Source organism: Burkholderia sp. APQ4-4ca, from assembly GCF_057837105.1.
In genome coordinates this window covers 23,628-65,474 of the sequence record NZ_JBYQCG010000243.1, presented here as the reverse complement: position 1 = coordinate 65,474, position 41,847 = coordinate 23,628, and the positions used below count along the sequence as shown (strand labels likewise).

General features: G+C 64.9%; 40 protein-coding genes and 6 pseudogenes. 29 read left to right on the top strand and 17 right to left on the bottom strand.

All coding sequences use genetic code 11. The features are described 5' to 3' along the window. The first annotated feature begins 51 nt into the window (after positions 1-51). A complete protein-coding gene (locus AC3IFE_RS32765; protein ID WP_301737056.1) occupies positions 52-633 on the top strand; it encodes a TetR/AcrR family transcriptional regulator in 582 nt (193 codons plus the stop codon). Positions 634-796: 163 nt separating this feature from the next. Here AC3IFE_RS32765 and AC3IFE_RS32760 read toward each other — a convergent pair whose 3' ends face one another. Then, positions 797-1,717 (bottom strand): LysR family transcriptional regulator, encoded by a 921-nt coding sequence (locus tag AC3IFE_RS32760; RefSeq protein WP_089471724.1) that lies wholly within the window; start codon positions 1,715-1,717, stop codon positions 797-799. An 81-nt stretch (positions 1,718-1,798) separates the two neighbouring features. On the opposite strand from AC3IFE_RS32760, the gene AC3IFE_RS32755 reads away from it, so the two are divergent. The 7 genes and pseudogenes from AC3IFE_RS32755 to AC3IFE_RS32725 form a co-directional block, all read left to right on the top strand. Further along, the gene (locus tag AC3IFE_RS32755) at positions 1,799-2,749 is read left to right on the top strand and encodes a ketopantoate reductase family protein (protein ID WP_489194470.1); all 951 of its coding nucleotides are present in this window, start codon (positions 1,799-1,801) and stop codon (positions 2,747-2,749) included. Continuing rightward, positions 2,746-3,138: a VOC family protein gene (locus AC3IFE_RS32750; protein WP_089471456.1), complete on the top strand. Its 393-nt coding sequence runs from the start codon at positions 2,746-2,748 to the stop codon at positions 3,136-3,138. Before AC3IFE_RS32755 ends, AC3IFE_RS32750 begins: the two co-directional genes overlap by 4 nt. 2 nt (positions 3,139-3,140) lie before the next feature. Beyond that, positions 3,141-3,599, top strand: a complete 459-nt coding sequence (locus tag AC3IFE_RS32745; RefSeq protein WP_089471457.1) for a MaoC family dehydratase — start codon at positions 3,141-3,143, stop codon at positions 3,597-3,599. Further along, positions 3,599-4,819: a CaiB/BaiF CoA transferase family protein gene (locus AC3IFE_RS32740; protein WP_301737058.1), complete on the top strand. Its 1,221-nt coding sequence runs from the start codon at positions 3,599-3,601 to the stop codon at positions 4,817-4,819. Before AC3IFE_RS32745 ends, AC3IFE_RS32740 begins: the two co-directional genes overlap by 1 nt. Continuing rightward, a complete protein-coding gene (gene aroE, locus AC3IFE_RS32735) occupies positions 4,819-5,652 on the top strand; it encodes a shikimate dehydrogenase (RefSeq protein WP_301737232.1) in 834 nt (277 codons plus the stop codon). Before AC3IFE_RS32740 ends, aroE begins: the two co-directional genes overlap by 1 nt. Before the next feature lie 171 nt (positions 5,653-5,823). Next, positions 5,824-7,056 carry an MFS transporter gene (locus AC3IFE_RS32730; protein ID WP_301737059.1) on the top strand — a complete coding sequence of 411 codons (1,233 nt, stop codon included), beginning with the start codon at positions 5,824-5,826 and terminating at the stop codon, positions 7,054-7,056. A gap of 413 nt (positions 7,057-7,469) precedes the next feature. Continuing rightward, positions 7,470-7,682, top strand: a pseudogene (locus AC3IFE_RS32725) (hypothetical protein); the annotation flags it as partial. 221 nt (positions 7,683-7,903) lie between these two features. Here the strand turns inward: AC3IFE_RS32725 and AC3IFE_RS32720 are convergent. Together AC3IFE_RS32720 and AC3IFE_RS32715 are read right to left on the bottom strand one after the other, a co-directional pair. After that, on the bottom strand, positions 7,904-8,611 hold the full coding sequence (locus tag AC3IFE_RS32720; protein ID WP_489194466.1) for a PLP-dependent cysteine synthase family protein: 708 nt from the start codon (positions 8,609-8,611) through the stop codon (positions 7,904-7,906). 46 nt (positions 8,612-8,657) lie between these two features. Beyond that, positions 8,658-9,524, bottom strand: coding sequence for an NmrA family NAD(P)-binding protein (locus AC3IFE_RS32715; RefSeq protein ID WP_489194464.1), 867 nt, complete (start codon positions 9,522-9,524; stop codon positions 8,658-8,660). 208 nt (positions 9,525-9,732) lie between these two features. On the opposite strand from AC3IFE_RS32715, the gene AC3IFE_RS32710 reads away from it, so the two are divergent. Next, the gene (locus AC3IFE_RS32710) at positions 9,733-10,665 is read left to right on the top strand and encodes a LysR family transcriptional regulator (RefSeq protein WP_489194698.1); all 933 of its coding nucleotides are present in this window, start codon (positions 9,733-9,735) and stop codon (positions 10,663-10,665) included. A 122-nt stretch (positions 10,666-10,787) separates the two neighbouring features. On the opposite strand, the pseudogene AC3IFE_RS32705 reads toward AC3IFE_RS32710, so the two are convergent. Further along, positions 10,788-11,303, bottom strand: a pseudogene (locus tag AC3IFE_RS32705) (helix-turn-helix domain-containing protein); the annotation flags it as partial. Positions 11,304-11,317: 14 nt separating this feature from the next. On the opposite strand from AC3IFE_RS32705, the gene AC3IFE_RS32700 reads away from it, so the two are divergent. Then, positions 11,318-11,545, top strand: a complete 228-nt coding sequence (locus AC3IFE_RS32700; RefSeq protein WP_489194707.1) for a hypothetical protein — start codon at positions 11,318-11,320, stop codon at positions 11,543-11,545. Positions 11,546-11,795: 250 nt separating this feature from the next. Here the strand turns inward: AC3IFE_RS32700 and AC3IFE_RS32695 are convergent, their stop codons facing one another. After that, a complete protein-coding gene (locus AC3IFE_RS32695; protein WP_089471462.1) occupies positions 11,796-12,560 on the bottom strand; it encodes an SDR family NAD(P)-dependent oxidoreductase in 765 nt (254 codons plus the stop codon). 141 nt (positions 12,561-12,701) lie between these two features. Here AC3IFE_RS32695 and AC3IFE_RS32690 point away from each other — a divergent pair, with 141 nt between their 5' ends. Further along, on the top strand, positions 12,702-13,619 hold the full coding sequence (locus AC3IFE_RS32690; protein ID WP_489194461.1) for a LysR family transcriptional regulator: 918 nt from the start codon (positions 12,702-12,704) through the stop codon (positions 13,617-13,619). 121 nt (positions 13,620-13,740) lie between these two features. Here AC3IFE_RS32690 and AC3IFE_RS32685 read toward each other — a convergent pair whose 3' ends face one another. Continuing rightward, complete coding sequence (locus AC3IFE_RS32685) at positions 13,741-14,478, bottom strand: transporter substrate-binding domain-containing protein (RefSeq protein WP_489194459.1); 738 nt, start codon at positions 14,476-14,478, stop codon at positions 13,741-13,743. Between the two features lie 168 nt (positions 14,479-14,646). Between AC3IFE_RS32685 and AC3IFE_RS32680 the strand changes: the two are divergent. Continuing rightward, positions 14,647-15,222 (top strand): annotated as a pseudogene (locus AC3IFE_RS32680) (ABC transporter substrate-binding protein); the annotation flags it as partial. Positions 15,223-15,496: 274 nt separating this feature from the next. On the opposite strand, the gene AC3IFE_RS32675 reads toward AC3IFE_RS32680, so the two are convergent. Next, complete coding sequence (locus tag AC3IFE_RS32675; protein ID WP_489194457.1) at positions 15,497-16,069, bottom strand: hypothetical protein; 573 nt, start codon at positions 16,067-16,069, stop codon at positions 15,497-15,499. Positions 16,070-16,122: 53 nt separating this feature from the next. Between AC3IFE_RS32675 and AC3IFE_RS32670 the strand changes: the two genes are divergently transcribed. Further along, entirely contained in the window at positions 16,123-16,248 is a 126-nt protein-coding gene (locus tag AC3IFE_RS32670) for an SDR family oxidoreductase (RefSeq protein ID WP_489194696.1), read from the top strand. 35 nt (positions 16,249-16,283) lie between these two features. Here the strand turns inward: AC3IFE_RS32670 and AC3IFE_RS32665 are convergent, their stop codons facing one another. Next, the gene (locus AC3IFE_RS32665; protein WP_089471726.1) at positions 16,284-17,408 is read right to left on the bottom strand and encodes a sensor histidine kinase; all 1,125 of its coding nucleotides are present in this window, start codon (positions 17,406-17,408) and stop codon (positions 16,284-16,286) included. A gap of 462 nt (positions 17,409-17,870) precedes the next feature. Between AC3IFE_RS32665 and AC3IFE_RS32660 the strand changes: the two genes are divergently transcribed. Beyond that, on the top strand, positions 17,871-18,983 hold the full coding sequence (locus tag AC3IFE_RS32660; RefSeq protein ID WP_489194455.1) for an extracellular catalytic domain type 1 short-chain-length polyhydroxyalkanoate depolymerase: 1,113 nt from the start codon (positions 17,871-17,873) through the stop codon (positions 18,981-18,983). Positions 18,984-19,016: 33 nt separating this feature from the next. Here the strand turns inward: AC3IFE_RS32660 and AC3IFE_RS32655 are convergent, their stop codons facing one another. The 7 genes and pseudogenes from AC3IFE_RS32655 to AC3IFE_RS32625 form a co-directional block, all read right to left on the bottom strand. Beyond that, on the bottom strand, positions 19,017-20,786 hold the full coding sequence (locus AC3IFE_RS32655) for a histidine kinase (RefSeq protein ID WP_489194453.1): 1,770 nt from the start codon (positions 20,784-20,786) through the stop codon (positions 19,017-19,019). Positions 20,787-20,869: 83 nt separating this feature from the next. Next, complete coding sequence (gene nosR / locus AC3IFE_RS32650) at positions 20,870-22,282, bottom strand: response regulator c-di-GMP phosphodiesterase, NosR family (RefSeq protein ID WP_489194451.1); 1,413 nt, start codon at positions 22,280-22,282, stop codon at positions 20,870-20,872. Between the two features lie 121 nt (positions 22,283-22,403). Beyond that, positions 22,404-22,613: pseudogene (locus AC3IFE_RS32645) on the bottom strand (GNAT family N-acetyltransferase); the annotation flags it as partial. Positions 22,614-22,665: 52 nt separating this feature from the next. Beyond that, positions 22,666-23,103, bottom strand: a complete 438-nt coding sequence (locus tag AC3IFE_RS32640) for a tetratricopeptide repeat protein (protein ID WP_489194449.1) — start codon at positions 23,101-23,103, stop codon at positions 22,666-22,668. Between the two features lie 477 nt (positions 23,104-23,580). Then, complete coding sequence (locus tag AC3IFE_RS32635) at positions 23,581-23,982, bottom strand: hypothetical protein (protein WP_489194447.1); 402 nt, start codon at positions 23,980-23,982, stop codon at positions 23,581-23,583. 169 nt (positions 23,983-24,151) lie between these two features. Continuing rightward, the gene (locus AC3IFE_RS32630; protein ID WP_489194445.1) at positions 24,152-25,390 is read right to left on the bottom strand and encodes a dicarboxylate/amino acid:cation symporter; all 1,239 of its coding nucleotides are present in this window, start codon (positions 25,388-25,390) and stop codon (positions 24,152-24,154) included. Continuing rightward, positions 25,374-26,036: a GntR family transcriptional regulator gene (locus AC3IFE_RS32625; RefSeq protein WP_089471472.1), complete on the bottom strand. Its 663-nt coding sequence runs from the start codon at positions 26,034-26,036 to the stop codon at positions 25,374-25,376. The genes AC3IFE_RS32630 and AC3IFE_RS32625 overlap by 17 nt, the downstream gene beginning before the upstream one ends. Before the next feature lie 149 nt (positions 26,037-26,185). Between AC3IFE_RS32625 and AC3IFE_RS32620 the strand changes: the two genes are divergently transcribed. Both AC3IFE_RS32620 and AC3IFE_RS32615 read left to right on the top strand, forming a co-directional pair. Beyond that, positions 26,186-26,650, top strand: a complete 465-nt coding sequence (locus tag AC3IFE_RS32620; RefSeq protein ID WP_489194443.1) for a GNAT family N-acetyltransferase — start codon at positions 26,186-26,188, stop codon at positions 26,648-26,650. Between the two features lie 735 nt (positions 26,651-27,385). Then, on the top strand, positions 27,386-28,552 hold the full coding sequence (locus tag AC3IFE_RS32615; protein ID WP_489194441.1) for a porin: 1,167 nt from the start codon (positions 27,386-27,388) through the stop codon (positions 28,550-28,552). A gap of 82 nt (positions 28,553-28,634) precedes the next feature. On the opposite strand, the gene gcvA is transcribed toward AC3IFE_RS32615, so the two are convergent. Next, the gene (gene gcvA, locus AC3IFE_RS32610; protein WP_489194439.1) at positions 28,635-29,555 is read right to left on the bottom strand and encodes a transcriptional regulator GcvA; all 921 of its coding nucleotides are present in this window, start codon (positions 29,553-29,555) and stop codon (positions 28,635-28,637) included. 138 nt (positions 29,556-29,693) lie between these two features. On the opposite strand from gcvA, the gene AC3IFE_RS32605 reads away from it, so the two are divergent. Next, a complete protein-coding gene (locus AC3IFE_RS32605) occupies positions 29,694-30,923 on the top strand; it encodes an MFS transporter (protein WP_489194438.1) in 1,230 nt (409 codons plus the stop codon). Continuing rightward, positions 30,910-31,807: pseudogene (locus tag AC3IFE_RS32600) on the top strand (oxidoreductase). The gene AC3IFE_RS32605 and the pseudogene AC3IFE_RS32600 overlap by 14 nt, the downstream one beginning before the upstream one ends. A 12-nt stretch (positions 31,808-31,819) precedes the next feature. On the opposite strand, the pseudogene AC3IFE_RS32595 reads toward AC3IFE_RS32600, so the two are convergent. Beyond that, positions 31,820-31,930, bottom strand: a pseudogene (locus AC3IFE_RS32595) (AraC family transcriptional regulator); the annotation flags it as partial. A 211-nt stretch (positions 31,931-32,141) separates the two neighbouring features. Here AC3IFE_RS32595 and AC3IFE_RS32590 point away from each other — a divergent pair. The 11 genes from AC3IFE_RS32590 to AC3IFE_RS32540 form a co-directional block, all read left to right on the top strand. Next, entirely contained in the window at positions 32,142-33,299 is a 1,158-nt protein-coding gene (locus tag AC3IFE_RS32590; protein ID WP_089471478.1) for a DUF4382 domain-containing protein, read from the top strand. Positions 33,300-33,911: 612 nt separating this feature from the next. Then, positions 33,912-34,196: a hypothetical protein gene (locus AC3IFE_RS32585; protein ID WP_301737074.1), complete on the top strand. Its 285-nt coding sequence runs from the start codon at positions 33,912-33,914 to the stop codon at positions 34,194-34,196. A gap of 166 nt (positions 34,197-34,362) precedes the next feature. Further along, positions 34,363-34,548, top strand: a complete 186-nt coding sequence (locus AC3IFE_RS32580) for a hypothetical protein (protein ID WP_489194436.1) — start codon at positions 34,363-34,365, stop codon at positions 34,546-34,548. A gap of 261 nt (positions 34,549-34,809) precedes the next feature. Next, positions 34,810-35,094, top strand: coding sequence for a hypothetical protein (locus AC3IFE_RS32575; protein WP_301737235.1), 285 nt, complete (start codon positions 34,810-34,812; stop codon positions 35,092-35,094). Positions 35,095-35,141: 47 nt separating this feature from the next. Next, positions 35,142-35,351, top strand: a complete 210-nt coding sequence (locus tag AC3IFE_RS32570) for a hypothetical protein (RefSeq protein ID WP_301737075.1) — start codon at positions 35,142-35,144, stop codon at positions 35,349-35,351. Between the two features lie 33 nt (positions 35,352-35,384). After that, positions 35,385-35,597, top strand: coding sequence for a 30S ribosomal protein S21 (rpsU, locus tag AC3IFE_RS32565; RefSeq protein ID WP_089471480.1), 213 nt, complete (start codon positions 35,385-35,387; stop codon positions 35,595-35,597). A gap of 9 nt (positions 35,598-35,606) precedes the next feature. Continuing rightward, on the top strand, positions 35,607-35,813 hold the full coding sequence (locus AC3IFE_RS32560) for a hypothetical protein (protein ID WP_301737076.1): 207 nt from the start codon (positions 35,607-35,609) through the stop codon (positions 35,811-35,813). Positions 35,814-36,197: 384 nt separating this feature from the next. Further along, a complete protein-coding gene (locus tag AC3IFE_RS32555; protein ID WP_489194433.1) occupies positions 36,198-36,932 on the top strand; it encodes an ABC transporter substrate-binding protein in 735 nt (244 codons plus the stop codon). A 927-nt stretch (positions 36,933-37,859) separates the two neighbouring features. Further along, a complete protein-coding gene (locus AC3IFE_RS32550; protein WP_301737078.1) occupies positions 37,860-38,642 on the top strand; it encodes a response regulator transcription factor in 783 nt (260 codons plus the stop codon). A gap of 42 nt (positions 38,643-38,684) precedes the next feature. Further along, on the top strand, positions 38,685-41,045 hold the full coding sequence (locus AC3IFE_RS32545; RefSeq protein WP_489194430.1) for a CHASE2 domain-containing protein: 2,361 nt from the start codon (positions 38,685-38,687) through the stop codon (positions 41,043-41,045). A gap of 564 nt (positions 41,046-41,609) precedes the next feature. Continuing rightward, on the top strand, positions 41,610-41,847 hold a 238-nt coding region (locus AC3IFE_RS32540), incomplete at its 3' end, for an ESPR domain-containing protein (RefSeq protein ID WP_489194428.1).

Genomic DNA, 41,847 nt, shown 5'->3' with positions numbered 1-41,847 from the left:
GATCGCCCATGTGCCATAGTCGGGTCAAGCCAAACGTGGTACTTTTCCGCCATGACACGCAAGACTGACGCTCGCGCTCGCGCGATTGCCACGGCCGAACGGCTGTTTCGCATCCAGGGCTACACCGCGACCGGACTGACCCAGATCCTCGAGGAAAGCGGTGCGCCCAAGGGGTCGTTCTACTTTCACTTTCCCCGCGGCAAGGCCCAGCTCGCGGAAGAAGCAATCGATCAGTACGTCACGAATCGAATGGCCGTCTTGCAGAACATCTCGGCCGAAACGACCGGTCATGCGCTGGATTTCGTGCGTCGGCTCTTCAGCACATTTGCAGCCGAAATGGTTGCCGCCGATTTCCAGTACGGGTGCCTGATGCAAAACCTGGCCAACGAACTGCCCGCGCTCGACGCCGAGCTGACCGAGCGGGTCGCGCGGGGGTTTGCCGATTCGACCGAGGTGATCGCGGCGCATTTCAGGGGGTGCGGTTTTGCTTCCGCGCGCGCATCCTCAGCCGCGGCCGCATTGGTCGCCGCGCTCGAAGGCGCCCGCACGATCGCGCGTCTGGAACGCTCGCCGGCCGTGTTCGACGCGCTGGCAGACGTCAGCAGCCAAGGATGGGGCGCCTCCGAGGGGTGATCCGCCCCGAGGTTCTCGTGACGCGTCGTGCCTTCCGCCGATCACGGGGACATTGTCCGGTGTCGTGAAGCCGCGCCGGTTCGGTATCAGCGCAATCACGAAACTGGAAACGCCTGAAAGCCACGAGATTTCCAGCCTCCGTCGCGAACGCCGAAGCCACGGATCAATGCGATGCCCCGAACAGTCGAATCACCACGCCGCGCAGCCACCGGTTGCCGGCCTCGTGGTGATAGCGTGCGTGCCAATGCTGCCGCACCGCGAAACCCTCGACTGGAATCGGGCACGCATGAACCGCCAGATCGTTGGCCTGGGCCAGCATCTCACCGATATGACGAGGTAGCGTCGTGATCAGGTCGGTCGTCTGAACGATCGCCCCCAACCCCAGAAAACCCGGCAATTCCAGCACCACGTCCCGCTCGATGCGCGCCTGCCGCAGCGCCTGTTCGAGGAGCTGCGCCCCCGTTCCCGCTGTAATCGCGACATGCCCCTCCGCGCGATACTGCTTGACCCCGAGCCGGCCGCGAATCCTCGGGTGATGCCGATTCACCAGACAAATCCAGTCCTGGTCATACAACTTCTGCTGGTAAATGCCGCCACCCAGCCACGGCACGTAGCCGATCGCGAGATCGGCTTCGCCGGATTCGAGCGCCCGCTCCGTATTGCCGTCGATCCGCGCGGCTTCCAGCCGGACGCCCGGCGCCTGCGCGCGGACATGGGCCAGCAGCCGCGGCAGCAGCGTGACGTGGCTCGCGTCCGTCATGCAGATGCGAAAGCGTCGCTGGGCGGTCGCGGGGTCGAACGCGATCTCCCACGCGGTGAAGCGCCGCAACGATTCGAGGATTTCCCGGCATGGCCCGATCAGCGCGTCGGCTTGCGGCGTCGGCGCCATGCCGCCGGGCGTGCGGATGAAAAGCGGATCGTGCAGGTGTTCCCGCAAGTGGCCGAGCCAGATGCTGACCGTCGGCTGGCTCTGGCCGAGTTGCTCGGCGACGCGCGTGACGCTGCGCACGTCGTACAGGAGATCGAATAGCTGAAGCAGCTTCAGGTCCGGCAGATCGGCGGGCATCGTCGCATTATTGTCCAGGGCAATGACGCCATTGTATCCATTGCATTGTCGACATGAGCGACGACTCCTATCGTGAGGCCATACGTCAAGGAGACACCATTGAAAATCGCGATTCTGGGAGCTGGCGCACTGGGCTGTGCGATCGGCGCCACCCTTACCGAAGGCGGTCACGAGACCTGGTTGATCGACCGCTCGCCCGCGCACGTCGATGCGATGCGCCGTGACGGCCTGCGGGTCGACGACGCGCACGGCACCCGGCAGGTACGCGTGCACGCGACGACGCAGGCTGCCGAAGTCGGCACGGCCGACGTGGTCGTGGTATTGGTCAAGTCGTTCCACACCGACGCGGCCATCCGCGGCGCCCTGTCGCTGGTCGGGCCCGATACCGTCGTGCTGTCGCTGCAGAACGGCCTCGGCCACGAGGACATCCTGAGCGATGCCGTCGGCCGCGAGCGCGTCCTCGCGGGCAAGACCTACGTCGGCGGCGTGCTGCGCGGCCCGGGTCATATCGAATCCGGCGTGATCGGCAAATACACCTACATCGGCGAACTCGACGGCCGCATCACGCCGCGCGTGCGGGCGATCGCCGCCGCGTTCGATGCCGCCGGCCTCGCGACGACGATCAGCGACAACATCGTCGGCACGATGTGGGACAAGCTGCTGGTGAATGTCGCGACCGGCGCGCTGACGGGCCTCACCGGCCTTACCTACGGGCAGCTCTACGACGAGCCGCTGCTGAAGGCGACGTCGCTCGCGGCGGTCGCCGAGGCGATCGCGGCGGCGCAGGCGGCCGGCGTGAAACTGTCGATGACCGATCCCGAACAGGCCTGGACGCTCGCCGCCGAGGGGCTGCCGGCCGCGTTCAAGACCTCGATGCTGCAAAGCCTCGAGAAAGGCTCGATCACCGAGATCGACTTCATCAACGGTTCGGTCGTGCGCTGCGGGCAGCGCTACGGCGTGCCGACCCCCGTCAATGCCACGCTCGTCGCCTGCATCAAGGGGCTGGAGCGCGCGATGGCCGATCGCCAACGCGAGGAGGCAGCCGCATGAGCGCCACGAAAGCCTATCTCGAACACGTTGCGATCTGGGTGAAGGACATCCACTGGCACATCCGTTTCTTCGAGGACGTGCTCGGCATGACGCTGCGCGAAGTGGACGGCACGCTCGACGCGCCGCGGCAGTACTGGACGCTCGGCGGCCTGCAGTTCATCCACGCGCCGGAACATGACGGCCCGGAAGGCCGGCTCGCCCATCTCGGCGTGATGTGCGAGGACCTGGAGGCCGCGCTGGCCGCGGCGCGGCGATTCGACGTGACGGAGATGCCGCAGGGGCGCAACTGGATTCGCCTGCCCGACGGGCTCGCCGTCGAACTGATTCAGGCCCGGCCGGCTTCCTGCGTCGCGCAGGCACTGGCCATCAATCCGCGCGCGGAGGCATGACCATGACGATCGTCGAGAAATACTGGGACGACGCCCGCGAAGGCGACACCTGCACGAGCCCGACCTATCGCGTGACCAAGGAGCGCATTCTCGCGTATGCCGACCTCACCGGCGACCATACGCCCGTTCACGTGGACGAGGAATACGCGAACGCCAGCCATTTCGGCTGCCTCGTCGCGCACGGCCTGTTCGGGCTGTCCGTGGCCGACGGCCTGAAGACCCAGAGCGACTATCGCTTCCTGCCGGGAATGTCGCTCGGCTGGACCTGGGATTTCCTGCTGCCGATCAAGGTCGGCGACGTGCTGCACGTGACGTTCCGCGTCGGCTCGATGCGGGCCAGCAAGAGCCGCCCGGACTGGGGCATCGTCGTGCTGCCGTCGGAACTGATCAATCAGGACGGGCAGGTCGTTCAACGCGGCGAACATCGGCTGATGGTGCCGCGCCGTCCGGAGGCACTGTGATGCAGGCACGTCCCCTCGAAGGCATTCGCGTCGTCGACTACAGTCATTTCCTCGCCGGCCCGTATGTCGGCCGCTGTCTCGCGGCGCTCGGCGCCGAAGTCATCAAGGTCGAGCGCCCCGGCGCCGGCGACGCCGGACGCCAGCACGCGACCGTGCTCGACGACCAGCAAAGCGGTTACTTCCTGCAGCTCAACATGGGCAAGCGCGGCGTGAGCGTGAACATGAAGGATGCGCGCGGCAAGGCGTTCATGCAGCGGCTGTGCGACTCCGCCGACGTTTTCATCGAGAACTATCGGCCCGGCGCGCTGGACAAGCTCGGGCTCGGCTATGAAGAACTGTCGGCGCGCAATCCGGGCCTCGTCTACTGCTCGATTTCGGCGTACGGCCACACCGGTCCCGATGCGCATCGCGCAGGCTTCGGGCTGATCGCCGAAGCGAAGAGCGGGATCATGCAGATGGTCGGCACGCCGGGCGAGCGCCCGCCGCTGCTGCGCATTTCGCTCGGCGACATGTACACCGGCATTCATGCGGTCGCGGCGATCAACGCCGCGCTGCTGGGGCGCGTGAAGAGCGGCCGCGGGCAGCACGTCGACATGGCGCTGTACGACACGCTGGTGTCGATGCACGAATACGCGGTGCAGTGCTACACGCTGAAGGGCGTGCTGCCCGAACAGACCGGGCACGACATGCCGACGTCGACCCTCTATGGCGTGTTCCGCGCCGCGGATGGCGATCTCGTGATCGCCGCGCAGGTGGACGACGCGTGGAAGCGCTTCGCCGCGCTGATCGAGACGCACGGCGGCCCGGCGGGCTTCGGCGCCGACACGCGGTTTCACGACAGCACCGGGCGCAACGCGCACCGTACGGAGATCCTGTCGGTGGTCGAGCCGTGGGTGGCCGCGCGTTCCGTCGCGTCGGTACTGGACCTGCTGGACGGCATCGACGTTCCGTGCGCGAAGGTACAGCGCATCGACGAGGTGTTGAACGATCCGCAGATCCAGGCCCGAGGCATGGTCGTCGAGCAGCAGCATCCGCGCTACGGCACGCTGCGCCTGCCCAACCTGCCGTTCCGGTTTTCCGATTGCGATACGACGATTCGCGAAGTCGCGCCCGATCTCGGGCAGCACAACGCGGAAGTCGCACGCTCTCTCGGGTTCGATGCGGCCGAAATCGACGCGATGCAGGCAGACGGTGTCCTCTATTCGAAAGCGAGCCAATGATGACTGATCAATACGCGGTGATCGGCAATCCGATCGGACATACGAAATCCCCGCTGATTCACGGCCTCTTCGCGCAAGAGACGAAGCAGGACCTCCGCTATACCGCGATCGAGGGCCCGCTCGAGCCGGCAGGCGCTTTTGCTGCCACGGTGCGTGCGTTTTTCGAGGGCGGCGGCAAGGGCATCAACGTCACCGCGCCGTTCAAGCTCGACGCGTTCGCGATGTCGGACGAACGCAGCGAGCGTGCGCAGCTCGCGGGCGCGGCCAACGCGCTCAAGTTCGACGGCGGCCGCATCCTGGCGGACAACTTCGACGGCATCGGACTGGTTCGCGACATCGAAGCGAACCTCAATCTGCCGATGGCCGGCAAGCGCGTGCTGGTGCTCGGTGCGGGCGGCGCGGCGCGCGGCGCGCTGTTGCCGTTCCTCGAAGCCGGCCCGGCGGAACTCGTAATCGCGAATCGCGACGTCGACAAGGCGCGCGCACTGGCCGCGCAGGTCGCGGGGCGCGGCCCGCTCGTGGCCGGCAGCTACGCGGACCTCGCGCGGATGGGACGTTTCGACCTGGTCGTCAATGCGACCTCGGCCAGTTTGACCGGCGACCTGCCGCCTGTGCCGCCGAGCGTGTTCAGTCCGAAGGGAACCGCCTACGAACTCGCCTATGGCAAGCGGCTCACGCCGTTTCTCCGGCTCGCGAAAAACGCCGGCGTGCACGGGATCGCGGACGGTGTCGGCATGCTGGTCGAGCAGGCGGCCGAGGCGTTCGCATGGTGGCGCGGCGTGCGCCCCGCGACCAGTTCGGTGATCGACCGGCTGGCCGTGCCGTTCGACTGAACACGCGATGGATCGGCATGCAGGCGATCCCGATGCGCGACAGCGTCGAGCGCGACAAGAGCGGCAGGCGCGATCGGATAGACTCGACGCGTCCATACGAACGCGCCGCGCCGAGCGCCGTTGTCTTGCCGCCGCCCTCCTCCCACGCCCGAGACCGTGCCGAACACCGTCATGCCGGACACCACGCGCCCCGCACGCCTGAACTTCGCGCTCATGTTGCCGCTGCTGCTGGCGGCCCAGCCGGTGGCGACCGACAGTTACCTGCCGGCGCTGCCTGAAATCGCCGCGACGCTGGGCTCCGCGAGCGTCAGCCTCACCGTTTTCGCGCTGATATTCGGTGTCGGACAGTTGCCGATGGGCGGTCTTTCCGACCGAATCGGCCGTCGTCCCGTCTTGTTGACCGGTCTGGCGCTCTATGCGCTGAGTGCATTGGCGGCAGCACTTGCGTCAACGGCCGCGATACTGGTGGCGGCGCGGGCGATGCAGGGCTTCGCCATGGCCGCGATCCTGGTATGCGCCCGTGCGACGGTGCGCGACCGGTATTCGGCGGGCGACGGCCCGTACGTGATGGCGCGCGGTTTCATGGGAATGGGGATGATGGCGTTCCTCGCCCCGATCGTCGGTGCCTATGTCACGCAGCACGCCGGCTGGCGATGGGTACTCGCGGGGATGAGCCTCTATGCGTTCGGCTTGCTGGTCATGTGCTGGTACGGCTTCGAGGAAAGCGCCGCCAGAATCGCGCCGCGCCGGAACTCGACCGGGGACGTGCGCGAGATATTCGGCAATGCCCCGTTCAGGGTATGGACGCTGCTGGCCGCGTCGACGTACGCCGGCATGTTCTGTTTTCTGCTGCTTTCTCCGACGATCTACATCCGGCAGCTCGGCATCTCGCCCGAGCGATACGGCTGGATCCCGGCGAGCGGGACGCTCGTCTATGTCCTGAGTACCTTTGGTTGCCGGCAGTTGCTGCGACGTCAAAGCATGCTGCGAACGGTGCGCCAAGGCGCGACGTTGAGCCTTTCAGGGGCGGTGATCCAGGCATTGGGGTGTGCGCTCTTTCCCGGCAGCATCTGGCCGCTGCTCGTCGGGCATGGCGTGTATTGCCTCGGCCACGGGATCCATCAGCCGTGCGGGCAGGCTGGCGCGGTCAGCGGGCTGCCTCATCTTGCCGGCCGCGCGGTATCGTGGTCCGGCTTCATCATGATGTTCTTCGCTTTCAGCGTGGGTCAGACGGCGGCGGTTTTCACCGAACCGCGCTATCAGTCGGGTGCGTGGCCGATGGTGGCGCCAATGCTCGTCGTGGGCGTCACGCTGGTCATGATCGCGTTTGCGTGGTTGCCGAAAATTGGTGGCGCGAATTTGGGGGTGGCAGCGGTTCCGGCGCGGGCGGTGGATGGGCGGTGAGTTGCGGCGGGCAACGACGGCTCGGCGGTCAGTGCGATCGCCCCGTTCTTTCCGAACCCGTCATTCGTGTTAGCGTAATCCTCTCCCTACCGTTCCGGTTTCCGCCATGGCTTATCGACTGCACATCGAACATGATCCGTCCATCTCGCTGGATGAATGGCGGGCTGCCATCCGTGGCGATGAAGGCGAGGTCTACCGTGCCGGGTAGGCGAGTCAAGGCAAGGTGCGTACCAATCCGGTGACGCCGCACTACATCACCCCGCAACCGTTTCCAGCGGCAATACTTGGGCAGACGTGCGCGCTGTCGTCGATGGTTCAGACTCGTGAACAAAGCGGCGAATGACCGTCGCTTCCTGGCCGAAATGAGGCGACGCCCTGCCCCCGGGTTCCCGCTGGCCGCCTCGATCGATTGAGTGATCGTTCGAATCCGTCGCGGGTGGCGGCTGCTGGCCGGGCCTCTTGCGGCTTCGTACGGCGCATCCTCTTCCGGCTCGAATGCGAGTACACAGGAAGCGACGGTCTGCTACGAAGTCACCCAGGGCGGCCTTGAGATCAACCTGACCCATAGCGGAAAATCCGTCGTGACATGCTCGATCACGGCCAATCGCTACGGGGTCGCAGCGCAGTCCATGACCGTACAGGCCGGACGGTCGGTACAGGTTCCGTGGCCCCTCGCGGCCAGCAAGCGGGTACGACATGGGCATCACGTGCGACGCCGATGCACGCTTTCTGCGCCAGTTTGCCGGATATGTCGAGACCGGCGCCCCCGGCATGACGGATCCGTCCATGGCCTGAGTCACATCGACGGATGTCGGCCCCAAACGGGGAAGCCCGCCCTTCCCGGCCATCAGCCGATCGTTTGCGCGAACGACTTCAAATACTTCATGCCCGTGTCGCACATGATCGTCACGATCGTGGCGTCCGGGCCGAGCCGTTCGGCGAGTCGCAAGGCGCCGGTTACGTTGGCGCCGGTCGACGTACCGCAGAACAGCCCCTCCTCTGCGGCCAGCCGGAACGCCATGGCTCTCGCGTCGTCCGTGGAGACGCGCTCGAGCTCATCGGCGATGCCGTCCCGCCAGAGCGGCACGACATAGCCCGCGCCGATTCCGTCGATCTTGTGCGCCCCGGTCGGCCCACCCGACAGCACCGCCGATTCGGCCGGCTCGACCCCGGCGATCCGGATGCGTGCGTCATGCTCGCGCAAGCGCCGCGAAATCCCGCGCAGCGACGCAGCCGTGCCGACGCTCTGGACGAAACCGTCGAGACGGCCGCCGGTCTGCTCCCAGATCTCGTCGGCCATCTTCGTATAGGCGTCGAGCTGATCGGTGTTTTCCATCTGCGCGGTGATGTATGCGCCCGTCTCGCCGGCAATCCGATGCGCTTCGCGAATCATGTCCTTCGTCAGTTTCTCGGTTTGCTTGCCGCCGTCGCTCGGGACGAGCGTCAGCTTCGCGCCAAGCAGGCGCATGTGATCGAGCTTCTCCTTCGAGAACGCATCCGATGAAATCACTTCGACAGGAAAACCACTATCCGTCTGACCGAAAATCCGATGCATGGGCGGGCGCGGCGCAAGCGCGCCACGCGTCGCCCACCGCATTCAATCAGACCGTACGCGACACCAGCTCGCCCAGAACCGCGTCCAGCGCGACACGACCGCGCAAGATTTCGTCAGGACCGCTTTCGAAATCGATCCAGCCTTCGTTGAAGCCGTCCAGCATGCGCATGCGCGAGATCGGATGCTTCATGCCCTGCGCGCGAAACAGCGCTTCCCACGTTCGCCGGTCGACGGCTTCCGCGCGCACGTCCCGGCCCAAAACACGAGCGAAGGCCTGCGCGAGATCGTTGGGGCTCACGCGCCGCGGGCCTTCGAGCTCGACGACACGCACCCCGCTCCACGTCTGCTGGAGCAGTTCCGCCGCGACGCGGCCCACGTCCGCGGTGGCGACCATCGGCACGGGCTTGTCGAGCGGCTGCAGGTAACTGGCGACGACGCCCGCGTCGCGCGCGGACGCGACGTCCCACGCGGCGTTCTCCATGAACCAGCCGGGCCGCAGGAACGTCACCGGCATCGGCATCCCGCGCAACGCCTGCTCCATCAGCGCGAGTTGCGTGAGCAGATTGGGCTCGTCGGCCTGCGCGCCGATCGTCGACAGGCACACGACCTTTTCGGGGCGCGCCTTCAGCAGCGCGGCGGATACGGCCTCGATCACCTTCCGCGTTTCGGGAAACCCGGGCGCCGGATCGAACACAGGCGGCAGCAGGATGAAAACGCCCGTCGCGCCGTCGAACGCGGCGGCGAGCGACGAAGGGTCTTCCATGAACGCGGTCGCGATCTCGCACCCGCGCTCCGCCCACGCCGCTGCCCGCGTCGCATCGCGCGCCACCGCGCGCACCGACCGCCCCGAAGCCAACAGTTCGCGCGCCAGTGCGCCGCCGACCTGGCCGGTGATTCCGGTGATTGCATACATTGTTCGTTCTCCATGTGTGAATACGTGGGTCGCATTCTGGGCAAACGCCGACCAAAACAAAACGACATGGATGGCATCAGATAAGTGACAACGCGTCATCAATTCGGCATGATCGACACGGACGCCCGGCATGGCTACGCTGTGCGGCGTTGGCGTGCCGGCCTTCAGTGCGCCGCACGATCCGCCACCCGTATTCACTCGAACCTCCATGAGATCCAGTAGCGAGAAGCTGTCCGGCAGCATCAGCGTGTTCGCCGCCGTCGTCGATGCCGGCACGTTCTCGGCGGCCGCCGACGTCATCGGCATGACGCCGCCGGGCGTCAGTCGGGCGATTGCACGGCTGGAAAGAAAGCTGAACATCCGGCTTTTCAACCGAACGACGCGATCGGTGTCGCTGACGGAAGAAGGCCGCCGCTTTTACGAGCAGGTCATGCCCCATCTCGCCGGGCTGGAGGAAGCCGCGGCGGCGGCGGCGAGCGGCGTCTCCGCCGTGCGCGGCAAGCTGAGAATCAATCTGGATCCGGTCGTCTACCGGGCCATTCTCGGGCCGCGGCTCGATGCGTTCATGGACGCGCATCCCGAACTCGAAATCGAACTCATCGCGCGAGACAGCCTGGGCGATCTCGTGATGGACGGCTTCGACCTCGCCGTGCGATTCGGCGAACCGCGGGCATCCAGCCTGATCGCGAGAAAGCTCCTCGATACCGGCGTCGTGACGGTCGCGGCGCCCTCGTACATCGCGCGCCTGGGACGGCCGGCCCAGCCCCAGGACCTCGAAAACCGCAGCCACCGCTGCCTGGAATTTCGCAATCCGGAGACGGGCAAGCCGTTCACGTGGGAATTCCATCGGCGACGCAAACGCATCGTGGTCGACACCTGCGGACGCCTGACGGTCAACGATCCGGGCGCGCTGCTCAATGCGTGCCTCGCCGGTTCCGGCATTGCGCAGATGCTGCTGCTCGGCGCCGAGCCGCTGATCGCCGACGGCCGGCTGATCAACCTCTTTCCCGAATGGGCCGACGAGCGGTATCCGTTATACGCGTACTACCCGTCCCGGCATCACGTGCCGGCGAAAACCCGCGCGTTCCTGGATTTCATGGTCGAACTGACGGGCAGTCACGGGGGCCGCGGCGCGCGCTAGTGTTGTTCCGGCGGCGCCCACGGAACCTTGCTTCGGCATGCGCGGCGACGATTTTCTTCGAGGCCGACGCTCTCGCCGTTGGCGAAGCCATGCCGAGCCGTACCGGGAGCGCCACCGCTTCGCTAGCGATTGTCGGCACGCAATGCGCGCACGCCTCGGCCGAGCCTGCGACGCAACAACGCCCGCAACGTCGCCGAATCCGCGTAGCCCACCTCGCTCGCGATCGTCTCCAGGTCGTACCCCATCGACACGAGGTTCTGCGCCCGTTCGATTCGGAGATCCTGGAAGAACGCCAAGGGCGACTTCCCGAGCACCGCCTCGGTACGGCGCTGCAACGTGCGTGGTCCGACGGCGAGCGCGGCTGCCGCGGTCTGAAACGAGAAACCGAGGGAAAGATTCTCGCGGGCCCAGCGCTCGAATCGCGCGATCAATGGATCGGCGTGTGCGAGGTAATCCGGAATGATGTATTCGGCCTGCGACGAACGCTTGTCGATCAGCATGAAGCGGGCCACGAGCGTGGCCAGCTCGGGACTGGCCTGACGCAGCAACCACAGCGCAAGGTCGAGATGGCCCATCGCCGATCCTGCCGTGACCACGCGATCCGCGGCGACGACCATGCGCGAATCGTTCAGACCGACTGGTCGAGACGTTGATGGCGTTGTTCGCGAGCGACCACGCGCCGGACCCGCACGACGTCGCCGACGCCATCGTGCAACTCGTCGGGCGAGCGCAGGGCACGCGGCCCGCACGTTGGGTCGTCGGTCAGTCATTCGGCGCCGACGCGCTCAACGCTCAAGCCGCGGCGATCCAGGCGCAGACACTGGAGAGCCTCGGGCTGGCGCATCTCGCCGAGCCGCAAGGACGGCCCGCGGCGGCTTGAAGATACGTTCGCGGTAGAACCCCACGCCGGTCCGACACGCTGCACCACCGTCCGCTTCGCGTCGGCGGATGGTCGCAAACCCGTCGAAGGTCAATGGCCGCCGATGGCCGGCAACCACCAGTCGATCCCGGCGTCGCTTCACCGCCGAGCACGATCCGCGGCACCACGACAGCAGGCCCCCACACGCTCCTGCATGCACTAAAACCGATCGACGCGAACGCGTCTACGACGTCGCGTCGATCCCCCAAACTCAGATCTGCTGCTGGCCGCCATCGACGAACAATTCGATGCCGTTCACGAAACTCGCGTCGTCGGACGCCAGGAACAGCGCCGCGCTTGCGATCTCGCCCGGCTCGCCGAGGCGCCCCATCGGAATCTGCGCGGCCAGATAATCGGCCAGCCCCTGCCGCTGAGCCGCATCGTCACCGGCGAGATCGAGCAGGCCCGGCGTGCGGGTCGCGCCCGGGCTGATCGTGTTCACGCGGATGCGGCGTTCCTTGAGGTCGAGAATCCAGCTGCGCGCAAACGCACGCACCGCCGCCTTCGAAGCCGAGTACACGCTGAACGCCGCGGTACCCGCGCTACCCGCCGTCGAGCCCGTGAGAATCACCGATGCGCCATCGGCGAGCAGCGGCAGCGCCTTCTGCACGGTGAACAGCACGCCCTTGACGTTGCGATCGAAGGTGTCGTCGTAGTGCGCTTCGGTGATGCTGCCCAGCGGCAGCATCGAACCGCCGCCTGCGTTCACGAACAGCACGTCCAGGCGCCCCTGCTCTTCCTTGATTTGCGCATACAGCGCGTCGAGTTCGTCAAGCTTCGTGGAATCGGAACGCACGCCGGTCGCGTTGCCGCCGGCCGCGCGAATCCCTTCCACGGCCGCATCGAGTTCGGCCTGTCGGCGGCCCGTCAGATAGACGTGCGCTCCGTCGGCCGCGAAGCGTTGGGCGGTGGCCAGGCCGATGCCGCTGGTTGCGCCAGTGACGAGTGCGATCTTGTTGTCGAGTTTGCGTGCCATGGTATTGCTCCTTTCGTTGGATCAGTGTGTGTTTCGGTCGGATGTGACGTGCTGCGATGTGAGGAGAATATCGACGGCCCGATCATTTCGAAATAGAATCAATCGCAAACAAACGTTGCATAAATGCAAAGATGAAAGGAAATGGCGCACCTACCTGATTTCGAAGGGCTCGCGATGTTCGCGAAAGTGGCCGAGCACGGGTCGTTTGCCGCCGCGGCGCGCGCGACCGGGGTGTCGGTCGCCACCGTCTCGCGCGGCGTGGCGCGTCTGGAGGAGCGGCTCGGCGCGCGGCTGTTCAACCGCACGTCGCGCCACCTGTCGCTGACCGAGTTCGGCCGGACGATCAGCGAGAAAGCCGGCGAGATCTATCGCCAGGCCGAGGAGGCGGAAAGCTCGGCGCGCGAAATGTCGGTGCAGCCGCGCGGGCTGGTGCGGCTGGCCGTGCCGATGTCGTTCGGGCTGCGTTGGGTCGCGCCGCTGCTGCCGGGCTTCTTTCGCGCGTATCCGGAAGTGTCGATCGACCTGCATTTATCGGATGCGTCGGTCGATCTGATCGCCGACGGATTCGACGCGGCGTTGCGGATCGCCGCGCTGCCGGATTCGTCGCTGGTCGCGCGTCGGCTGTGCGCGGTCACGCAATTCGTGGTGGCGGCGCCGGCATATCTAACGCGCGAAGGGCGCCCCACGCATCCGAGCGAGCTGGCCGATCGCCCTTGTCTGTCGTACGCGTATCGCGCGCGGAGTGCCGTCTGGCGCTTCACGAACGACGCAGGCGACGAGGAGCCGGTCATGCCGACGGGCCCGCTGCGCGTCACCAACGCCGATGCGCTGTTGCCGACGCTGCTCGATGGCCTGGCGATCGCCGAGCTGCCGGAGTTCATCGCCTACGAATATCTGGCCGATGGCCGTCTTGAAGCGATCCTCACCGACTGGTCGCTGACCCAGGGCGGCCTTTATTTCGTTACGCCGTCGGCGCGGGCACGGCCCGCGAAGGTGACGGCGTTATCCGACTACTTCGCCGAACATCTGGGTGATCCAGTGTGGCGATGGCCAAAGTAACGTTCCGGTGGATGGTCGAGTCGAACACCGCTGCCCCATCACGACCCTGTCATCCGATGCCGGACACGTCCGACGCCCGAACGGCGACGCACGGGCATGCCCCCTCATGGCAAGTGTCGGCCTACCCTGCGTGCAAGACGGCCGGATCGATCTCGCGCGCGGTCAGCCCGAATCTCGCCATGCGAGCGCGATGGTCCGGCGAGCCGAGATAGGCACGAAGTCCCCGATCGAACGCGTCGAGAAGACTGAGGTTTTCCCGGCTGAACGAAAACGCGCCCAGCGGGGGCGTCCGCTGTTCGCCGTCGACATCCGACTCGTGCGCGACGGCCTCGATCAGCGCGCCGCCTATCCGGCCCGCCACGATTCGATTCCCCAACGCGGTGCTCGCATAGGCGTCGATCACGCCGGAGAGCACGGCCGCGATCGCGTCGGCCTGCTGTTCGAAGACGACGATTTGCCGCCGGCTCACGCCCGACGCCATCGCGGAATCATGCTGGACCTGCCCGGCAATGATGCCGAGGCGCGCATCGGGACGTTCGGCGATCGACGCATAGCTCCTGAGCGCCTTCGGGTTGCCGGGGCGAACCAGAAAACCGTCTTCGATGCCCCACACCGGCACGCTGAACGCGACGGTATGGGCTCGCTGCGGCGTCACGAAGAGCGGCACGTTCATGTCCCAGCGACCTGATGCGACGCCGGGCAGCAATTCGCCGAACGTCGTCGCGCAATACTCGATCCGGGTGACGCCGATCTGCCGGAGGATCATCGTCGCGAGTTCGAGATCGGCGCCGGTAGCGGTGCCCTCCGCTTCGGTCCAGCCGAATGGCGGTTCTTCGATGTACGCAATCGTCACCTTCATCGCTTTCTCTCGCAAGCCGAAGAATCGATCAGGAATTCGTCAGCTTACCGTGGGAAGTCGAGGTCCACTAAGCGTGGACAAAATTAATCCGGGTGTAAGCCGGTTGGCGACATCATTTTGGTGCAAGCGTCAGTGAAGTCGTCCACTTGAGCACCGGAAATCCGGTACGACATGATCGTCGCGAAGCCGCCGCTGCGCACCGTCGAGGCGCTGAAGGGCAAGAAGGTCGACGTCGAGCTCGGCCTCGTCGATCATCTGCTGCTCGAAACCGCGTTGCAGAAGCATGGGCTCAAGGACGGCGACGTCACCCTCGTGAATGCGAATACCAACGAGCTGCCGCAGGTGCTCGGTTCGTCGGCCGACATCGCGGCGGTGGCTGCGTGGCAACCGAATGCGGGCGAGGCGTTGAAGCGCGCGCCGGGCGCATGCGCGATCTTTACGTCGGCCGATGCGCCGGGGTTGATCTACGATGCGATCACCGTCGCGCCGGCGAGCCTCGCCGCGCGCCGCGCCGACTGGGCGAAGGTGGTCAAGGTTTGGTATCGCTGCGTCGCATACATCAACGATCCGAAGACGCAGGCCGATGCGGTCAAGATCATGTCGGCGCGCGTCGGGCTCGCGCCGGCGCAGTACCTGCCGCTGCTGAAGGGCACGCACCTGCTCGATGAAGCGGCCGCGAAGCGTGCGTTCCGCAAGGGCGACGGGCTCAATTCGATCTACGGCTCGGCGCGCAATACGCGAGCCGTTGCCGGCTCGGAAAGAAGGTGGCGTCGATGACCGTAGCCAAGAGCAGACGTCCTGGTAGAGCAACCTCGGATGCGGCCGGGGCGCATGCCGTCTTTCCCGTTCGCAATGGGATTGGGTTATGACTTATCGCCGATAAAAAATAAATCGCGGCTTCGTACTCGGGATTTTAATGGATGGTGAGTAAAAAAGACCAGGCATCGAACACGCGAAGATTGGCAACCTCGCCGGCCATCGAAAGTAATTGCAAACCACGGCCATGGGTGCGCAATTGTCACTGGCGATATCTATATATCAGAAAGCAAGCCAATGCGATAATGCTGTAAGCGACCGTGAATGCCGTGACGAACGTTGCGAACTGCCCATTTGGCGTATGGAAAAAGAAGTGTATGGCCACCGCAGTGAAAACCGATGCATGAAATCCCAACAATATGCTGCACACTCGGCGTTCCGTAAGGCTGGTGTTTGTGGATTTCACTGGAAACCTCATTTTAAAAATTTTTGGCAAGCCATGTGCGCGCACACTTCCTACCATGCGATTTTCACCGAAATGATCCGAAAATTTTTTCCAAAGAAATCTTGATTTTTGTAAATTCTTGCCAATCGATATCGAAGCGCTCTGGAGGCAGGTTGGAAAAAGCAGGCGATACGCCTGAAGATGTCCCAATTGAACCGTCCCGGATGTGGCGGCGGCACGTATTCTCGATAGTGGTTTTCGAAAAGGTTGCTGGACAGGCTGGAGGGTATTCCAGCGGATCAGGCGCACCTCAGTTTGAGGAATGCGCCATGAACATCGGCACGGCGCCCAAACGAATGTGGAGGCGGCGGAAATGATGTAGTCGGGCATACGCACGCTCAACGACCCAGCACGTGTCCGTTGCTCCGTAACTCAGTGCACGAATTCCCATCGGACGTATGAGAAAAATGGACGAAATCGCCGCCGCGGCCCTGTTTCTTGCGTCAGATGAGAGCAGCTTCATGACCGGCAGCGAATTGTTCGCCGATGGCGGGTATGCGCCGGTCTAGCGCACGCGCGACGCCGGCCGCGGGCCACTCCCCTTTCACCCGCCTTTCGGCAACCGCACCGCAAAAACGGTTTCCGCCTGATCGGACCGAGCGTCAATCCGGCCGCGATGCGCCTTGGCGATTTCGTTGGCGATAAACAGCCCGAGCCCCAGGCCAGCATCGTCGCCCGTCCTTCGCGACCGATCCTCCTCCCCGCGCTCGAGCGGATCGAAAATGCGGTCGAGCGTGCGCGGATCGATCGCCGGCCCGCTGTTGCCGACCTCGACGACCACTTCGGCGCCGGTCGCCGCGGCCATCACCCGCACCGGCGCATCGTGGGCGCCGTACTTGACGGCATTGCTCACCAGATTGCTCAGCAACTGCTGCATTCGCTGGTCGTCCCACTCACCCTGGAGATCCCCACGCATATCGACGGTAATTTCGCGATCCGGATGAGCGGCCCGCAACTCGTCCACCACATTGACGAGCACGTGCGCGAGATCGATATCGCGAGGAACGACGTTGATGCCCAGCCCGAGCTGGGTTCGATTGAAATCGCAGAGATCATCGAGAAGGCCCTGCATGCGACTACCGCTTCTGATCAGCCGAGCGGCAGCCACCGACACCTCCTCACCCGCATTGAGCGCGCCAAGATACGACGCCGTGAGCTGGATCGTCTGCAGCGGCGTGCGCATGTCGTGGCTCAGCATGCCGAGAAACAGGTTACGAGCCCGTTCGACCTGTTCGGTAAAAAAAGCGATGGATTCCGCCAGCGCTTGATCGATCGCTTCGTTGAATCGAATCATGTCGTCCATATCGGGCGGGCACGGCTGACACGCGTCGATCCACAGGCGCAGCACGCTGGCACGCAACGCCCGATACTCGGCCGCCAACTGGTTGATGTCGAAGCCCCGTCTGGCGCGCAGAACGGCATGCGTCTGGGCGGCCGTCTCGCGCGCGTTCTCCGGCTCGCGTGCGCGCCCCAGCGATTTTTCGTGTTGCGCTTCCCTCGTCTGCGGGGTCGCGATGTCCTTGGCGGCGGCGATCAGGATCTCGCGCGCGTGGTCGCGTAGCGCGTGCGAGGTCATATGCCTCGCGGCCGGCAACAGCGTGGCAGCAAACGCTTCCCACTGCACCAGGATCGGTTCCATGTTCCGTACGATGAAATCAGAAAGACGCATGTCGCCCCTCACAACGGAATGAACGGTGGATGCTTCTGTCGAACCGCACGATATCACGTGAATAAGGGCATTAGCCGACGACTGGATCGTCACCGTCGTCATTTCCGGCTGCACGGGCGACGAACGGCCAGCGGCCAGGCCTGGCGGGCCGGACGATTCCCGATGGATGTGATCGTGAAAAACAGCAAGCCGATGCCAGGTAAACAAGCGGCAATGAAGTCCGGGACCCAGGCCGCCATTGTCTTTCAAGGGCCGAAACGGGCTTCGATTCTCACGCCCGTCACGTTGGGCGGCCAGTATCGCCGATAATCGATCCGCGTCATTCCCATTCGGCAGCGCGCCACCTTTCGATTGCCGCGACACCGGCAGCATGAACCTTGCGTCGCGCCCGTTCGACTTCCATTCGACGGTGGGATCGGCCGCCTCTTCCCGTCACGGCCGGCCGCCGGCACGAGATTGAACATGCCCAGGAAAAAATCCAGCCTCTGGTTGCGGCATCTCGAACTGTTTTCCGCGGCGGCCGGTGCACGTCCGAAGAAGCGCGCCGGCAAGCCGCGGCCGGCCGCCAAAAATACCGTCGCCAAGCCCAAGCTCACTCGACGGCCCGCCAAACCGGCCGCCCCCGCCCGCGCCGCCGAACGGACAGGTTCCGCACGCGCCCCGTCGGCCCGGCCGCCCGGCACCTGGCTCCGCTCGTTTCATTCGGCCGGCCCGAGCGCCGGCCGGCTCGTGAACCATCTTGCGTACGCGCTGTATCTTCCGGCCGCACCGGCGACAACCGCGGGCATGCCGGCCGTCGTCATGCTGCACGGCTGCAAGCAGACCGCCGAATCGTTCGCCGCGGGCACGCGCATGTGCCGCCTCGCGGAGCGGGCGGGGTTCGCCGTGCTGTTTCCCGAACAGGCCAAGACGGCCCACGCGCACCGGTGCTGGCATTGGCATGGCGATGCGACCCAGTCCGAAGCCGCGTCCGTCGCGTCGCTGGTCGACGCCATCGTCCAGCGCCACGGCTTCGATCGCGACCGGATCTACGTGGCCGGCATGTCAGCCGGCGCCGGGCTCGCCGCGACGCTGGCGCTCCGGTATCCCGACCGCTTCGCGGCCGTCGGCCTGCACTCCGGGCCGGCCATCGCGCCGCCGTCGTCGACGATGGCCGCGATGAACCTGATGCGCCGCGGCATCCGCGACGATCCGATCCACGCGCTCGATGCGTGCGCCGACGTCGCGTCCTATCCCGGCATGCCGGCCTTCGTCATCCATGGCCGGCTCGATACGGTCGTGACCGACCGGAACGCGACGCAGCTCGGCATCGCGTTCGCGCGGCTCAACCGGCTCATCAACGAACACGGTGCGATCCGCGTCGGCGAGCAACGCAGCTACGCGCACGACGATGCGGACTACGTCGACTATCTGAAGGGTGGACGGCTGGTCGTCAGGGTATGCGTCGTTCGCGGGCTGCCGCATGCATGGAGCGGCGGCGATCCGGGCGAGCCGTTCCATTCCGCCACCGGCCCGGACGCGACCGCGATGTTCTGGCATTTCTTTCGCCGTCAGCGCCGCAAGCGAGTGGCGTGACGCGCGACGCTCGCTCCGGTCCCCATCGCGTCGTCATGCCCGCTGCTCCAGCGCCGCCGCGTTCGCGCGGTCGCCGGCACGCCGAACCGGCAACCGTATCCGGAAGGTCGTGCCGCGTCCCGGCTCGCTGGTCACGTCGATGGTGCCGCGATGGCGCTCGACGATGCCGTGCGACACCGACAGCCCGAGCCCCGTGCCCTGCCCGACCGGCTTCGTGGTGAAGAACGGATCGAAGATCCGCCGGACGACGTCGGGCGTCATGCCGGCGCCGGTGTCGCTGATCGCGATCGATACCTGATCACCGTCGCTCGACGTGCGGATCGTGATCACGCCGCGCTCCGGAATCGCCTGCGCCGCGTTGACCAGCAGGTTCATGAAAACCTGGTTCAACTGCGACGGCAAGCATTCGACGTGCGGGACGTCGCCGTAATCGCGCACGACGTCGGCCTTGTACTTGAGTTCGTTGTGGACGACGTTGAGCGTGCTCTCGAGGCCCGCATGGAGATCGACCACGCTCCATTCGTCGCTGGCCGGGCGCGAGAAATCGCGCAAATCCTGCACGATGCGCCGCACGCGCAGCGCGCCGTCGATCGATTCGTCGATCAGCATCGCGATCTCGTCGCGGACGTAGTCGAGATCCGCGGCACGGTGCACGGCCGCCAGCGCGTCGCGGGTGGCCGGATCGAGCCGCGGCAGCGCGGCTTCATGCGCGGCGACCACCTCAAGCAGGCTGCGCACCCACGTCTTCAACGTATTGAGGTTGGCGCTGACGAAGCCGATCGGATTGTTGATCTCGTGCGCGACGCCGGCCGCGAGCTGGCCGATCGACGCGAGCTTTTCCGACTGCAGCAATTGCTCGTGCGTTTCCTCGAGCGCATGCAGCAGGCGCCGCTGCTCGTCCTTCTCCTGTTCGAGCAGCGCGTGCGCGGCCTTGCGTTCGTCGATCTCGGTCGCCATGTTCTCGCGCGTGCGCTGCAGCATCTGCGTCGTCTGCTCGTAGCGATGCAGCGCGCGTTCGAGTTCGCCGGTTCGCAACCGCACGAGCCGTTCGAGCGTATCGGTCATCCCGCGCAGGAACGTTGTGCGCGCATCGAAACGGCACACCAGCAGCGTGACCACCAGCGTCGCCATCGTGAACAACGCGACCGTCGTCGCGAGCCATGGCGCGTCGACGCCGTTCGCGGCGCCGCACCGGGCATCCGGCGCGAAATGCGCGGCCGCCATCGCCGTGTAGTGCATGCCGGTAATCGCGATGCCCATGATGACGGCCGCACCGATGCGCTGCGCGCTCGCGTAGCGGGCCTGCTGCATGCGCAACGCCTGCGCGATCCACAGCGCGGCCGTCGACGCGATCACCGCGATGCCGATCGACGCCGCGAACAGCCACGCATCGTAGCGAATGCCCGGCGCCATGTGCATCGCGGCCATTCCCGTGTAGTGCATGCCGGCGATCCCGCCGCCCATCAGCACGCCGCCCACGCACAGCCGCCGCCAGCCCAGCCGTGCGCGCGTGACGACGTTCAGCGCGAAATACGATACGAGCACCGCGATCGCGAGCGAGGCGCCGGTTTCCTGCCACGCATAGCCGAGCGGCACCGGCAACGAAAACGCGAGCATGCCGACGAAATGCATCGACCAGATGCCGGTGCCCATCGCGGCCGCGCCGCCGCCCAGCCAGGCGCGCTTCAACTTCGGATTGTCGAGCAGCGAAATGAATGCGGCGAGGTCGAGCGTCGTATAGGAGGCCAGCGTCGCGATCGCGAGCGACAGCAGGACGAGCGGAAGGTTGTAGATGCCATGCATGATCGGACGCCCGGAACCGGTTGATTGCATCGCCGCGGTGCGGGCGGTCGCACGCACCGCGGCCATCAGGCCGCCGTTCGACGTCAGCCCGGCGGCGCGCCTGCGTGGGGGGCATGCGCCTGCCCGGCCGGGTGAGCCAGCACGAGAATGTCGAACGGCGTGCCCTCCCGCGTTTCGAAGCGGCGTACGAGCTCGATCTGGTGCGCGGACATCACGCTGCCTTTCGTCATCAACAACACGCCGCGATGCGTGCGCAGATCGTCGGCGAGCTCCATCCCTTCGCGCAGTTGAGCCGACCGGATTTCCGCGACGGACGCCGCGATGCCGAGACTCTCGGGATCCCGCATCAACTCGACGAAGCCTGCGACCAGTTGCGGGTCGTAACGCACGCCTGCTTGCGAGTGCAACACGTCGATCGCGTGCTCGATCGAATGCGGCGCTCCGATTTCGCCGTGGCGCAGCCCTTCGAAATCGCGTGCGATCGCGACGATCCGCGACCCGACCGGGATCGCGTCGCCGACCAGACCGTCCGGCGTGCCGCGGCCGTTGAAGCGCTCGTACTGGTGCAGCACGATCGAGGCGACCTTGTGCAACTGGGCGACCGGCGTCAGCACCATCTGCGCGCGCAGCGGATGCTCCTGGAACACGCGGTGCTCGTCCGTCGTCATCCGCGTGAGCGGCTTGTGCAGCAATTCGTCCGGCAGCGACAGCTTGCCGATGCCGTGCAGCAGCCCCGCGAAATAGACGTCCTGCGCATGCAGTTCGCTCATCCCGGCGGCGAGCGCGAGCCGGCGCGCGATCTCGCCGACGCGCATCGCATGCCCGCTCGCGGCCCCGCAGCGCAGCTCGATCATGCTCGCGCATACCTGAACCATCGCGGTGAAGCTGCTTTTCAGGTCGCGCTGCGCCGCTTCGAGGAACATCACCGTCTGGCCGAGCTCCTCCGTGCGCGCGCGAACCTGCGTTTCGAGATCCGTATTGAAACGGCGCAGCGCTTCGTTCTGCGCTTCCGTCAGCGCCGCCAGCCGGGCCGCTTCGCGGCGCAGACGGCGCTGCTCCAGCGCCTGCTCGACGGTCAGCAGCAGGTCGTGATCGTCCCACGGCTTGTTCAGGTAGCGATACACGCCGCCTTCGTTGACGGCCTGCATGACCGACGCGATCTCCGCATAGCCGGTCAGCAGAATGCGCATCGTGTCCGGGTAGAGCCCGCGAGCGCGCGCCAGGAATTCCGCGCCGCTCATGTGCGGCATCCGCATGTCGGACACGATCAGGTCGATTTCCGTCGACGCCAGGATCTCGAGCGCGGCCTCGCCGCTGTCGGCGGTCGCGATGTCGTAGCCGGTGGGCCGGAACACGCGCCTGAGCGCGGACAGTACGTTCGGTTCGTCGTCGACCAGCAGGATCGACGGTAAGCGGGCCGCTTCGCCGGCTGCGGCTGCCGTGTCGGGCGTTTCGGGCGGCACGGCATTCACGCCGTTTGTTGCAGATGTCGTCATAATCGGCCTCGGATCAATTATTCACGCCCTCTCTGCAACATCGGCCGATGCCGCGTCTTCCACATTGGTGAAAACGCTAATGCTCGCGTGTCGATTTCAACCGGAATGCGTCACGCAAATGCTACGTCGTCGTCGCGCCCGGTTCACGACGGTAATGGATGTCCCATTCCGCTTCGTCGGTTCGCACGAAGCCGTGCCGTTCGTAGAAGCGGTTCGAATCGCTGCCGCGCAAAGCGCCGACGCGAACGGACATTCGATGTGCGTCGGCGTCGGCCAGTATCTCGCGCAGCACGGCAGCGCCGATGCCCTTCCGCTGATGCGCGGGCACGATGCCTCGGCCGGGCGGTACGGGGCCATCCGGGCATCGAGGACGCGCGATCTCGTCAGGGCGCCTCGATCCCTTGCGCTCGCGTGGCCAGAAATCGCAGGTACTTGCCGTGCTCACCCTCGAAACACGCCGGCCCGTCGCCCATGTAGGCGCGCATCAACTCGTCTGCGGCACGATCCAGATTGCCGAGTTCGAACTGGCACTGCCCGAGCCTGAGATGTAGGAACGGATTGCCGATCGCACCGGGGAAACGCATCGCATAACCGAGATTGTCGCGTCCTGCCGCGTAGTCTTCCTGGAGGAAATTCGCGTCGCCGATCGCGGCCAACAACCAGGTGCCGGCTTCCCAGTCGGTCTTCGGTTCGGGAAGAAGATCGAACGCTTCCCGATATTTCGCCAGCGCACCTTCGTAGTCCCCGTCTTCGGCCAATGCATCGCCTGCCGCGGCCAATGCGTCGATCTGCTGGTGAATTGCGTCGTCGAGTTCTGCCATGGGAGCCTTCTTTCAGCGAGGGTGGTGAGTCGAGTGATCGTGGGTCGGCTGGACAGTGTCTGACGTACGGTCGCTGACGATGCAACTGCAACCGCCCCCACACCCGAAACGAAATTCCCGATCGAGCCGATCTTTTGCTTTGTGCGGGATCGCCGCCTTTCCACACGGCGACGTTATCTCGCGCTTCACCGACGAGGGAGGCCAACCGCGTCCTGACGTCTTCGTTAGACGCGGACTTCAGCGCGGCACGCCTCTCCTCGATCGGCGAGCGTGAAGCAAGCGAGCCGATGCGATCGGCTCAAGGAATAAAAAACGCTGGCCAGTAAGCTGGCCAGCAAAAGGTCCTGGCGATCCGAGGTTGAGTGTGCCAGAACCACATACTTTGAACGGCGTACGCCTACAAACAAACGGGATGTCAACGACCGCCCCAAAATCGGGACTTCCGCCCGCCCCCGCGCAGCAATCTGTGATCGCAGTTCAGGCCGGGCTAGCGGACGCGGTCACGCGAGCACTCATGCCTGCAAGCTCGAATGCTTCGCCAGACTTCGGTCCTTCCCATGTTGCGATCATCGCGTCGGTCGGCAGATAGTCGGGATCGGCCGATGCGACGCCGGCCCACAGCCCTTGAGACACCTGTCTGCCATGGAGATAAAAGTGGAGCTCCCGGCCAGCACGCTCGCAAATACACCGGATTCTCTCCACCGATCGGCCCAGCCCCCTGATCTGTGCGACCTGGTTGCGATCCAGCTCGAACATGGCGCTCACCACCCCGTCGCAATCGACAATGCCGATCATGTTGCTGTCATCGGTGAATGTCCACGACGGATGCGGCGTGCCCAAGCGCAGCATGAAAAAATCCGCGGATTCCGAACCAATCATCACGTTTCTCCTGCAACGATACACCGTTCTACTAACTGTAACTTGATAAAGGCACTCGCTCATCCCATGCCGTCTTCCCGTCGTGCCCGGATGCTCGCGTGGCGCTACGCCAGCGCCTTGCAACGGGCTGGCGCAACATGAAATGCGCACCGCCACGCTTTCGGAGCTCCTACACGCTTGCCTGACCCGTCACGGTTTCCGCGGCTGTACTCTCCGAACCCGACAGCCTCACCGCCACGGCGGCAGCCGCCGTGCTCCCGTAGACGTTGAGGGCGGTTCTCCCCATGTCGAAAAACGCGTCGACGCCCAACAGCAGCAGCACCGCATCGGCCGGCAACCCGATCGACGTGAGAACGATGGTGATCGCGACGATCGCGCCGGACGGCACATTGGCGGCTCCGTCGATGGTGACGATCGTCAAGATCAGAACCGTGATCACCAGCGGCCAGGACCAGACCAGGTGATAAGCGTCGGCCAGATACCCGACCGCGAGGGCCGTGTAGAGGACCGCGCCGTCGCGATTGAAAATATAGGCAAGCGGCAAGATCGTGGACGCCACGCCGTAGGGCACGCCCAGTTCGACCAGCTTCTTCAGGTGCAACGGGTAGGTAATTTCGGACGAACGCGTCGTGAAACCCAGGATCAGCGGTTCCTTCACCTTCCTGAGCACGGCGAGCGGCGACTGACCGGCGACGCGAATGACGACGGTGAGCACGACCGCCAGAATCGCCATGCCGAGATAGGCCACGCCCAGCAGCTCGATGAGCGAGTGCGCGCCGGTAAAGCCCTTGGCTGCCAACAGTTGCGCGATCGCGGCGAAGATCGCGAGCGGCGACCATGCGATCACCCACTGGATCATCTTGAACAGCCCCGACAGCAGCGCCTCGAAAACGGCAATCGCAGGCTCGGCACGCTCCGGGGCAGCCGACAATGCCGCGCCGAAAATGACGCCGAAGACGAGCACCGGGAGCGAATTCCCGGCAGCCAGCGCAGCGACGATGTTGGCCGGGATCAAATCGACGAGGAATTTCGTCCAGTCGATGCTGGACGCGAGCGCGGCGGGCATCGATCCGGAGTGGGTGAGGCTTGCCCCGAGACCCGGTCGAAATGCAAAGTTGAGCAGCAGGCCGAACGAGGCGGCCAGGCCGGTCATAAGAATGAAGAAGCCGATACTGGACAGGGCAACCTTTCCGAGCCGCTCGCGCAGCCTGCCCGCGCGAAAGACCCCGACCGTGACCGACAGGAAGATCAGCGGCATGACGACCATCTTGATCGCGTGGCCGAACATCGTGCTGAGAAAACCCAGCTTCGCGGCGAAGCCCGGGGCAAACACGCCGCAAGCGGCGCCCAGCACAAGTCCCCCCAACATTTGCATCGGGAGGGAAAGCCCTTTATTTTTCGTGTTCATGCCGTGCCTTTAGCAGTTTTATCCGTGCCGGCGTGCCGTCAACGATGTGATTCCACATATGCTGACGCGCAAGTTCGCCGTCGTTCGCTTCGATTGCGTGAAAGATGTGCAGGTGCTCGATCGTGCCGCGCCGAACGGTTTCCGCGTCGCCACGCGGGAGCTCGTTCAGGGCCAAGGTCTGGGCCCGCAATAAACCATACGCCGACGAGATCCGGACGTTCCGTGCGGCAGCAAACAACTCTTGATGAAACACCCAGCCGATACGTTGCTCGAGCATGATGTCCGCGACGTCCCGGTCGATCAGTTCCTGCATTTTTGCCGCGGCCTCGCGAAGGCCTGCCGTTACGCCCGACTTCGCTGCAAGAAACGCTGCGGTACTCTCCAGGGCCAGCCGCATTTCAAAAATTTCGCGAAGATCACTGGTAGTCGGCGACGCGACATAGGTGCCACTCTTTTCGATCACGACGACCAACCCTTCGGATTCGAGCAAATGCAATGCGCTGCGCACCGGCATTTGACCAAAACCCAGTTCGTCCGACAGGCCTCGGTGAGATACTTTCTGCCCAGGCGCAAGACGGCCGTCGAAAATCCTCGATCGGATCTCGTCGTAGGCCCGTTCTGCATCTGTCGATACTTTCAACGTCATCTGTGATCGCAGTTGGCGTATGATTCGAAAAAAGAAACAGGTAGGAAATTACCCTTACTGGCCATGCCCGGCAACTGCTAATTTTGCGAGTGGGTATGCCGAAAGAAAATTGGAAGAAAATACGCGTTACGAAGAGAGCCGATAATTATATGACCTCACAAGATGTGCGCTTTACCATCTGTGCCGTCCGTGCGGAAGAAACCTATCCCCTCAGGGCTGCCATCCTGATGGCGGGAGATGAAGAGGGAAGCGCGCTACACGGAGACCACGCCCCAACGACGATGCATTTTGCCGTTCGTGACAACGACAGGATCGTTGCGGTGGCGTCGGTATGCAAAGAAGCACCATCCGGCGCTTCGAACACTGAAGCGTGGCGCCTTCGCGGCATGGCCGTCGATCCGTCGGCACGCGGCCTGGGATTCGGACGCCTGCTGGTCAATCTGTCCATTCGCCATGTGCGCGAACAGCGTGGCGTGCTGCTCTGGTGCACGGCGCGCGAATCGGCATACCCGTTCTACGAAATGCTCGGCTTTGAACGCGATCCGATACCGATTTCAATGCATGGCCGCGACGACATGAAATTCTATTTAATGCAACGCCGGATCGAATGCTGAGTTTCGTGCGCGATTGACGCTCGATTGGAATCGGAGGCCTGGCTATCGCCCCCGGAAAATCCGCTTCGTCCGGCGTCCGCATGAGCCGGTTCGCCCGCATAAAGCCATCCGCCATTCCGTGACACTCGGAAAACCCGCTTGCGGCCAATATGAACAGGCATTCAACAATCGCTCCCTCTGTTTCAATTATTGCAATCCCGGAATAAATGGAACGATGACAACCGGTACTGCCGGATCGACGCTCATCGTGCCGCCCGTCGAATCCGGTTATTGCTCCCCGCTCCACCTAAGCTGAATTCGCTTGCCGTGGTCGAGATCCGTCAGCGTGATGGCGCGGATCTCGATAACGCGTCGCCTTCGTGCCGGTTCTTATCAGGGAAATCCCGTAAGGTGCCCGGCGATCAAACGAGATTAACTTATATCAAACAAATTTTGACCGGAATTTATGTTCCTGATATGGTCCTTCCACTTGCAAAGTGCGGCCAGGCTGGATCGGCGCCCGTCGCCGGCGGCTGAACCGGACGCTTAGCCAGTCCGCAAGGATGAGCGATGCGACAACGGAGCAAGGACAATTGTAAGGACCACGAAGCGAGCAGACTTGGCATGCCGATTTGGCGAATACGGCGTCGGCCGTCGCGACCGACGCGACTTGCAGGCCATGCGCCGCCCGCTGCATCGGATACGACAAAAGCCGTTTCACCCCATCCCGAAACCACTCCTGACAGTGAAATGCAGATGAAAAACAAAAAGATCAACATCAGCGTTATCGCTGTTGCCGCCTTCGCAGCATCGTCGGCAGCAATGGCACAGTCGTCGGTCACCCTGTATGGCATGCTCGATGCAGGTATCGGTTACACGTCGAACATCAATGGCCACAGCCGGTACGGCCTCGATGGCGGCGCCGCGGGTTCGAACAAGTGGGGCCTCAGGGGACAGGAGGATCTCGGCGGCGGTCTCCAGGCGGTATTCAAGATCGAGAACGGTTTCAGCATCGGGACAGGCGGCATAGGCGGCCAGGGGCCGATCGGTTCCACGCGTTCGCTGTTCAACCGCCAGGCTTACGTGGGCCTCGCGTCCAATCAGTACGGCACGGTGCGCATGGGGCGCCAGCTCGACGCCGTGACGGAAATGGTCCAGGTCCTGACGGGTGACGCCATTTCGGCGTCGACCTTCTCGACGCCGGGCGACGTCGACAACAACGACAACACGACGAACCAGAACAACGCGGTGAAGTACATTTCGCCGATCATCCACGGCTTCCAGGCCGAAGCCGCGTACTCGTTCGGCGGCGTGGCCGGCGCAACGGGCTCGGGGCAATCGTGGTCGGGCGCCGCCACCTACGCTCAAGGCGGCCTGACGGTCGCCGGCGGCTACTTTCATGCGGTCAACCAGGGCGAGAACGGATGGTTGAACGCAACGGCGCAACCGAGCTTCGGCGGCGCGCTGGGCTATCCGAGTTCGGGCTACAACGGCGGCAACGCGTTCAAGAGCGCGGGCATCGCGCAAGTCGCCGCGCAATACGAGGTGGGGCCGTACACGGCTGGCCTGCGCTACTCGAACGCCCAGTACAAGAGCAACGACGGCCAGGCGTCGATCCACTTCAACGTGCTCGGTGCGCTGCTGCAGTACCGCGTCACGCCGGCGCTGTCGCTGGCGACCGGCTACACGTATGTATACGGCTCCGCGGCCACGCCCGCGCAAGCCGCCGAAGGTCGCACGATGGCCTCGATCAACCAGGTGTCGCTGGGTGGGACGTACTCGCTGTCGAAGAGCACCGCGCTGTACGCGATGGGCGCCTACGTGCATGCCAAGGGTGCGCAGGCTTCCGCCGCCGACTTCGGCAACACCTCGTCGGGCGGCAACCAGGTTCAGGTCAACATCGGCATGTTCCACGGCTTCTGATCGCCGACTCGCGACACCGGAGCAGTGGCGGCACGGCTCCGGTGTCGTGCCGCCTGGTCTGACGGCGAATCTAGCCGCCGTCCTAACTCGCCATCCCTTCCATCCACGCGTCGAACGCGGACACGGCCGCGTCGTCGGCGCGATCGGCGTTCGTCACCAGCATGTAGTCGTCGGCACGCCAGACGGGCGACGCGATGGGACACACGAGGCGCCCTTCGGCAAGATCGCGCCCGATCAGCGGCAGCGATGCCAGCGCCACGCCGAGCCCCTCGATCGCCGCGCCCAACTGAAGATTCACGTGATCGAATTCAACGTGGCGCGCGGCCCGCAGATCGGGCGCACCCGCTTCCTTCAACCAGTGCGACCAGGCGGAGCGCGTCGTGGCCGAATGCAGCAGCGTGTGATGACGCAGGTCGGTCACGGTCTGTATCGGATGCTGGCGCAGCAAGGCGGGGTTGCAAGCCGGCACACGCGGGTCGGGCATCAACGGACGCGATACGACGCCCGGCCCTTGCTCGGGACCTGAGCGCACGCCGATATCGAAAGCGTCGGCGACATAGCGCAGCTTGCGCGATGTGGTCGACACCCTGACGTCGATGTCGGGGTACCGCGCATGGAAATCGGCGAGCCGCGGCAGCAGCCAGCACAGCGCAAAGCTCATCGGCACGTTCACCCGCACGACGCCGGATATCCGGTGCGCGAACGGGTTGTGGCGCAGCCGCACCACCGCGGTGCCGAGGCGCTCGAACGCGTGGCTGACGTCGTTCAGCAACGCGGCCCCTTCGTCGGTCAGCACGACGCCACGCGGGCGACGATCGAACAACGGCAAGCCGAACCAGTCCTCCAGCAACCGGATCTGTTTTCCGACGGCCCAGTGGGTGACGTGCAATTCCGCCGCGGCACCGGCGAAGCTGCCGTGCCGCGCGACCGCATCGAAAGCGCGCAGCGCATTGAGCGGGGGCAACTCGTCCCGGTGCTTCGAAGCCCCTCGGCTTTCATCCATGACGTGACTTTTTCTCTCTGGTGACGGGATTTTAGCTCAATTGAAATGGCTGGCGCCTCGGTCATAGAATTTACGCGTCGAGCCTCAAAACCACACCGCGAGCGCCTTCCATTCATCGCTCGTACGGAGAGAATGACAATGCGCTTGCCCGTTTTTTCCCCTCCCGTCGTGCGGAAAACCGCATCGTCGAGGCCGCGCGTGCTGTGGCTGTCCTGCGTGGCGCATGCAATACACGATGGCTACACGGACATGATCTACGCGCTGCTCCCCGTGTGGCAGTCGGAATTCGGGCTCGACTTCGCGGCCCTTGCCATCCTGCGCGGCGTCTACGCCGGCACGATGGCGACGCTGCAGTTGTCCGCGGGGCGTGTCGCGCAACGTCTGGGCAGCGGCGCGACGCTCGCAATCGGTACGCTGCTCGCCGCGCTCGGCTATGCGCTCGCGGGCATGTCGGGTGGCCTGCTCGGGTTGGGCGTCGCGCTCGCGATCTCGGGCGGCGGCTCCAGCACGCAGCATCCGATCGCGTCGGGCGCCGTCTCCCGCGTCTATGGGCGCGATGCGAGAGGCCCGCTGAGCATCTACAATTTTTCCGGCGACCTGGGGAAATCCGCACTGCCGGCCGCCATTTCGCTGCTTGTGACCATGATGCCGTGGCGCCATGCGCTATGGATCGTCGCCGGGCTCGGTTGCGTCGTGGCCGCCGGCATCGCGCTCTGGTTTCCCGCCGTGCCCCGCGCCGCCGCGCAGGCGACGGCAAAAGAGCCAGCGCCCGCTCGACGCGGCGGCACCGGAGGAAGCGGATTCTCCGCGCTATTTTCCATCGGCGTGCTCGATACGGCCGTACGCATGGGACTGCTTACCTTTCTGCCTTTCCTGCTGAAGGCAAAGGGCGTCTCGCCGCAACTGCTGGGAACGGCGCTTGCACTCGTCTTCATCGGCGGTGCGGCCGGCAAATTCATGTGCGGCTGGCTCGGCGCGCGCATGGGGACGGTGAGGACGGTGTTGCTCACCGAGGGCGGTACGGCGGCGTGCATCGTCGCGGTGATCTATCTTCCGTTGACGCTTACCATGGTGCTGCTGCCGATTCTGGGCATGATGCTCAACGGCACGTCGTCGGTGCTGTATGGAACCGTCCCGGAGATGTCCGCACCCGAGCGCACCGAGCGCGCATTCGCGATTTTCTATACCGGGACGATCGCATCGGGCGCGATCTCGCCCGTTCTCTACGGTTTCCTGGGCGACAGGATCGGTGTGCACGGCGCCACGTATGCGACCGCGTTGACCGCGCTGGCGATTTTTCCGCTCGCTCTCGCACTGCGCCCGCATCTGACAGACCACTCACGGGATGAACACCATGACGAAGCCTGACTACCCGAGCGTCGCCCTCGTCGGCCCGGGCGCGATCGGAACGACCGTCGCCGCGGCCCTTCATGAAGCCGGCCGCACGCCGGTGATCTGTGGCCGCTCGGCGCACGAGCAGTTGACGTTGCGCTTCGATGGCGGCGAGATCGTCGTGCCCGGGCCCGTGCTGACCAATCCGCAAGCGGTCCACGAACGGTTCGATCTCGTGTTCGTCGCGGTCAAGTCGACGCAGATCGCGAGCGCGGCACCGTGGGTCTCCGCGCTATGCGATGCGGATACCGTCGTCTGCGTGCTGCAAAACGGCGTCGAGCAGAAAGCCGCCTTCGCACCGTATGCGGCCGGCGCCACGATCGTGCCGTCGATCGTCTGGTTTCCCGCGCAGCGCGAATCGGGCACGTCGGTGTGGCTGCGGGCCACGCCTCGGCTCACGCTGCCCGATACGCCGGCGAGCAACGTGGTGGTTTCGGCTTTGCGCGGCACGCGATGCTCGCCCGAGGTGGCGGAGGATTTCATCTCGCTCGCGTGGCGAAAGCTTTTGCAGAATGCAGTGGCGGGGCTCATGGTGCTGACCGGTCGCCGCGCCGGCATGTTCGCGCGAAGCGACATCACCGACCTGTCGCTCGCGTACTTGCGGGAATGTCTCGAGGTCGCGCGTGCGGAGGGGGGCGAAGCTGGGCGATGAAGTGCCGCAGGAGATCGTCGACGGATTCCATGGCTTTCCGCCCGATTTGGGGTCGTCGATTCTTGCCGACCGGCAAGGCAACCGTCCGCTCGAATGGGACTGCCGGAATGGCGTCGTGCAGCGCTACGGACGAACGCACGGCATTCCGACGCGGATCAGCGATCTGGTCGTGCCGCTTCTCGCGGCCGCGAGCGATGGTCCGGGCTGATGGCGAGGCGCGCTATAGCGCGACGTAGTGCAGCGCGCTGCGTGCGGCGTCTTCATCTTCCAGCCGCGCAATGAGGCACGCGGCCAGATACTGCGAAGCAAAGCGGCCGCCCGCCGTGGCAATGGCAAAGCGCGTTAACGTATGACGAAAGAGCGGCGACGTACGATGCAATCGCCTTCGCCAGCCGTCCGGCGCGCTCCGAAGCGACATCAATGCCGGTAAAGATTTACCGACCTAACAAATAGTTACCGTTCGTTTCAAAGATACCCAGATAGTGAGCCGCGCCCCGGCTATTCTTCCGTCACCCACAATAACCATCCCATGGGGGTGACATATGAACAATATGATCAAGAGCGCCCTGTGCGCCGCGTTCGTCCCATTCGTCCTCGCCGGTTGCGGCGGCGGCGACGACGGTGGCGGCACGCAAACCGGTACGCTGCACGTCGCGATGACGGATGCGCCATCGTGCGGCTTCGACCACGTATACGTCACCGTCTCGCAAGTCCGCGTCAACGCGAACGCGAACGCCGCCGACAACGACGCCGGCTGGTCGACCGTTTCCCTCGCGACGCCGCAGAAAATCGACCTGCTGTCGCTGACCAACGGCGTGCTCGCCGACCTCGGCCAGACCGCGCTGCCTGCCGGCCAGTATCAGCAAGTCCGGCTGGTGCTCGCGCAGAACCAAGGCAACACCCTCGCCAACTCGGTCGTGCCGACGGGCGGCACGGAACAGGCGCTCGCCACGCCGAGCGCGACGCAAAGCGGCTACAAGATCATCCAGCCGTTCACGGTCCAGCCCAACACGCTCGTCGACCTCGTGCTCGACTTCAATGCATGCAAGTCGATCGTCCAGCGCGGCAACGGCTCGTACGCACTGAAACCCGTCGTCACCGCGATCCCGACCGTCGTGAGCGGCGCGATCTCCGGTTACGTCGCATCCGCCGAAGCCGGCGCGACCGTCTATGCGGAACAAGGCGGCAAGGTCGTCCGCGGCACGGTGGCCGACAGTTCCGGGAAGTTCGTGCTGTCGCCGCTGATCCAGAGCTCGACGCAGGGCAACTACGATGTCGTGATCGTGCAGAACAACTTCGCGTCGGGCATCGTCCGCTCGGTTCCGGTGGTCGTGAACACGACCACGGCGGTGTCGGCGTCGAGCGCACCGATCACGCTGCCGGCCTCGACGATGAGCACCGTCAGCGGTACGGTCACGGCCAGCGCGAACGCCTTCGTGCGCGCACTGCAGACGATCGACGCGAACGCCTACGAGATCACGTCGATCAACGCGAACATGGATACCGGCGCTTACGCGCTGTCCGTGCCCGCGGCTGCACCGATCGTCGGCACCTACTCGGGCTCGCTGCCGGTCGCGCTTGCCGCGGCGCCGGCCGCCGCAGGTCAATACACGATCGAGGCCGACGCGGCATCGGGCGCGACCCAGTCGGCGAACGTGAACGCAACGACCAGTCAGTCCAACGTCAACTTCAGTTTCTGACGCGCTGACCGCATCATCGAAAGGGCCGAACGGCCCTTTCCTACCAACGGGAGAACGAAGTGAAAAAAGGGGTGATCGCAGTGCTCGCAGCGGCGAGCATGGTGGGCGCGCTCGGCGGGTGCGTCGCCTATGTTCCGGGCCCACCGGTCGTGGTCGCGCCGCAAGGCGGGCCGGGAAATGGATTCTGTCCGCCGGGACAGGCCAAGAAAGGCAACTGTTGACGAAATGCCCGCGGCAATCGCGGGCATTTTTTCATCCATCGCGCGAGCCGACCGACGTCCACGCGTGAGGATTCGACGAATTCCCTGTTCTTTCCACGTCGTCAGTCATTCCGCCATCCTCGGCGGCTACGTCAGTAGATATCGCTACAACGTTTCGGCGGCACCAGTTTCACTCGACGCGGGGAGTGAGCGCGCGCCTCGCCTGCCGGATCGCGTCGTCGCCGGGCCGACGCCGCAGGACATCGTTACGATATCCTGCGACTCGAGCGGTTCAACGCATACACTGAAAGCACGCCACGGCGAACGCCCGTCGCCCCATCGCACGCTTTCGCCGACACCGTTCCGGATGCAGCCGGACGGCAGATGCAGGCCCATACGTGAAACCGCCCCAATGACCATCGATCCCGGCTCCATTCCTTACTATCTCGTCCTGCGGGCCGGTTGGCCACCCTATGTGTTGAATGCGGATCGTCAAGTGCTGCGCCGCCAGGCGAGTCCGCTCTTGCTGGCATTCGCGCGCACGCGCGGCGCGATCGCCCATGTCGACGACAGCGCGTGGAACGTCTTCTCCGACAGCGAGGGGCTCACGGCAGTCGAACGTCGCGAGACCGGTTTCTTTTCGCTGGTCGCGGGAAACGAGACCGAACGTCAGTTGCAGTTGCTGGCCACGCTCTGACGTCGTCGCCGGGCGTGCCGCCGCGTGCCTGCGCCGCCCTGGAATAAATCGACCGCTCGGCAAACGATGCGCGTATGATGAGTCCATCCGCGCGATCAGCCGTCCTTTGACCGTTCGCCCCTCCACCCGCCCGCTTGCTGCATCGCCCCTCCTTCGCGCTGCAACGTTGTCCCCTTCACCCATCGGCCGCCCCACAACGGGAATACTGGCCGGATGTGTCGACGACAGCGCGTGGAACGTCTTCTCCGACAGCGAGGGGCTCACGGCAGTCGAACGTCGCGAGACCGGTTTCTTTTCGCTGGTCGCGGGAAACGAGACCGAACGTCAGTTGCAGTTGCTGGCCACGCTCTGACGTCGTCGCCGGGCGTGCCGCCGCGTGCCTGCGCCGCCCTGGAATAAATCGACCGCTCGGCAAACGATGCGCGTATGATGAGTCCATCCGCGCGATCAGCCGTCCTTTGACCGTTCGCCCCTCCACCCGCCCGCTTGCTGCATCGCCCCTCCTTCGCGCTGCAACGTTGTCCCCTTCACCCATCGGCCGCCCCACAACGGGAATACTGGCCGGATGTGTTCGCCCATGCGACTCGTCGTGGCCGAACGCCAGGAGTTCGTCATGAGCATGCACGTTTATCGTGGATTCGAGATTTATCCACTCATTTATCCTCACGTGCCGGCGCTGAATGGCAGCCCGCACAACTACGACGCCGGGTTCGACGCGGCAGTCAAGATTTGCCTGCGCGGCACCACCGATACGCTGACGCAGAGCCAGACCTTCATACTGGGCGACACGTCGCCATTCGACAACGCCGGTGACGCGCGTCGCGCATCGGTGCGCTATGCCGAGAACATCATCGACGACAATCACGGCAAACAGGGATTCTTCGCCAGCGCGTGCTGATGCGGCTCGTCAATGCCATACGGCTTTTTGGTATTTTGGAGGTCGAAATGATCATCGACGAACTGCTCGGCTTGATCAGGCGGCATGAAGTCGCCCGGATCGACACCGCCGTGCCCGCCACAATCGCCGATTCGGCGATGTGCCATCAACCCGAGCTGCACATGTTCATGGCGGTACGTGCGCTATCGATCGGAGCAGGCTATTCGGAATTCGAATCCGACGAGATAGCCAGCGCCGTCATGACGCGGCTCGGCTAACTTTCCGCTCCAACCTTTCCAGACAGGATCTACATGACGACAATCACGCCGAAGCTGAACGAACCGATCGATGTCACGCTGCGACGATTCCGGCGCGACATCGAGAAAACCGGGCTGATTCGCGAGTTGCGCAGTCGTACGAGCTACGAGAAGCCGACGACGGAGCGCAAGCGGAAAAAAGCCAGCGCCGTTGCCCGACAGCGCTTGCAGACAAAGCGCCTGTTGCCGCCCCGGAAAATGTACTAGGCGCACATCGTGTACACCACACCGGCCGAGGCACCTGCGTTCTTGCCGCTGACGAAATGCGAAGTCGATTTCGATCGGCAGAACGACATGGTGACACTGCTGCCGAGCTTCTACGCCTTCGGGTGCGAGTACACCAGCCGCGGGTTTCTGATCGCGCGCGGCGATGCGTTCAAGCTGATCGCCGCGCTCGAGAAGGCGCTCAGCATTCAGGAGTGAGCCGACACCGGCGCGGCAGTCCACTCGTCGGATTGCCGGCGTCGAGGTTTTTCATCATCCAGCCCGTCGCCGCGTGCGCGAATCCCGAGCCCGCCACGCACTAGCGACGGAAGTGCGTCGTTGTCGTTGCCGATCACGCTGCAGCCTGCCTTGATCGCGTGCGGCTCGGCGTCCGGCGTCAGCTTCCTCTCCACACATGTACGCAGCCCGTGACAGGGATGCAGCGACCGGCCATGAAGGCCGCGGGCCGACTCAACGTCTCGTCGTCTCCACGCAGGCAGGCCTGCAATACGCGATGCACGACGTCCGGTGATAAGCTCGACGTCGACGCGCCGTCGCGCATCCCGTCATCCGACCGACCCTACGCCTCCCGCGAGTCCGCCCATGTCCATCGCACCTGCTGTCGTCTCCGCCTTCACCCCCACCGGCAAGCTCCGCGCATCGATCAACCTCGGCAATCCGATCCTCGCGAACCGCGACCCGGCAACGGGCGAACCGTTCGGCGTATCGATCGACCTCGCCCGTGCATTCGCCGAGCGCCTGTCGACCGACCTGGAACTCGTGGTATTCGACACCGCCGGCAAATCGGTGCAAGCGCTGACCGACGAGCGCGCCGATTTCGGCTTCTTCGCGGTCGATCCGCTGCGCGGCGAAACGGTCGCATTCACCGCGCCGTACGTGCTGATCGAAGGCTTCTATCTCGTGCCCGACGCATCGCCGATCCGCACCAACGCGGACGTCGACCAGCCGAACAACCGCGTGGCCGTCGGCAAGGGCAGCGCGTATGACCTGTTCCTCACCCGCGAACTGAAGGCCGCGACGATCGTGCGCGCGCCGACGTCGCAGGCCGTCGCGGCGACGTTCGTCGAGCAGCACCTGGAAGTGGCGGCCGGCGTGAAGCAGCAGCTCGAAACCGACGCCGCGAAAACGCCCGGCCTGCGCCTGCTCGACGAACGATTCATGGTGATCCGGCAGGCGATGGGCGTGCCGAAGAGCCGTGGCGACGCGGCCGCCGCGGCACTGAGCGCCTTCGTCGAGGAAATGAAGGCGTCGGGCTTCGTCGCCGATTCGCTGCGCCGGCACGGCATCACGGGCGCCTCGGTCGCGCCGGCGGCCTGATCGAACACCGCGTGCCGTTGCCGCATGCGCACCCGGGCCGACGACGCAGGAAGTGCACCACTCTCCCGGTACTCGAACGCCGACGGGTCACACCCCCGGGCGAACCGTCGTCTCGGGGATTTGCCGGCACCGGTCGTCGTACTGACGAATTGGGCGATGCTGCGCGCGGCAGCGCGTCGTCGATCGGCCCGAACGAGCGGATCGGCGAGCCGCCATCGATCACGGGCATGTGAGCGTCGAGCACCGGGCTGCGGCGACGACTAAAACGTCTGTCGTCGCATGACAAACCCTTACCCTTGTGCGAAAATCCGCCGACACTTGGACCTACCCCATTGTCACTGGAGCAGCGGACCATATCATCGAATCGGCAAAATTTGCTCGCCGAATTGCCGAACAGAAAACCGATATTCGCTGCGCGTAAAAACGACCGCTGCGCGGCCGGCCAAAGCACAATCGAAAGACCCTGCAGCCTGACGAGAGCATGGCAACCATGAGCATCCAGATGCTGAGAGCCCGGCGGAACGCCCTTAAACATGCTCAATGCGCACCTCAATTAGCGCTTCCGCGCGCACCCTGCTCCGACGTCGTTCGACATCGGGTTCCGAACGAGAAGGTTCACCGCAAATGGCCGTGATCGTGTAACGCGTTCGCCGCACGCGCTGGCTGCGGCAGTGCGCGCGGCGCGTCCCGCGCGGTTCGATGTTTCCTCCGAGGGTGCGCAGCATGCATGACGCAGCCGTTCCTCTGACGTGCCCGGCGCACGGGCCGCCGCCGTGCCCATCGGTCTGTCGGCGACCCGTGCGCCATCCGCGTGCCCCGCGACGCTCCGTTCGCGCATCGCCCCTGAACCGCGCGCGGCCGCGTCCGAAGACGAAATGACGACGTGGGCGGTGTTGCCCGCCTGCTGATGACAAGGATGACGCCCCGATGCGTGTGCTGATAGTCGAAGATGATCCCGTTCATGCGAAAGCCGCGACGCGCGTCGTCGCGCCGCTTGGACACGAAGTGGTTGAAGTGCGTGACGGCGAGTCGGCGCAGCGACTGTTGCGCGCGGAGCCGTTCGACCTCGTGATCCTGGACTGGCTGCTGCCCGCGATGAGCGGCTTCGAGGTGCTGTACTGGATTCGCCGTACGCTCGGCACGTCGCCCGCCGTCCTGTTCGTGACGAGCAAGACGCTCGAAGACGACATCGTGCTGGCGATGGACGCCGGCGCCGACGACTACATTACGAAGCCGTTCCGCGTCGCCGAACTCGCGAGCCGGGTGAACGCACTGTTGAAACGCTCGACGCGCGATGCCGATCGCCTCGGCCTGATCCGCGCGGGCGACTACGTGCTGGATCCGCGCGAGCGCACGATCCTGTTGCGCGGCGCGCCGCTCAAGCTCACCCCGAAGGAATTCGACCTCGCGGAACTCTTCTTCGGTAACCTCGGCAAGCTGCTGTCGCGCAAGCTGGTCTGCATGAGCACGTGGGGACGCGAGCTCGATCCGGAGTCCCGCACGCTCGATACCCATATCTATCGGATACGGCAAAAGCTGGCGCTCGGGCCCCAGAACGGATTGCGCCTGAGCGCCGTCTACACGCACGGCTATCGCCTCGAGGCCGTGCCGTCGGACCACTATCACGCCGGCGCGTCAGTGCACCACCGCCCGCTCGTGCAGCCTGCGTCGCCGCCTCCGCTCGCGCCCGCAGGGCTCGAGTGCGAATGACGCCACTGTCGGCGCCCGCGTTCGCGCGATGAGCCACATCCGATGCTGACCGACGGTGCGCGCATTCCCGACGGTTCCATCCGCGAATGCATCGTGATAGGTGCATGCGTGCTGCTGCTGTGCGTGGCGCTGACGTCGTCCGGCGTGCTGCGTCGCGCCGACCTGTTCTTCTTCGACATTGTGCAGCCGCTGCTGCAGCGGTCGTCGCCGCAGAAGATCGTGCTGATCGCGATCGACGGCGCGAGTGCGAAGGCGCTCGGCGGATGGCCGGTCAAGCGCGCCGATTACGCGACGCTGATCGACCGGCTGACCGCGGCGGGTGCGGCCGCCATTGGGCTCGACGTCGCGATGACGCATCCGGGCAGAATCCTGCCTGCCGGCGACGCGTGGCTGGCGGGCGCGATCGAGCGCAACGGCCGCGTGGTGCTGCCGGTCGTGGTCGCCGACGACGATGGGGACGGGTTGCCGAACGTGGCGCCCCCGCTCGAGCCGATCGCGCGCGGCGCATTCTCGATCGCGCAAGTCAATGCCGCTCCGGACGCGGATGGCGTGTCGCGCAGCTTCCATCTGCGCGAAGGTCCCCCGACCATCGACTACGAGCACATGAGCGCATCGCTGCTCCGCGCGAGCGGCGTGCCGTTCGCGGAATGCGACGAGCCGCCGGCACGTCACGCGATTCACTGGACCAGCGCATGCCGCCGCTACGTGCCGCTCGGTTCCACCCCGTCGTATCGCACGGTCTCGTTCCTCGATGCACTCGAAGGCCGCGTCGATCCCGGCTTGTTCGAGCACGCGATCGTGCTCGTCGGCCCGACCGCGAGCACCGCGGACACGCAGTTCGTCACACCGGGCCAGAAGCCGCCGCCGCGCGCCGGCGTCGAGTTCGTCGCGCAAGCCACTTATGCGCTCGCAAGCGGGTCGCTCGTGCGCAGCGGATCGTGGGCTGCCCAGTTGCTGTTCAGTCTGTCCGTGCTGCCGTGGCTTTGCGTGGCCCTGTACGCGCTCGGCCCGCGCGCCGCGCTGCTCGCCTCCACGGCTATCGCGCTCGCCGCATGCGCCGCGTCGCTGCTGGTGCTGAAGACTGCGCATCTGTTCTGCTTTCCGGCCACCACGGTGACCGCGTGCTTGCTGGCATACGCGCTCAGCGCATGGCGGCGGCAGGAAACGTTGCTGCGCTATCTGACCCGCGAAGCCGAACGCGCGATCGCAGACCCGTGCCTGCCGGGCGACGCCCCTGTTCGCATGAATGCGATCGATCCGTTCCGCCGGCGGGTCATCGTGATGACCGCGATGATCGCGCGCCTGCGGCGCTCCGCGCACCTGATTTCCGAATGGATGAACAGCCTGCCGGAAGCCACGCTCCTCGCGTCCGCTTCGGGAGCCGTGATGCTCGCGAACCGCCTGGCGCTCGACCTGTACGGGAAGGATGCCGCGCCGCGCGGTTCGCGGCCGCCGGCCGCCGGCCGACATGCGGCCCACGTGCTGCGCGAAATGACCGCATCGAACGACGTGTCGCGATACGTGCAGCGCGCGCTGCGAACGCTGGCCGAGCACAACGGCGGTGCGAACGCACGCGAACCGTCCGCGCCGATGGACGGCCTCGAGATCGTCGATGCGAAGCAGCGCTCGCTGCTCGTGAAATGCGCGATCGTCCCTGCGCACGAAGCGAGCGACGCGATGCTGATCTTTCACGTGGCCGACGTCACGCCGATGCGCGCTGCCGAACGCCAGCGCGACACCGCGCTGCGCTTCCTGTCGCATGACATGCGTTCGCCGCAAGCCGCGATACTCGCGCTGATCGAGCAGCGCCGGGATACGCCGGCCGAGTTGCCCGAAGCGCGGTTCACTGATCTCGTCGGTCATTACGCGCGCAAGACGCTCACGCTCGCCGACCAGTTCCTGCTGCTCGCCCGCGCGCAGGCTCGCTCGCCGAAAGCGACGAAGGTCGATCTCGCGCCGCTGCTCGGCGACGCGGCCGACGACCTGTGGGCGCATGCGAGCGCGAAGCGGATCAGAATCCGGTTGATCGCGGAACCGGGAATGCTCGTCGTCGCCGATGCGCTACTACTGCGTCGCGCCTTCGCGAATCTGATCGACAATGCGATCCGGTTCAGCCCCGAGGGCGCGACCGTGACCATCGCGACCGGCGAAAGCGAAGAACACTTGCGCGTGACGGTCGCCGATACAGGTGTCGGCATACCGGAACAGCAATTGCCGAACCTGTTCACCGAGTTTTTTCGCGCGGATGCGAGCGACGCGAACGCCGGGCATGGCCTCGGGCTCGCGTTCGTCAAGCAGGTGGTCGACGCGCTGGGCGGAGAAATTCGCGTCGAAAGCGCCGTCGGCCGCGGGTCGGCCTTCACGTTGCTGTTGCCTCGAAACACAGCGCCGCGCGATCGTTGAAATCCGGCGCGTGGCGCCGCGGGCCACGCACGTCGCAATTTTTCCGATTCCCTCACCGCTTCGAAAGCGTCCCCGCGAGGTCGCCGCGCCACGCCCCGAATTTCCATTGTCTCGATTTAACAAATTTACGGTCTTTCCGCGCATGTCGGCGGTTATCAAAACCCGCAACAAAACGCATTAATCCTGTTGCGAAAAACCATCGAAAGCAGCCTAAAACCAAGGTTCGACCATGCCCGGACATGCCGCAAAGCCGCACCAGGCGGGTCCTCGAGCACGCCAGTTCGCTTTGTTCACATTTCGCTCACAATTATTCAGATTTGCTCCCTCTCGTCGCTGAATACCTTTCCCTTATTCTACGGATCAGCGGGTTCTTGCCCATTTCGATTAATCAAACATGCCCATGAAAAGGTATAAAAATTCGATTGGCTCAATTCACTACTGCCGATTGAAATCGATCGATATAAATCGTTTTATTGCAAGACTCGTTTCCCGATAAATACAGTTTTCATCCGGCTCGACAGACATTCCACGCACCCCGGTATTCGAGGTTGGCCCGGTGCGTGAATGGCGCGCGCCGCTTACCGGCAGAAATCCATGAATAGAACTTACCGCACTGTGTGGAACGCGGCGCGCGGCGCAATCGTCGCGGTGTCCGAACTCGATCGGGCGAACGGCAAGGGGAAAACCGGAACCGGGGCCGACGCGCGCGGCACCGGCACGTCGGTCACGCTGAAGTCGCTGACCGTTGCCGTGCTCGGGAGCATGGCGATGTGGTCCGGCGGCGCGGCGGCGCAGGTGGCGG

What these genes read in the sequence shown, in the direction of transcription:
- AC3IFE_RS32765 (WP_301737056.1), top strand. Translation starts at nt 52, where the DNA reads ATGACACGCAAGACTGACGCTCGCGCTCGCGCGATTGCCACGGCCGAA.
- AC3IFE_RS32750 (WP_089471456.1), top strand. Translation starts at nt 2,746, where the DNA reads ATGAGCGCCACGAAAGCCTATCTCGAACACGTTGCGATCTGGGTGAAG.
- AC3IFE_RS32745 (WP_089471457.1), top strand. Translation starts at nt 3,141, where the DNA reads ATGACGATCGTCGAGAAATACTGGGACGACGCCCGCGAAGGCGACACC.
- AC3IFE_RS32740 (WP_301737058.1), top strand. Translation starts at nt 3,599, where the DNA reads ATGCAGGCACGTCCCCTCGAAGGCATTCGCGTCGTCGACTACAGTCAT.
- aroE (WP_301737232.1), top strand. Translation starts at nt 4,819, where the DNA reads ATGACTGATCAATACGCGGTGATCGGCAATCCGATCGGACATACGAAA.
- AC3IFE_RS32730 (WP_301737059.1), top strand. Translation starts at nt 5,824, where the DNA reads ATGCCGGACACCACGCGCCCCGCACGCCTGAACTTCGCGCTCATGTTG.
- AC3IFE_RS32720 (WP_489194466.1), bottom strand. Translation starts at nt 8,611, where the DNA reads ATGCATCGGATTTTCGGTCAGACGGATAGTGGTTTTCCTGTCGAAGTG.
- AC3IFE_RS32715 (WP_489194464.1), bottom strand. Translation starts at nt 9,524, where the DNA reads ATGTATGCAATCACCGGAATCACCGGCCAGGTCGGCGGCGCACTGGCG.
- AC3IFE_RS32710 (WP_489194698.1), top strand. Translation starts at nt 9,733, where the DNA reads ATGAGATCCAGTAGCGAGAAGCTGTCCGGCAGCATCAGCGTGTTCGCC.
- AC3IFE_RS32700 (WP_489194707.1), top strand. Translation starts at nt 11,318, where the DNA reads ATGGCGTTGTTCGCGAGCGACCACGCGCCGGACCCGCACGACGTCGCC.
- AC3IFE_RS32695 (WP_089471462.1), bottom strand. Translation starts at nt 12,560, where the DNA reads ATGGCACGCAAACTCGACAACAAGATCGCACTCGTCACTGGCGCAACC.
- AC3IFE_RS32690 (WP_489194461.1), top strand. Translation starts at nt 12,702, where the DNA reads ATGGCGCACCTACCTGATTTCGAAGGGCTCGCGATGTTCGCGAAAGTG.
- AC3IFE_RS32685 (WP_489194459.1), bottom strand. Translation starts at nt 14,478, where the DNA reads ATGAAGGTGACGATTGCGTACATCGAAGAACCGCCATTCGGCTGGACC.
- AC3IFE_RS32675 (WP_489194457.1), bottom strand. Translation starts at nt 16,069, where the DNA reads ATGCCCGACTACATCATTTCCGCCGCCTCCACATTCGTTTGGGCGCCG.
- AC3IFE_RS32665 (WP_089471726.1), bottom strand. Translation starts at nt 17,408, where the DNA reads ATGCGTCTTTCTGATTTCATCGTACGGAACATGGAACCGATCCTGGTG.
- AC3IFE_RS32660 (WP_489194455.1), top strand. Translation starts at nt 17,871, where the DNA reads ATGCCCAGGAAAAAATCCAGCCTCTGGTTGCGGCATCTCGAACTGTTT.
- AC3IFE_RS32655 (WP_489194453.1), bottom strand. Translation starts at nt 20,786, where the DNA reads ATGCATGGCATCTACAACCTTCCGCTCGTCCTGCTGTCGCTCGCGATC.
- nosR (WP_489194451.1), bottom strand. Translation starts at nt 22,282, where the DNA reads ATGACGACATCTGCAACAAACGGCGTGAATGCCGTGCCGCCCGAAACG.
- AC3IFE_RS32640 (WP_489194449.1), bottom strand. Translation starts at nt 23,103, where the DNA reads ATGGCAGAACTCGACGACGCAATTCACCAGCAGATCGACGCATTGGCC.
- AC3IFE_RS32635 (WP_489194447.1), bottom strand. Translation starts at nt 23,982, where the DNA reads ATGATTGGTTCGGAATCCGCGGATTTTTTCATGCTGCGCTTGGGCACG.
- AC3IFE_RS32630 (WP_489194445.1), bottom strand. Translation starts at nt 25,390, where the DNA reads ATGAACACGAAAAATAAAGGGCTTTCCCTCCCGATGCAAATGTTGGGG.
- AC3IFE_RS32625 (WP_089471472.1), bottom strand. Translation starts at nt 26,036, where the DNA reads ATGACGTTGAAAGTATCGACAGATGCAGAACGGGCCTACGACGAGATC.
- AC3IFE_RS32620 (WP_489194443.1), top strand. Translation starts at nt 26,186, where the DNA reads ATGACCTCACAAGATGTGCGCTTTACCATCTGTGCCGTCCGTGCGGAA.
- AC3IFE_RS32615 (WP_489194441.1), top strand. Translation starts at nt 27,386, where the DNA reads ATGAAAAACAAAAAGATCAACATCAGCGTTATCGCTGTTGCCGCCTTC.
- gcvA (WP_489194439.1), bottom strand. Translation starts at nt 29,555, where the DNA reads ATGGATGAAAGCCGAGGGGCTTCGAAGCACCGGGACGAGTTGCCCCCG.
- AC3IFE_RS32605 (WP_489194438.1), top strand. Translation starts at nt 29,694, where the DNA reads ATGCGCTTGCCCGTTTTTTCCCCTCCCGTCGTGCGGAAAACCGCATCG.
- AC3IFE_RS32590 (WP_089471478.1), top strand. Translation starts at nt 32,142, where the DNA reads ATGAACAATATGATCAAGAGCGCCCTGTGCGCCGCGTTCGTCCCATTC.
- AC3IFE_RS32585 (WP_301737074.1), top strand. Translation starts at nt 33,912, where the DNA reads ATGACCATCGATCCCGGCTCCATTCCTTACTATCTCGTCCTGCGGGCC.
- AC3IFE_RS32575 (WP_301737235.1), top strand. Translation starts at nt 34,810, where the DNA reads ATGAGCATGCACGTTTATCGTGGATTCGAGATTTATCCACTCATTTAT.
- AC3IFE_RS32570 (WP_301737075.1), top strand. Translation starts at nt 35,142, where the DNA reads ATGATCATCGACGAACTGCTCGGCTTGATCAGGCGGCATGAAGTCGCC.
- rpsU (WP_089471480.1), top strand. Translation starts at nt 35,385, where the DNA reads ATGACGACAATCACGCCGAAGCTGAACGAACCGATCGATGTCACGCTG.
- AC3IFE_RS32555 (WP_489194433.1), top strand. Translation starts at nt 36,198, where the DNA reads ATGTCCATCGCACCTGCTGTCGTCTCCGCCTTCACCCCCACCGGCAAG.
- AC3IFE_RS32550 (WP_301737078.1), top strand. Translation starts at nt 37,860, where the DNA reads ATGCGTGTGCTGATAGTCGAAGATGATCCCGTTCATGCGAAAGCCGCG.
- AC3IFE_RS32545 (WP_489194430.1), top strand. Translation starts at nt 38,685, where the DNA reads ATGCTGACCGACGGTGCGCGCATTCCCGACGGTTCCATCCGCGAATGC.